A 55,991-nucleotide genomic window follows, 5' to 3' on the forward strand; every position below is an offset into this window, starting at 1 on the left:
CCTCGCAACAATGAAAGAAAGGGTACTTTCCTCAGCGATTCAATCGTTTAAAAACGTCATCATTAACGATAGCCAGAGAATCAACTGAGCAAGCGCCCGGAGACTGGCTCCGGGCAGCCTGTTTATCAGGACAAAATGTCCATCAGTTCGCGCAGCTTAGCTATGGCAATCTGGCCCGGGGCGGAGGCCTGGCCGACGGTGCCAAAGGTCATCGCTGAACCGAACAAGCGACCGGTTACCCGGCTAACGCCGCCGGATTTGCCCATCGACATGGTGATCAGCGGGCGCGTCGCATACTTCTCTTTCATGGTCAGCGTGGCGGAAAGCAGAGTGAGAACGTCCTGAGGCGTCTGCGGCATCACCGCGATCTTCGGCAGATCGGCACCCAGATCCTGCATTCGACGCAGTCGATAGATGATATCTTCCTGCGCCGGCGTTTTATGGAAATCATGATTGCTCATAATCACTTTTACGCCGGCCTGATGGGCGTCGTTCACCAGCGCGCGAATTTGCGCTTCATCGTTAAACAACTCGATGTCGATAACATCGACTAATCCGCTTAGCGCCGCCTGGCGGTTAAGTTCAAAATACGCTTCGTCGCTGATTTCCGTTTCGCCGCCTTCTTTCTTACTGCGGAAGGTGAACAGCAGCGGGAGTGCTTTCAGGGTATGACGGATTTCCGCCAGTGCGGCCAGCACCTGGGGGATTTCCCGGACGTGAGTAAAATGGTCAACGCGCCATTCGATAATATCAGCGCCCGCGTCAACCAGGCCTTGAGCATTAGTCAGCAGTTCATCCAGCGTTTTTCCGATCAGCGGTACGCAAATTAAGGTTTCGCCTTCCTTGAAGGTGATGTTCTTTACGGTTACTGCAGTTGTCATGTAGGTATCCATTATTGTTGTCGTTGAACCTCAGGCGGTGACGGTGGTGCGAGACACTCTTTGCGCCGCGCGAGCCTGAAGTTGACGATAGCCGATGTACAGGGCGATCACAAAGCCGATGACGGCGATCAGGAAATCAAACCACATAATGCTGGCAATGCTAATCTGTGAAAGCTTTGCGGTGATAAGCGGGATCGTGAAGCTCGCGATGCTGCCTGCGGTGTAGAAGATCCCCGTTGCCTTGCCTTTGCCGTTCGGAAAGCTCATTGCCATGATGGTCGCCCCCAGCTGCAGTACCCCGCCGGCGGCGGCAAAGCCGATGACGAAGGCAAAACCGGTAACCATCACCGGTGTCGGGAATAAGCACACTAACAGCAGTGAGACCATCGACAGACAGGTGTAGATGATCATGGCTACCGCGGAACTGAACACCTCTTTGACGAAGGCGGCGGTCACGAAGACGCAGACCAGTGAACCGACGGTATAGATACTCAGCAGCTTGATCGCCGAGGCATAAGGCATACCGACCACGAACTGGCCATATTGCGCCAGCCACTGGCTTACCAGGTAAAAGGTCGCCATGCCGATATAGCCGTACAGGGTAAAGATTACCATGTCCAGTTTGTTGGCTTGCGGTTTAGCGGAAGCCGCTGCCTGCGCCGCGGGGATCTCTTCTTTTTTGGCCGCCTGGCTATCGGGGAACGGCATCTTGAGCAGATAGATTGCGCTCAAGATAAATAGAGCCGCCGCAATCACAAACGACCAGCCAAACCACAGATTTGCCCATATCAGCAGGCTGATAATGAACGGCAGCAGGAACTGCCCTGCGGAAACGAAGGCTTTGATGAGCACGTTAGCGCGGCTGGCGGAGTGCGGGAAAGACTCCATCAGCGCCGGATAGGTTCCGGAGTCGAGGAAGCTGTTCGCCAGACCAGCCATGATGCCGAACACGTAGGCCAGATAGATATTTTTGGTCAGCAGAATGCCGACGAAGAAGATCAGATAACTCAGGATCCCTAGATAGATAAAAGGCTTACGACCAAAGCGATCCGACAAAAAACCGGTCACGATCGTCGCCAGCTTACCGATACCTAATGAGGAGATAACGATCGATACGCCGGCAGCGTCTGTTCCCCACTGTTCCTGAAGATGGGCCATGTTGAGGGTGATTAACAGCACCCCCATGCCATGGATCAGGTAGTTGAGATACAGCCCTGCCGCAGTAGGGATGTATTTATTTTTCATCTCTGGCCTCTTAGAACAGAATGCTCTTGACGTATTCAACCGGCATCTCTTTGCCCGTCCAGATTTCGAACGCGCGCGCGCCTTGCCACAGCATCATTCCCAGGCCGTTGAGGGGCCGGCAGCCTTTTTTCTCCGCCACTTCCAGCAGATAGGTTTTACGCGGGTTATAGACGACGTCGGAGACAATCAGATCCGGGCGCAGGAAGCTGTCGTTTGGCAGCAGCATTTGGCCTTCGAAAGGCTTCATACCGACGCCGGTGGCGTTGGTGAGAATCACGCTGCTGTCGATTTCGGCGCGCAGCTTGGCATGATCGTCGAGATCGAAAAGGTGGATCTCGCAGTCGGTGTTATCGCGGATCTTGGCCACGGTCTGCTCGGCATTGGCGAAGAACTTGTCTTTGCGGTTGAAGATCGAGATGGCCTTCACGCCGTCGAGCGCGGCCTGTACGCTGATGGCGGTAGCCGCGCCGCCTGCGCCGAGGATGGTCATCTTTTTGCCGATGATATCGATACCAGCCTCCGACAGCGCGCGCATATAGCCGGTGCCGTCGGTAATGTGGCCGGTTAACACGCCATTATCGTTGACCACGGTATTGACCGCGCCGACCAGCTGCGCCGCCGGCGAGAGCTTATCGAGATACTGGCAAATTTCGGTTTTATTCGGCATTGAGACGTTGTAACCGCGCAGCTTCAGCGCGCGGAAACCCTGCACGACATCTTTTAGCTCCTGGTTATCGACTTCGAACGCCAGGTAGGCGTAATCCAGGCCAAGATGGGCAAAGGCTTCGTTGTGCATGGTCGGCGACATGCTATGACGAATCGGGGTAGCGATTAAGCCAATCAGTTCGGTATGACCGGTAAGACGTTCTGCCATGATAAATATCCTCAATATGTTAAAAATGGAATCTGTTGCGCTTCGCGATTGCCGAGTACGCCCATGTCTTCGAGTATCTCCAGCACGTTGCGGCCTTCGCGCACGCCGTCGATAATTCGCCGGGCCGACAGGCTGTCGCCGATATTCATGATTTTTACGTTGTTGGCGGCGGCCCACTGGGCGATGTCGTCGAGACCAGCACGGTTGGCGCGCATTCCCAGGCAGACAAAGCCGTAGTCGAAGGGAATATCGAACGTGCCGCTGGCGGTACTCACGGTGAAATGGTCTGGCGCTACGGCGGTTAATCGGGTCCGCATGTGTTGTTCCACCTGGTGTTCTTCCAGCATGGTCAACATCGCGTTTTTGGTAATAATGTCGAGGTCCTGTCCCGGCGCGTCTTGCATTTCAATTAGCACCGTCTCAGCGCCGCGCGCGGAGAAGTATTCAATGACGTCCAGGCCGACGGCGCCGCCGCCAACCACCACGATGCGTTTACCTGCGGCATCGGCAAAGGTGTCCAGATTGTTTATCATTCCGGTTATCGAGAACAGGCGACCACCTTCGGCGTCAATGTTCTCGCGCAGGCCGTCGATAGGTGGCAGCAGAGGAACCGAGCCGGTGGCATTGACGATGAGCTGTGGATGCAGCGCGGCGACTGAAGCGACATCGGCGCGTTTACCGACCTGCAGCATCAGATTGCTTAGCCCGGAAAGGCGGTTTTTCATAAACTGCGGGAAATCAGCGATCCGTTTTTTCTCCGGCAGCAGCGCAATGGTGCTGGCCAGGCCGCCGACGTGGCTTTTCTCTTCCAGCAGCCAGGTGTTGCAGCCGACTTCCGCGGCGGTACAGGCGGCTTCCATTCCGGCCGTGCCGGCGCCGATCACTACGACGTTGGTTTCTCGTGAGACACGCTGCTGCTTGTAAGCGTCGCCGTGGATAATGTCCGGATTGATCGAGCAGCGCAGCGGGCGAGAGCGGGCGATACGGTGATCCGCACAGCCGATATTGCAGGAGATGCATTTGCGCATCAGACGCTCATTGCCGCTTTGTACTTTCTGCACCCATTCTGGCTCGGCAATCAACCCACGACCAATGGCGATCAGATCGGCATCGCCGGTAGCGAGGATATCTTCGGCGATTTTTGGCGAACGAATGTTGCCGGCGATGACCGTCGGCTTATGGAATTTGTCGCGTACCGCGCGAGAGAGGTAGCGCTTCCAGCCGTCTTCCAGCGACATCTGGTCGATTTGCAGGTTCAGGTTATCGTTCTGCGCGGCAGAGACGTTAATGATGTCGACTTTGTCCTGGCACAGTTCGAGGATGCGCAGCGAATCTTCCAGCGTGTTGCCGCCCTTTAAGAAATCGTCGGCGCTGATGCGCAGGCTGATTGGGAAACGCGGCCCGACGCAGGCGCGAACCTTATCGATAATCAGGCTTAATATGCGGGTGCGGTTTTCGATACTGCCGCCAAATTCGTCGGTACGTTTATTAAATAACGGTGACAAAAACTGGCTAATTAAATAGGAATGGCCGCCATGAATTTCTACACAGTCAAATCCGGCGCGGCGCACGCGCTCCGCGGCGTCGCCGAATTTGTCCACCGCGTGATAAATTTCCTCATGGGTCATTGGCCGCGGAATATTACCGTGCTTTTTCGACGGCGTGCTGGAAGCGGATAACGGCGTCTGCCCATTCAGGCGATAAGCATAAGCCGAAGCTCCCGCGTGGTTCAGCTGAATCGCTACGCAAGCGCCGTGTTTATGAAGGGTTTCGGTTAATTTAAACAGGCGTGGGATATATTGATCGTTATCGATGCGTAACTGCGTTGTACCATTGGAGGCGAAGGGAAAATCGATGCAGATATTTTCCACAGTAATGAGCCCGGTGCCGCCTTTCGCCCGCAGCTCGTAGTATTCAAGCTGTTCCTGCGAGACCTCGCCGTTGAGGGTAGCCATATTGGTGCCCATCGGCGGCATAATAATACGGTTTTTTATGGTCATCCCGTTGATGGTCAGCGGGCTGAATAGGTGAGGGTAGTGGCTCATTTAGGCTCTCCACAAGAACGCCCGGCGGCCCACGAGGTGATGTAGGCGGCGTGGCGTATCTAAAGTTAATATTTCTCTGTCTGGAAAGATAACGAGCCGGGGAGGGGAAAAATAATGCTTTTTTTTGCGCTGAGCTATAGGGGTTTTCTATGGAGTTAACCGTTAATTCACATATTACTCGGTTTGTTTTAAATACTTCCGCAGATTATTTACTTGTCATTGTGGATATATACAAAAATAGCCCACTAACGCCAGTATAAATGCACGATGAGGGATGGGAAGGATAAAATTATCTATTAATTATACGTATTAATATGCGCCTGAGAGGGGCAAAAAGAGAAAGCCCGGCTTGTTCACCGGGCTTGAAGATTAGTTCATAAAGGCGGGCTGTTGGCGTTCGTAGGCGGAAATCGCCTCTTCATGCTGCAGCGTCAGGCCGATGCTATCCAGGCCGTTGAGCATACAGTGGCGGCGGAAGTCGTCGATTTTAAAGCTGTAGGTTTTATCCCCGGCTTTAACCACCTGCGCTTCAAGGTCTACTTCAAAGCTGATGCCCGGGTTCGCCTGTACCAGCTTGAACAGCTCGTCCACCTGCTCATCGCTGAGCGTCACCGGCAGCAGTTGGTTATTAAAGCTGTTGCCGTAAAAGATATCGGCAAAGCTTGGCGCAATCACCACTTTGAAACCGTAATCGGTCAACGCCCACGGCGCGTGCTCGCGCGAGGAGCCGCAGCCGAAGTTTTCACGCGCCAGCAGGATAGACGCCCCTTTATATTGCGGGAAGTTCAGCACGAACTCCGGGTTCGGTTGCTGCCCCTGATCGTCGAGGAAACGCCAGTCGTTAAACAGGTGCGCGCCAAAGCCGGTACGCGTCACTTTCTGCAGGAACTGCTTTGGAATGATCGCATCGGTATCGACGTTTGCGGCATCCAGCGGAACCACCAGGCCAGTATGTTGGGTAAATTTCTCTGCCATGATGGTCTCCTTATTTCAAGTTACGGATATCGGCGAAATGGCCGGTAACCGCTGCTGCCGCGGCCATCGCCGGGCTGACTAAATGGGTGCGTCCGCCGCGGCCTTGACGGCCTTCAAAGTTACGGTTGCTGGTAGAGGCGCAACGTTCGCCGGGATTCAGGCGGTCGTTGTTCATCGCCAGGCACATGGAGCAGCCCGGTAAGCGCCACTCAAAACCGGCGTCGATGAAAATCTTATCCAAACCTTCGGCTTCCGCCTGCGCTTTCACCGGGCCGGAGCCGGGGACGACCAGTGCCTGTACGCCCGGCGCCACTTTACGTCCTTTGGCGATTTCCGCCGCCGCGCGTAAATCTTCGATTCGCGAGTTAGTACAGGAACCGATAAAGACTTTGTCGATCGCGACCTCGGTCAACGGTACGCCAGATTTCAGACCCATATAGGCCAGCGCTTTTTCGGCGCTGGCGCGCTCGACCGGATCGCTGAACGACGCCGGATCCGGGATAATATCGGTAACCGAGATGACCTGGCCTGGATTGGTGCCCCAGGTGACCTGCGGCGCAATCTCTTCCGCCTGCAGCGTCACCACGGTATCGAAGGTGGCGTCATCATCGGTTTTCAGCGTTTTCCAGTATTCCACCGCGTCGGCGAAATCCTGGCCCTTCGGCGCGTGCAGGCGGCCCTGCACGTAATTGAATGTCGTCTCGTCAGGCGCGACCAGACCCGCTTTGGCGCCCATTTCGATTGCCATATTGCACAGAGTCATACGGCCTTCCATGCTCAGATCGCGAATGGCTTCGCCGCAGAATTCGACGACATGGCCGGTACCGCCGGCGCTACCGGTTTTACCAATGATTGCCAGCACAATGTCTTTCGCGGTAATGCCCGGCGCCGCTTTGCCACGGACTTCGATTTTCATGGTCTTCGCGCGCCCCTGTTTCAGGGTCTGAGTCGCCAGCACATGTTCAACTTCAGAGGTGCCGATACCGAATGCCAGCGCGCCGAATGCGCCATGGGTCGCGGTATGGGAATCGCCGCACACGATGGTCATCCCCGGCAGGGTGACGCCCTGTTCCGGGCCCATCACGTGTACGATGCCCTGGAACGGGTGATTTAAGTCATACAGCTCAACGCCAAATTCTTTGCAGTTCTTAATCAGTTCCTGCATCTGGATGCGGGCCATTTCGCCGGAGGCGTTGATATCTTTGGTCTGCGTCGAGACGTTGTGATCCATGGTGGCGAATGTTTTACCCGGCTGACGCACCTGGCGGCCATGGGCGCGCAGCCCGTCAAACGCCTGCGGAGAGGTGACTTCGTGCACCAGATGGCGGTCGATATACAGCAGCGGGGTTTCGTTCTGCGCTTCGTACACCACGTGCGCATCAAATAATTTCTCGTATAACGTCTTCGCCATGATTACACCCCTTCCGCGACATAGCGGGCAATGATATCGCCCATTTCATCTGTACTGACCGCCGCCGTACCGCGCGCTAAGTCGCCGGTACGAATGCCTTCTTCTAATGCGCGGTTGATAGCGCGTTCAATGGCGCTCGCCGCGTCGCCCGCATCCAGGCTGTAGCGCAGCAGCAGCGCCAGCGACAGGATTTGTGCAATCGGGTTGGCGATATTTTTGCCCGCGATGTCCGGCGCCGAGCCGCCCGCTGGTTCATACAGGCCAAAACCTTGCTCGTTGAGGCTGGCGGACGGCAACATGCCCATAGAGCCGGTGATCATCGCGCACTCGTCGGACAGGATGTCGCCAAACAGGTTGGAGCACAGCAGTACATCGAACTGCGACGGATCTTTAATAAGCTGCATGGTGGCATTATCGATATACATATGCGCCAGTTCGACGTCCGGATACTCTTTGCCAATCTCGTTGACGATTTCGCGCCACAGGATAGAAGACTGCAGGACGTTGGCTTTATCGATTGACGTCACTTTATGGCGACGCTTGCGCGCCGATTCAAAGGCAATACGCGCGATGCGCTCAATTTCAAAGCGATGGTATACCTCGGTATCGAAGGCTTTTTCGTGCTGGCCGCTGCCTTCACGACCTTTCGGCTGACCGAAGTAGATGCCGCCGGTCAGTTCGCGCACGCACAGAATGTCGAAGCCATTGGCGGCGATATCGGCGCGCAGCGGGCAGAATGCTTCCAGCCCCTGATACAGTTTAGCCGGGCGCAGGTTGCTGAATAATTTGAAGTGTTTACGCAGCGGCAGCAGCGCGCCGCGCTCCGGCTGTTCGGCCGGCGGCAGATGTTCCCACTTCGGCCCGCCGACGGATCCGAACAGAATCGCGTCAGCCTGCTCGCAGCCATCAACGGTGGCTTGCGGCAGCGGCATGCCCTGACGGTCGATGGCGATGCCGCCCACGTCGTACTGGCTGGTGGTGATACGCATTGAAAAACGGTTACGAACGGCTTCCAGTACTTTCATCGCCTGGTTCATCACTTCCGGGCCAATTCCATCACCCGGCAAAACGGCAATATGATAATTCTTCGACATTACACGGTTTCCTTGTTGTTCTCTTTATTCTGAGCCTGGCGTTGCAATTCTTTTTCGACTTCGGCGGCGCGCCAGATGTTGTTAAGCACATGTACCATCGCTTTTGCTGAAGATTCGACGATATCGGTCGCCAGGCCGACGCCGTGGAAGCGGCGACCGTTGTATTCCACGACAATATCCACCTGACCCAGCGCATCTTTGCCGTGGCCTTTGGCGCTTAAGCCATACTTCACTAAGTCGATGTTGTAGTCTGTCACACGGTTAATTGCCTGGTAGATAGCGTCAACCGGGCCGTTGCCGTTGGCGGCTTCGGTTTTGATGTCATCACCGCAGGCCAGCTTGATAGAGGCGGTAGCGATATCGCTGGAGCCAGACTGGACGCTGAAGTAGTCCAGACGGAAATGCTCTGGCTCTTCCTGCTGTTTATTGATAAATGCCAGCGCTTCCAGGTCGTAGTCGAAGACCTGGCCTTTTTTATCCGCCAGCTTCAGGAACGCGTCATACAGATGATCCAGGTTGTAGTCGCTCTCTTTGTAGCCCATCTCTTCCATACGGTGTTTCACCGCCGCGCGACCGGAGCGTGAAGTCAGGTTCAGCTGTACCTGGTTCAGGCCGATGGATTCCGGGGTCATGATTTCGTAGTTTTCGCGGTTCTTCAGCACGCCATCCTGATGAATACCGGAAGAGTGGGCGAAGGCGCCGGTACCGACGATAGCTTTGTTAGCCGGGATCGGCATATTGCAGATTTGGCTGACGGTCTGGCTGGTACGCCAGATTTCATGGTGATTGATGTTGGTGTGCACGTTCATGATGTCTTTGCGCACCTTGATCGCCATGATGACTTCTTCCAGCGCGCAGTTACCGGCGCGTTCGCCGATACCGTTCATCGCGCCTTCTACCTGACGAGCGCCAGCGTGGACGGCGGCGAGGGCGTTGCCGACGGCGATACCTAAATCATCATGGGTGTGGACTGAAATAATTGCTTTATCAATGTTTGGTACGCGTTCATACAGGCCGCTGATGATGTTGGCGTATTCGAATGGCATGGTGTAGCCGACGGTATCCGGGATATTAATGGTCGTGGCGCCGGCGCGGATAGCCGCTTCAACGACGCGAGCCAGATCGTCGATCGGCGTACGGCCTGCGTCTTCACAGGAGAATTCCACGTCGTCGGTATAGTTACGCGCACGTTTCACCATATAAATAGCGCGTTCGATGACTTCATCCAGCGTGCTGCGCAGCTTGGTGGCGATATGCATCGGAGACGTGGCGATGAAGGTGTGGATGCGGAACGCTTCCGCCACTTTTAAGGATTCCGCCGCCACGTCGATATCTTTCTCAACGCAGCGCGCCAGAGCGCAAACGCGGCTATTTTTGATGGTGCGAGCGATGGTCTGTACCGATTCAAAATCGCCCGGGGAAGAAACCGGGAAACCGACTTCCATTACATCGACGCCCATACGTTCGAGGGCCATGGCGATCTGCAGCTTCTCTTTCACGCTCAGGCTGGCCTGTAACGCTTGTTCCCCATCACGTAAGGTCGTATCGAAAATAATGACTTGCTGGCTCATGGTTGAGATCCTTAATCTGTTGCCTGGCGCCTTGCTTCGAGCATAAAAAAACCCGCGCAATGGCGCGGGTTTAGTGTCTTGCTGGAAGATGACTTAACGCTGAACGTCGCCCAACAGCCTACCGCGCACAATGGATGCGTTTAGTAGTAGTAGGCTGGTGAAGCGAGTGGTGCGAATCATGCGTCATACTCCAGTTGAAATCGATATGCTTTTAGAGTTACTGGATAGCGGTTTTGATGTCAACCCCAGGCAAGATAAAAACTGTTTTTAACCCGTCATATGAATTAGCTAATTGTGCTGGATTATCCCTCATTTCGCCGACGATCCTATTTGAGACATTCATCGACTGCTGGAAAAATAAAACAATTAGAAAAAATAATTTTCCTTCAAGGACTCAATGTCAATGGGGGATGCCTGGTTGATAAGGTAATGAAACATAAAGTGTTATATGCCTTTTACCTTTATGCGCTGCCGCATTGAGTCGTTCGAAAGGATAACGAAGTGTTAATTTTAATCAGGTAAAAAATAGATAGTTAATTAATACTTAAATTGCAATTAACTATTGGTGGTGTTGTTTATTCCTGTGATCTATGGGTACACTTTATATCATCAAGTAAATGATATGTTTTAGGCGGGTTCCGGTGATATCCAGTGAGGTTTTTCGTCGCTACTCATAACCTTGATATATTCCTAAAATTCCATTTTGCCCTTTTGCAGATTTAATATGCATGATAAATGATATTGTCTTAATTAATTACTGCACTTTGGTAAAAGGAATTTAGCGTGACGGTGGAGTTAGATATGTTAATTGAAAATACTGAATATAAATCAGCCCCGGGACAGGAAGTCGTCAAACCACAACTGCGGATGGTGGATCTCAACCTGCTGACCGTCTTTGATGCGGTGATGCAGGAACAAAATATTACCCGTGCGGCCCACACTCTCGGCATGTCCCAACCGGCGGTGAGTAACGCGGTATCTCGTCTCAAGGTGATGTTTAATGATGAACTGTTTGTTCGCTATGGGCGTGGCATTCAGCCAACGGCGCGGGCCTATCAGCTGTTCGGCTCAGTACGCCAGGCATTGCAACTGGTGCAAAATGAGTTGCCGGGTTCCGGTTTTGAACCGCTGAGCAGTGAGCGCGTATTTAACCTCTGCGTTTGTAGCCCATTGGATAATTACTTAACCTCGCTAATATTTAATAAAGTTGGTGAAATCGCGCCAAATATTCATCTGGTCTTTAAATCAGCGCTACATCAAAACACCGAACATCAGCTGCGTTATCAGGAAATTGAATTCGTTATCGGTTATGAAGAGTTCCGTCGCCCGGAGTTTGCCTGCATACCTTTATTCAAAGATGAAATGGTTCTGGTGGCCAACCGTAAACATCCGCGTATTTCCGGGCCGCTAACGGAAGCGGATATTTATCAGGAAGAGCACGCGGTCGTCGCATTGGATCGTTATGCTTCATTTAGCCAGCCGTGGTATGACTCCGTGGATAAACAATCCTGTATTGCTTATCAGGGTAATGCCATGGTTAGCGTATTAAACGTGGTGTCGCAAACCCACATGGTGGCAATAGCGCCACGTTGGTTGGCCAATGAATTTGCTGATAAATTAGATTTGCAGATCTTACCGTTGCCGCTGAAGGTCAACAGCCGCACCTGCTTCCTCTCCTGGCACGAAGCGGCCGGTCGCGATAAAGGCCATCAATGGATGGAAGAGTTATTGGCGAATATCTGTCAGCGCTAATCGACGTTATCGACCAACGGCGGCGAAAGCGCCAGCTTATCTGAGTAAACATTAAAAAAGCAGAATATTATTCTGTTTATCACCGCGGGTTCTCGCAACCCGACGGTGAAAAATGGATGATTTTCTGCCATAAGCCGTTTCTCCCGAGTATTGGCTATCTCATTTTGTTATTCCTGAAGCAATCCTCCATATATTTCTCCAGATGCTTTCTTTTCTACTTTTAAGAGGCGCGCTATACGCTCTCAGGCGAATTGCCTGCCTGTTGGCGAGCAGTTATGTTAATGCACAGCAAGTCGTTCACCTCAATGCGCTGTCTTGACGGCGCATCATACGACGCGTGCGGAAAATGACTTCCGCCGTCGTGAAAACAATAAGCCTGGAGGCAAACCATGGAGATGTTGTCAGGAGCCGAGATGGTCGTCCAATCGCTTGTCGATCAGGGCGTCAAGCAAGTATTCGGCTATCCCGGAGGCGCGGTCCTCGATATCTATGATGCATTACATACCCTCGGCGGCATTGACCATGTGCTGGTCCGCCATGAGCAGGCGGCGGTGCATATGGCCGACGGACTGGCGCGCGCAACCGGCGAAGTCGGGGTGGTGCTGGTGACCTCCGGCCCGGGAGCGACTAACGCTATTACCGGTATCGCCACGGCTTACATGGATTCTATTCCACTGGTCATTCTTTCCGGGCAGGTCGCCACCTCGCTGATTGGCTACGATGCCTTCCAGGAGTGCGATATGGTCGGTATCTCGCGCCCGGTGGTTAAACACAGCTTCCTGGTGAAACAGACTGAAGATATCCCCGGGATTTTAAAGAAAGCCTTCTGGCTGGCGGCCAGCGGCCGACCGGGGCCGGTAGTGGTCGATTTGCCGAAGGATATTCTCAATCCGGCGAAAAAGCTGCCTTATGTTTGGCCGGATGCGGTCAGCATGCGTTCCTATAACCCGACAACCAGCGGTCATAAAGGGCAGATCAAACGTGCGTTGCAAACGCTGGTGGCGGCGAAAAAACCGGTCGTATACGTTGGCGGCGGGGCAATCAATTCGCAGTGTGAAGCACAGCTGCGTACCTTGGTCGAAAAGCTGAAGCTACCGGTGGTCTCTTCATTAATGGGCTTAGGCGCTTTTCCGGCGACTCATCAGCAGGCGCTTGGCATGCTGGGGATGCATGGCACCTATGAAGCCAACATGACCATGCATCATTCCGACGTTATTTTTGCAGTCGGCGTCCGCTTTGACGATCGTACCACCAACAATTTGGCTAAGTATTGCCCGAACGCCACGGTGCTGCATATTGATATCGATCCCACGTCGATCTCCAAGACCGTCCCGGCAGATGTGCCGATCGTCGGCGACGCGCGCCAGGTACTTGACCAGATGTTTGATCTGCTTGAGCAGGAAGAGAGCCAGCAACCGCTGGATGAGATCCGCGACTGGTGGCAGCAGATCGAACAGTGGCGTTCCCGTCACTGCCTGCAATACGACACGCAAAGCGGCAAGATCAAACCGCAGGCGGTGATTGAGGCTATCTGGCGCCTGACCAATGGTGATGCTTACGTGACTTCCGACGTTGGACAGCATCAGATGTTCGCCGCGCTCTATTATCCATTCGATAAACCACGGCGTTGGATTAACTCCGGCGGCCTCGGCACGATGGGCTTTGGCCTGCCAGCGGCGCTGGGCGTGAAGATGGCGCTACCGCAAGAAACCGTTATCTGCGTGACCGGCGATGGCAGCATCCAGATGAACATTCAGGAGCTTTCCACCGCCCTGCAGTATGAACTGCCGGTGCTGGTGCTGAACCTGAATAACCGCTACCTCGGAATGGTAAAGCAGTGGCAGGATATGCTCTATTCTGGCCGCCATTCGCAGTCCTATATGGAATCGCTGCCGGACTTCGTTCGCGTCGCCGAGGCTTATGGCCACGTTGGTATTCGTATCAGCGAGCCGCAAGAGCTGGAAGCGAAGCTGGCGGAAGCCCTGGAGCAGGTGCGTAATAATCGTCTGGTGTTCGTTGATGTTACGGTTGATGGTAGCGAGCATGTTTATCCCATGCAGATCCGCGGCGGCGGCATGGACGAAATGTGGTTGAGCAAAACGGAGAGAACCTGATTATGCGCCGGATATTATCTGTATTACTGGAGAACGAATCGGGAGCGTTATCCCGGGTGATCGGCCTCTTTTCGCAGCGCGGCTACAATATTGAAAGCCTGACGGTAGCGCCAACCGACGATCCGACGTTGTCCCGCATGACCATCCAGACGGTGGGCGACGAAAAAGCCATTGAGCAGATTGAAAAGCAATTACATAAGCTGGTGGACGTGCTGCGGGTCAGCGAACTGGGTCAGGGCTCCCACGTCGAACGTGAAATCATGCTGGTGAAAGTGCAAGCCAGCGGTTATGGCCGCGAAGAGGTGAAACGCAACACCGAGATCTTCCGCGGGCAGATCATTGACGTCACGCCATCTATTTATACCGTGCAGTTGGCCGGAACCAGCGATAAGCTGGATGCGTTCCTGGCTTCTTTACGCGATGTCGCGCGCATTGTTGAAGTGGCGCGATCCGGAGTAGTCGGCCTGTCGCGCGGCGATAAAATCATGCGCTAACCCCTGACAAACTGACGTAAAAACAGCCCGACACGAACTGTCGGGTTATTTTTTTGCGAATTCCGTAGGAACTGTGGACGAAAGCGGTTGCCGCGCTATCTATTCTGCGTTTAGATGTTATAAAAATGGAACTCTATACTCTAATGAGTATGTCTATTTAATGGTTGTTTTTTGTACTTCTTACCCAAGGGGCAATTGTGAAACTGGATGAAATCGCCCGGCTGGCCGGTGTTTCAAGAACCACCGCGAGCTATGTGATTAATGGCAAAGCGAAGCAGTATCGCGTCAGCGATAAAACGGTCGAGAAGGTGATGGCGGTGGTGCGCGAGCACAACTACCACCCGAATGCGGTCGCTGCTGGCCTGCGCGCAGGACGCACGCGTTCAATCGGTCTGGTGATCCCGGATCTCGAAAATACCAGTTATACCCGTATTGCGAACTATCTGGAGCGCCAGGCGCGTCAGCGCGGCTACCAGTTGCTGATCGCCTGCTCGGAAGATCAGCCGGATAACGAAATGCGCTGTATTGAGCATCTGCTGCAGCGTCAGGTGGATGCAATTATCGTTTCGACCTCGCTGCCGCCGGAGCACCCGTTCTATCAGCGCTGGGCGAACGATCCTTTCCCGATTGTCGCGCTCGACCGCGCGCTCGATCGTGAACACTTTACCAGCGTCGTCGGCGCCGATCAGGACGACGCCGAGATGCTTGCCGCCGAGCTGCGCAAATTCCCCGGTGACCGAGTGCTCTATCTGGGAGCGCTGCCGGAGCTGTCGGTGAGCTTCCTGCGTGAGCAGGGTTTCCGTTCAGCCTGGAAAGACGACCCGCGCGAGGTGAACTTCCTCTATGCCAACAGCTATGAACGCGAAGCCGCGGCCCAGCTGTTTGAACGGTGGCTGGAAACGCATCCGATGCCGCAACTGCTGTTCACCACCTCTTTCCCGCTGCTGCAGGGCGTCATGGATGTCACGCTGCGCCGTGAGGGCAAACTGCCATCTGAGCTGGCCATCGCCACCTTCGGTGATAACGAACTGCTCGACTTCCTGCAGTGCCCGGTGCTGGCGGTCGCGCAGCGTCATCGCGACGTTGCCGAGCGCGTTTTAGAGATTGTACTGGCAAGCCTGGATGAACCACGTAAGCCGAAACCGGGCTTAAGTCGTATTCGTCGTAACCTCTATCATCGCGGAAGTCTGAATCGTCGCTGATTCATTTGCGAAAAAAGGTTAAGATTCTTCGTAGGTTATTCGCCAGATGGATCAGCATCTGGCGATATTCCATACAATTTACGTAGAGATTCGTAAATCTATTCGCTTTCAGACAAATCCCTAAACTTCTTTACGCCTTATTTTGTTTTATTCTGGAGCAGGCTTTTTTTGTATCCAAATGGTGCAAGAAAAAGCGCAGCGGCATTAATTTGAATTGTTTTGTTACATTCTTCGTAATAATTGCTGAATTAACAATCGCTTTATCCCACCTTCACCGCCTCTGAGAGCGTCAGGCCGCGGCACAAGTGCTTCTCCGTCCACAACAGGCACTGTTAACGGACATCAGAATGACCTAAAATGCCGCTCGCGTCGCAAACTGACACTTTATATTTTCCCGCTGAAGATATTTTGTCGTTTTTAACTGTTACGGGTTTGTTGGTTATTTTCTTACACGTATTCATAACGTTAATTTGCCTCGTTTGTTGGTGATTTATTCATCAGGGCTAATATCGGCTGTAAATAATGGGTTTTTGCGCTCCGTTGGCATTAGTGCTGGCTTGACAAGCTTTTCCTCCGCTCCGTAAACTCCTTTAGGTGGGAATTTGTGGGGTAAAGTGGCGAAAAGGGGTGAGGCTGGCATGTTCCGTGGAGCAACGTTAGTCAATCTCGACAGTAAAGGCCGTTTGGCCGTACCGACGCGCTACCGCGACGGGCTGATCGAGGATGCTTCTGGTCAAATGGTATGCACCATTGACATTCATCACCCGTGCCTGCTGCTTTATCCTTTGCCTGAATGGGAAATCATCGAGCAAAAATTGTCGCGTTTGTCGAGCATGAATCCCGTTGAGCGGCGCGTACAGCGCCTGCTTTTGGGGCATGCCAGCGAATGTCAGATGGATAGCGCCGGACGATTGCTAATCGCGCCGGTGCTGCGGCAACATGCCGGGCTGACAAAAGAAGTGATGCTGGTCGGACAGTTTAATAAATTTGAACTGTGGGATGAAACGACCTGGTATCAACGGGTCAAGGAAGATATCGACGCTGAGCAGTCCGCTACCGGTGAACTGTCGGAGCGCCTGCAGGATTTGTCTTTATAAAATGATGGAAAATTTTAAACATACTACGGTACTTCTGGATGAAGCCGTTAACGGCCTGAAAATTCGTCCAAATGGTATCTACATTGATGGAACCTTTGGCCGCGGTGGTCACTCGCGTCTGATCCTCTCCCAACTGGGGGCGGAAGGGCGCCTGCTGGCAATCGATCGCGACCCGACGGCTATTGCCGTTGCGCAAACCATCGATGACCCACGCTTTTCCATCGTACATGGTCCTTTCTCGCAGCTGGCTGACTACGTCGCCGAGCGCAATCTTACCGGCAAGATCGACGGTATTCTTCTCGACCTTGGCGTTTCTTCACCGCAGTTGGACGACGCGGAACGCGGGTTCTCCTTTATGCGCGATGGTCCGCTGGACATGCGCATGGATCCGACTCGCGGTCAGTCCGCCGCCGAATGGTTACAGACCGCCGAAGAAGCCGACATCGCCTGGGTAATCAAAACCTTTGGCGAGGAGCGTTTCGGTAAACGTATCGCGCGCGCGATCGTTGAGCGTAACCGCATTGAGCCGATGACCCGTACCAAAGAGCTGGCGGAAGTTATCACGGCGGCAACGCCGGTGAAAGATAAGCACAAACATCCCGCGACCCGTACCTTCCAGGCGGTGCGCATTTGGGTGAACAGTGAACTGGAGGAGATAGAGCAGGCGCTAAAAAGCTCGCTCGGCGTGCTGGCCCCCGGCGGTCGGCTGTCGATTATCAGTTTCCATTCGCTGGAAGACCGCATTGTGAAGCGCTTTATGCGTGAGCAAAGCCGCGGTCCGCAGGTTCCAGCAGGGATCCCGATGACTGAAGAGCAGCTCAGGAAACTGGGCGGCCGTCAGTTGCGAGCACTAGGCAAGTTGATGCCGGGCGAAGAAGAGGTGGCAGAGAATCCACGCGCCCGTAGTTCAGTGCTGCGTATCGCAGAGAGGACGAACGCATGATCGGCAGAGTGACAGTAGCCTTAAGCAAAGTTAAAGGATCGTTAGGAAGCAACGAGCGCCATGCCTTGCCTGGCGTTATCGGGGACGATCTTCTGCGGTTTGGGAAGCTGCCACTCTGCCTGTTCATTTGCATCATCATAACGGCAGTGACCGTGGTGACGACGGCGCACCATACCCGTCTGTTAACCGCGCAGCGTGAACAATTGGTTCTGGAGCGTGACGCTCTGGATATTGAATGGCGCAACCTGATCCTCGAAGAGAATGCCCTTGGCGATCACAGTCGGGTTGAGCGGATCGCGACAGAGAAGTTGCAGATGCAACACGTTGATCCATCACAAGAAAATATAGTGGTACAGAAATAAGGATTATTGCGACGCATGAAAGCAGCGCCGAAAACGCCAAAAGCAAAACGTCAGGAAGAACAGGCCAACTTTATTAGTTGGCGTTTTGCGTTGCTGTGCGGATGTATTTTAATCGCTCTCGCCTTCCTGCTTGGCCGCGTCGCGTGGCTGCAGGTGGTGAGCCCGGACATGCTGGTGCGTCAGGGAGATATGCGTTCCCTGCGTGTGCAGGAAGTGTCAACCGCGCGCGGCATGATTACCGACCGCTCCGGCCGCCCGCTGGCGGTCAGTGTGCCGGTAAAAGCCATCTGGGCCGACCCGAAAGAGTTGCATGATGCCGGAGGCGTGACGCTCGATAACCGCTGGAAAGCGTTATCCGATGCGCTGAACATGCCGCTGGACCAGCTGGCATCGCGCATCAACAGCAACCCGCGGATGCGTTTTATCTATCTGGCGCGTCAGGTGAACCCTGACATGGCTGACTACATCAAAAAACTGAAGCTGCCGGGGATTCATCTGCGTGAGGAGTCTCGCCGTTACTATCCGTCAGGCGAAGTAACCGCTCACCTCATTGGCTTCACCAACGTCGATAGCCAGGGGATTGAAGGGGTTGAGAAAAGCTTTGATAAGTGGCTGACCGGCCAGCCGGGCGAGCGTATCGTGCGTAAAGACCGCTATGGTCGCGTGATCGAAGACATTTCTTCCACCGACAGCCAGGCGGCGCATAACCTCGCGCTGAGCATCGACGAGCGCCTGCAGGCGCTGGTTTATCGCGAACTGAATAATGCGGTGGCGTTCAACAAAGCGGAATCAGGCACCGCCGTTTTGGTCGACGTCAACACCGGTGAAGTGCTGGCGATGGCGAATAGCCCGTCGTACAACCCGAATAATTTCGCGGGTACGTCCAAAGATACCATGCGTAACCGCGCCATCACCGACGTATTCGAACCGGGTTCAACGGTCAAACCGATGGTGGTGATGACGGCGCTGCAGCGCGGCATCGTCAATGAAAATACCGTGCTGAACACCATTCCATATCGAATTAACGGCCACGAAATCAAAGACGTGGCGCGCTATAGCGAATTAACCCTGACCGGGGTGCTACAGAAGTCGAGTAACGTCGGCGTTTCTAAGCTGGCGTTAGCGATGCCGTCCTCAGCGTTAGTAGATACTTACTCACGTTTTGGGCTTGGAAAGGCGACCAATTTGGGGTTGGTCGGAGAACGCAGTGGCTTATATCCTCAAAAACAACGGTGGTCTGACATAGAGAGGGCCACCTTTTCTTTCGGCTACGGGCTAATGGTAACTCCGTTACAGTTAGCGCGAGTCTACGCAACGATTGGCAGCTACGGCATCTATCGCCCGCTGTCGATTACCAAAGTTGATCCACCGGTTCCGGGTGAGCGCGTGTTCCCGGAATCACTGGTTCGTACCGTCGTTCATATGATGGAAAGCGTGGCGCTGCCCGGCGGCGGCGGCGTGAAAGCGGCGATCAAAGGCTATCGCATCGCGATTAAAACCGGTACGGCGAAAAAAGTGGGACCGGATGGCCGCTACATCAACAAATATATTGCTTACACCGCAGGCGTTGCGCCCGCCAGCCACCCGCGTTTCGCGCTGGTGGTGGTGATCAACGACCCGCAGGCAGGTAAATACTACGGTGGCGCCGTTTCCGCGCCGGTATTCGGTGCCATCATGGGCGGCGTATTGCGCACCATGAACGTCGAACCGGATGCGCTGGCAACGGGCGAAAAAAGTGAATTTGTGATTAATCAAGGCGAGGGAACAGGTGGCAGATCGTAATTTGCGCGACCTTCTCGCTCCGTGGGTGCCAAATGCGCCGGAGCGAATTCTGCGAGAGATGACGCTGGACAGCCGCGTGGCGGCGTCCGGCGACCTCTTTGTCGCGGTACAGGGTCATCAGGCGGACGGGCGTCGTTATATCCCGCAGGCGATAGCGCAAGGTGTTGCTGCCATTATTGCTGAGGCGCAGGGCGAGGCCGCAGACGGCGAAGTTCGCGAGATGCACGGCGTGCCGGTCATCTACCTGAGCCAACTGAACGAGCGGTTATCCGCGCTGGCCGGGCGTTTTTACCAACAACCTTCGCAGCAGATGCGTCTGGTGGGCGTCACCGGTACTAACGGTAAAACCACGACTACGCAGCTGTTGGCGCAGTGGGCAAAGCTGCTCGGCGAAACCAGCGCGGTGATGGGCACCGTCGGTAATGGCTTGCTGGATAAAGTGGTGCCGACCGAAAACACCACCGGCTCTGCGGTCGATGTTCAGCACGTGCTTTCCGGCCTGGTAGGGCAGGGGGCGACTTTCGGCGCGATGGAAGTCTCTTCTCACGGGCTGGTTCAGCATCGCGTGGCGGCGCTGCAGTTTGCCGCCTCGGTGTTTACCAACCTGAGCCGTGACCACCTCGACTACCATGGCGACATGGAACATTACGAAGCGGCGAAATGGCTGCTCTATTCCACCCACCATTGCGGCCAGGCCATTGTTAACGCTGACGATGAAGTCGGGCGTCGCTGGCTGGCGAAACTGCCGGATGCGGTGGCGGTGTCGATGGAAGATCATATCAATCCGAACTGCCACGGCCGCTGGCTGAAGGCGACCGCGGTCAACTATCACGACAGCGGCGCGACCATTCAGTTTGACTCGAGCTGGGGCAAGGGCGAAATCGAAAGCCGCCTGATGGGCGCCTTTAACGTCAGCAACCTGCTGCTGGCGCTGGCGACGCTGCTGGCGCTGGGCTATCCGCTGGCGGATCTGCTGAAAACCTCTTCGCGTTTACAGCCGGTGTGCGGCCGTATGGAAGTGTTCAGCGCGCCGGGCAAACCGACCGTGGTGGTTGATTACGCCCATACGCCTGACGCGCTGGAAAAAGCGCTGCAGGCCGCGCGTCTGCACTGCAGCGGCAAGCTGTGGTGCGTCTTCGGCTGCGGCGGCGACCGCGACAAAGGTAAACGCCCGCTGATGGGCGCTATCGCGGAAGAGTTTGCCGATATCGTGGTCGTGACTGACGATAACCCACGTACCGAAGAACCGCGGGCGATTATCAATGACATTCTGGCTGGCATGCTTGATGCCGGGCAGGTGAAGGTGATGGAAGGCCGCGCGGAAGCGGTGACCGGCGCGGTGATGCAGGCGAAAGCGAACGACGTTGTGCTGGTAGCGGGCAAAGGCCACGAAGACTATCAGATCGTCGGTAACCGCCGTCTGGATTATTCCGACCGCGTTACCGTTGCGCGTCTGCTGGGAGCGGTAGCATGATTCGCTTTACATTAAGCCAGCTCGCCGAGATCGCCCGCGGCGAACTGCAGGGTAGCGATATCGCTATCGATGACGTGACGTCCGATACCCGCAAAGTCACGGCAGGTTGCCTGTTTGTGGCGCTGAAGGGCGAGCGATTCGACGCGCATGATTTTGCCGAACAAGCGAAAGCGGCGGGCGCAGGCGCGCTGCTGGTTAGCCGCCCGCTGGCCTGCGATTTACCGCAGGTGGTGGTGAAAGATACCCGTCTGGCTTTCGGCGAGTTAGCGGCCTGGGTGCGTCAGCAGGTGCCGACCCGCGTCGTTGCGCTCACCGGTTCGTCCGGTAAGACCTCGGTGAAAGAGATGACCGCGGCGATCCTCAGTCAGTGCGGCAACACGCTGTATACCGCCGGTAATCTGAACAACGATATCGGGGTTCCGATGACGTTGCTGCGTCTGAATAAAGATCACCAGTATGCGGTGATTGAACTCGGCGCCAACCATCAGGGCGAAATCGCCTGGACCGTCAGCCTGACGCGTCCGGAAGCAGCGCTGGTCAACAACCTCGCCGCCGCGCACCTCGAAGGGTTCGGCTCGCTGGCGGGCGTGGCTAAGGCGAAGGGCGAAATCTTTACCGGTCTGCCGCAAAACGGCATCGCGATTTTGAATGCCGACAATAACGACTGGCTGAACTGGCAGAGCGTGATTGGCGATCGCAAAGTGTGGCGCTTCTCGCCGAACGCGGCGAACAGCGACTTCACGGCGACCAACGTGCATATCACCAGTCATGGTACCGAATTTACGCTGCAGACCCCGTTCGGCAACATCGACGTACTGCTGCCGCTGCCGGGGCGCCATAACATCGCTAACGCGCTGGCGGCAACATCGCTGGCGATGGCGGTCGGCGCCGATCTGGCCGCGGTGAAAACCGGGCTGGCGCAGCTGCAAGCGGTGCCGGGACGTCTGTTCCCGATTCAACTGGCGGAAAACCAGCTGTTGCTGGATGACTCCTACAACGCCAACGTCGGTTCGATGACCGCCGCGGTACAGGTGCTGGCGGAAATGCCGGGCTTCCGGGCGATGGTGGTCGGCGATATGGCGGAGCTCGGCGCGGAAAGCGCGGCCTGTCATCGCGAAGTTGGCGAAGCGGCGAAAGCGGCGGGGCTGGATTGCGTCCTCAGCGTCGGTTCCCTGAGCACGGATATCAGCAGCGCCAGCGGCGTGGGCGAACATTTTAACGATAAAGCCGCCGTGGTAGCTCGCCTGCGCGAGCTGCTGGCAGAGCATAAAATCATGACCATTTTAGTGAAGGGTTCACGTAGTGCCGCTATGGAAGAGGTAGTACGCGCATTACAGGAGATTGCGATATGTTAGTATGGCTGGCCGAACATCTGGTCAAATATTATTCCGGCTTTAACGTCTTTTCCTATCTGACGTTTCGCGCCATCGTCAGCCTGCTGACCGCGCTGTTCATCTCTCTGTGGATGGGCCCGCGCATGATCGCCCGTCTGCAAAAACTGTCCTTCGGCCAGGTCGTTCGTAACGACGGCCCGGAGTCCCACTTCAGCAAACGCGGTACCCCAACCATGGGCGGGATCATGATCCTCACCGCGATTACCGTTTCCGTCCTGCTGTGGGCCTATCCGTCCAACCCGTACGTCTGGTGCGTGCTGACGGTATTGATCGGCTACGGCATCATCGGGTTCGTTGATGATTACCGTAAAGTCGTGCGCAAAGACACCAAGGGCCTGATTGCCCGCTGGAAGTATTTCTGGATGTCGGTGATTGCGCTGGGCGTAGCGTTCGCGCTGTATCTGGCGGGGAAAGACACCCCGGCGACCGAGCTGGTAGTGCCATTCTTTAAGGACGTGATGCCGCAGTTGGGACTGTTTTACATTCTGCTGGCTTACTTCGTCATCGTCGGTACCGGCAATGCGGTCAACCTGACCGACGGCCTCGACGGTCTGGCGATTATGCCGACCGTCTTCGTCGCCGCCGGCTTTGCGCTGGTGGCGTGGGCTACCGGTAACATGAACTTCGCCAACTATTTGCACATTCCTTATCTGCGTCACACCGGCGAGCTGGTTATCGTCTGTACGGCGATTGTCGGCGCAGGTCTGGGCTTCCTGTGGTTCAACACCTACCCGGCGCAGGTCTTTATGGGTGACGTCGGTTCACTGGCGCTCGGCGGCGCGCTGGGCATTATCGCCGTACTGCTGCGCCAGGAATTCCTGCTGGTGATTATGGGCGGCGTTTTCGTCGTGGAAACCCTGTCGGTTATCCTGCAGGTCGGCTCGTTCAAGCTGCGCGGCCAGCGCATCTTCCGTATGGCGCCGATTCACCACCACTATGAACTGAAAGGCTGGCCGGAACCGCGCGTTATCGTGCGCTTCTGGATTATTTCGCTGATGCTGGTGCTGATTGGCCTGGCGACGCTGAAGGTACGTTAATCATGGCAGATTATCAGGGTAAAAAAGTCGTCATTATTGGGCTGGGCATGACCGGCCTGTCATGCGTGGACTTTTTCATGGCGCGCGGCGTAACCCCGCGCGTGATGGATACCCGCGTCGCCCCAGCCGGGCTTGATAAGCTGCCGGAAGCCGTTGAGCGCCACGTGGGCGGTCTTAACGACGATTGGCTGCTGGCGGCGGATCTGATTGTCGCAAGCCCGGGGATTGCCCTTGCGCACCCTTCACTGAGCGCCGCGGCCGACGCTGGCGTGGAAATCGTCGGTGATATCGAGCTGTTTTGCCGCGAGGCTCAGGCGCCGATTATCGCCATTACCGGCTCTAACGGAAAAAGCACCGTCACTACCCTGGTGGGTGAGATGGCGAAGGCGGCGGGCGTGAACGTCGGCGTTGGCGGCAATATCGGCCTGCCGGCGCTGATGTTGCTGGATCCAGCGCGCGAACTGTACGTGCTTGAACTTTCCAGCTTCCAGCTGGAGACGACCTCCAGCCTGAAAGCCGTCGCGGCAACCATCCTCAACGTGACTGAGGACCATATGGACCGCTATCCGCTGGGGCTGCAGCAGTATCGCGCGGCGAAACTGCGGGTCTATGAAAATGCTAAAACCTGCGTGGTGAATGCCGATGACGCGCTGACCATGCCGGTACGCGGCGCTGACGAACGCTGCGTCAGCTTCGGCGTCGATGTTGGCGACTATCACCTTAACCGCCAGCAGGGCGAAACCTGGCTGCGGGTGAAGGGTGAGAAAGTGCTGAACGTGAAGGAAATGACCATCAGCGGCCAGCACAACTACAGCAATGCCCTGGCGGCGCTGGCGCTGGCGGATGCCGCGGGCTTGCCGCGCGCCAGTAGCCTGAAGGCGCTGACCACCTTCACCGGCCTGGCGCACCGTTTCCAGCTGGCGCTGGAGCATAACGGCGTGCGTTGGATCAATGACTCCAAGGCGACCAACGTCGGCAGTACCGAGGCGGCGCTGAACGGCCTGCATCTCGACGGCACGCTGTATCTGCTGTTGGGCGGCGACGGTAAATCCGCCGACTTCACGCCGCTGAAACGCTATCTTGGCGGCGATAACGTTCGTCTGTACTGCTTCGGCCGCGACGGCGCTCAACTGGCGGCGCTGCGTCCGGAAATCGCGGTGCAAACCGAAACCATGGAACAGGCGATGCGGCAGATCGCTTCGCAGGTCAAATCAGGCGATATGGTCTTACTGTCGCCAGCCTGCGCGAGCCTGGACCAGTTTAAAAACTTTGAACAACGGGGTGATGTCTTTACCCGTCTGGCGAAGGAGTTAGGTTGATGCGTTTCTCTCTCCCACGCCTGAAAATGCCACAGCTGGGCCTGCCCCGGTTGAAGCTGCCGCGACTGCCGGGGATGTTTATTTTTGCCTGGCTGTTCGCCGCGCTGAAAGGTTGGGTGATGGGCTCGCGCCCGAAAGATAACGATAGCCTGGTCATGTATGACCGGATGCTGCTGTGGCTGACCTTCGGCCTGGCGGCGATCGGTTTTATCATGGTGACCTCGGCATCAATGCCGGTCGGACAGCGTCTGGCGAACGATCCGTTCCTGTTTGCTAAGCGTGATGGTCTGTACATTGTGCTGGCCTTCGCGCTGGCGATGATTACGCTCCGTCTGCCGATGGAGTTCTGGCAGCGCCACAGTACCGCGATGCTGATCGCCTCGATTGTGATGCTGCTGATCGTACTGGTGGTGGGGAGCTCGGTTAACGGCGCCTCGCGTTGGATCGCGCTCGGGCCGCTGCGTATTCAGCCGGCGGAGTTCACCAAACTGTCGCTGTTCTGCTACATCGCCAACTATCTGGTGCGTAAAGCGGATGAGGTGCGTAACAACCTGCGCGGCTTCTTAAAGCCGATGGGCGTGATTTTCGTACTGGCGATTCTGCTGCTGGCGCAGCCTGACCTCGGTACGGTGGTTGTGTTGTTCGTGACCACGCTGGCGATGTTGTTCCTGGCCGGCGCCAAGCTCTGGCAGTTTATTGCCATTATCGGCATGGGGATCTCGGCGGTGGTGCTGCTGATCCTCGCCGAACCGTATCGTATTCGCCGCGTCACTTCCTTCTGGAACCCGTGGGAAGACCCGTTTGGCAGCGGCTATCAGCTGACCCAATCGCTGATGGCCTTTGGTCGCGGCGAGATGTGGGGACAGGGCCTCGGCAACTCGGTGCAGAAACTGGAGTATTTACCGGAAGCGCACACCGACTTCATCTTCGCCATTATCGGCGAAGAACTCGGTTATATCGGTGTGGTACTCGCGCTTTTAATGGTATTCTTCGTCGCCTTTCGCGCCATGTCGATTGGTCGCAAAGCGCTGGAGATTGACCACCGCTTCTCCGGCTTCCTGGCATGCGCAATCGGCGTGTGGTTTAGCTTCCAGGCGTTGGTTAACGTCGGGGCGGCGGCGGGGATGCTGCCGACCAAAGGTCTGACCCTGCCATTGATTAGTTATGGTGGTTCCAGTCTGCTGATTATGTCGACGGCCATTATGTTTTTATTGCGAATTGATTATGAAACGCGCCTCGAGAAAGCGCAGGCGTTTACACGGGGTGTTCGATGAGCGGTCAGGAAAAGCGGTTAATGGTGATGGCGGGCGGCACTGGCGGACACGTGTTCCCGGGGCTGGCGGTCGCGCACCATTTAATGGACCAGGGCTGGCAGGTTCGCTGGCTGGGCACCGCCGATCGTATGGAAGCGGATTTAGTGCCGAAACACGGCATTGATATCGATTTTATCCGCATCTCCGGCCTGCGTGGCAAAGGGCTAAAAGCGCAACTGTTAGCGCCGGTGCGGATCTTCAACGCCTGGCGGCAGGCGCGGGCGATCATGAAGCGTTTCCAGCCGGATGTGGTGCTGGGCATGGGCGGTTATGTTTCCGGGCCTGGCGGCCTGGCGGCATGGTCGCTCGGGATCCCTGTGGTGCTGCATGAACAAAACGGGATTGCCGGCCTGACTAATAAATGGCTGGCAAAGATTGCGAAGAAAGTGATGCAGGCGTTTCCCGGCGCCTTCCCGCATGCAGATGTCGTGGGTAATCCGGTACGTACCGATGTTCTCGCGCTACCGCTGCCAGGGCAGCGTCTGGTGGGCCGGCAGGGGCCGATTCGCGTGCTGGTGGTTGGCGGCTCTCAGGGCGCGCGCGTGCTGAACCAGACTATGCCGCAGGTGGCCGCGAAGCTTGGCGATGCGGTGACTATCTGGCATCAGAGCGGGAAAGGCGGCATGGATACCGTGCGCCAGGCGTACGCCGCCGCCGGTCAGCCGCAGCATAAAGTGACTGAGTTTATTGATGATATGGCGGCAGCCTATGCCTGGGCCGATGTGGTTGTTTGTCGTTCCGGCGCGCTGACGGTCAGCGAAATCGCCGCCGCAGGTTTACCGGCATTGTTCGTCCCGTTCCAGCACAAAGATCGTCAGCAGTACTGGAATGCGCTGCCGCTGGAAAAAGCCGGCGCGGCGAAAATTCTCGAACAACCCGAGTTCACGGCGGATGCTGTGGCGGCCACCCTGGCCGGTTGGGATCGGGAAACCCTGATGGATATGGCGGAACGAGCGCGTGGCGCTTCGATTCCGGATGCTACCGAGCGGGTAGCGGAAGAGGTCAGCGCCGTAGCTTTGGCGCGCTAATCGCGGTGATTTTCACCGCCCGAATAAAGAAGTTGATGGCGTAAAGAATGAATACACAAGATTTGGCAAAACTGCGTTCCATAGTGCCCGAGATGCGTCGCGTCCGGCACATTCACTTTGTCGGCATCGGCGGTGCCGGTATGGGCGGTATTGCCGAAGTGTTGGCGAATGAAGGCTACCAGATTAGCGGCTCTGATCTCGCGCCGAATCCGGTGACTCAGCAATTGTCGCAGCTTGGCGCCACCATTTATTTCAACCATCGCCCGGAAAACGTGCGCGATGCCAGCGTTGTCGTGGTGTCCAGCGCGATCTCCGCGGATAACCCGGAAATCGTCGCCGCGCACGAAGCGCGCATTCCGGTAATCCGCCGCGCGGAAATGCTGGCGGAACTCATGCGTTTCCGTCACGGGATTGCGATTGCCGGTACGCACGGCAAAACCACGACCACCGCGATGGTATCCAGCATTTACGCCGAAGCCGGCCTCGATCCGACCTTCGTCAACGGTGGGCTGGTGAAGGCGGCGGGCGTACATGCCCGTCTTGGCCATAGCCGCTATCTGATTGCGGAAGCGGATGAGAGCGATGCGTCGTTCCTGCATCTGCAGCCGATGGTCGCCATTGTGACCAACATCGAAGCTGACCATATGGATACCTATCATGGCGACTTCGAGAACCTGAAGCAGACCTTTATTAACTTCCTGCACAACCTGCCGTTCTACGGGCGCGCGGTGATGTGCGTGGATGACCCGGTGATTCGTGAACTGCTGCCGCGTGTCGGCCGCCAAATCACCACCTATGGTTTTAGCGATGACGCCGACGTACGCATTGAAGAGTATCGTCAGCTGGGCGCGCAGGGCCATTTCCGCCTGGTACGCCAGGATAAAGAGGTCATGCAGGTGACGCTGAACGCGCCGGGCCGCCACAACGCGCTCAACGCTGCCGCGGCCGTTGCCGTCGCGACGGAAGAGGGCATTGAAGACGAGGCGATTCTGCGCGCGCTGGAGAGTTTCCAGGGCACCGGCCGCCGTTTCGACTTCCTTGGCGAATATCCGCTGGCGGAAGTCAACGGCAAGAGCGGTAGCGCGATGCTAATTGACGATTACGGCCATCATCCGACGGAAGTTGACGCCACTATCAAAGCGGCGCGTGCCGGCTGGCCGGATAAAAATCTGGTGATGGTATTCCAGCCGCACCGTTATACCCGTACTCGCGATCTGTACGATGATTTCGCCAACGTGCTGACCCAGGTTGATGCGCTGCTGATGCTGGATGTGTATCCGGCGGGCGAAGCGCCGATTCCAGGCGCCGATAGCCGCTCACTGTGCCGCACGATCCGCGGTCGCGGCAAAGTTGACCCGATTCTGGTTTCCGATCCGGCGCAGGCCGCGGAGATGCTGGCATCGGTATTGACCGGTGACGATCTGGTGCTGGTGCAGGGCGCCGGCAACATAGGAAAAATCGCACGTCACCTGGCTGAAATCAAACTGGTACCGCAAAAAACGGAGGAGGACCGACATGGCTGATAAAATCGCGGTTCTCTTCGGCGGAACCTCCGCTGAACGTGAAGTCTCGCTGAATTCAGGCGCTGCGGTGTTGGCCGGGCTGCGTGAAGGCGGGGTGGATGCTCACCCGGTCGATCCGCGCGACGTTGATATCACCCAGTTGAAGAACATGGGCTTTAAGAAAGCGTTTATTGCCCTGCACGGGCGCGGCGGCGAAGATGGCACGCTGCAAGGCCTTCTGGAGCTCATTCAACTGCCGTACACCGGCAGCGGCGTAATGGCTTCCGCTATTTCTATGGATAAGCTGCGCAGTAAATTACTGTGGCAGGGAGCGGGATTACCGGTCGCGCCGTGGGTTGCATTGACCCGCGCGCAGTTCAACGCAGGACTTTCTGCTGGCGTTTCTGAGCAGATTGCGGCGCTGGGGCTGCCGGTTATTATCAAGCCGAGCCGCGAAGGGTCCAGCGTCGGCATGTCGAAAGTTAGCGAAAGTTGTGCAATGCAGGATGCATTGGCGCTGGCTTTTCAGCATGATGATGAAGTTCTGATTGAGAAATGGCTCAGTGGCCCGGAATTTACCGTCGCTATCGTCGGTGAAGAAATTTTACCGTCAATTCGTATCCAGGCGGCTGGAACCTTCTATGATTATGAGGCGAAGTATCTCTCTGATGAGACGCAATATTTCTGCCCTGGTTTTGAGGAACCCGCCCGCGAGTCAGAAATCCAGAGCCTGGTGCTTAAAGCCTGGAATGTTCTGGGTTGCAAAGGATGGGGACGTATTGATGTGATGCTGGACAGCGATGGCCAGTTTTATCTGCTGGAAGCGAACACCTCACCGGGGATGACCAGCCATAGTCTGGTGCCGATGGCGGCCCGTCAGGCGGGGATGAGCTTCTCGCAGCTTGTTGTACGAATTCTGGACCTGGCGGGGTGATATGTCGCAGGCGGCGCTGAATACGCGGAACCAGGAAGAAGAATCGATTGCTTCTTCGCGTCGGAATAATGGAACCCGGCTGGCAGGGATCGTTTTCCTGCTGGCGGTGTTGTGTACCGTGTTGGTCAGCGGATGGATGGTTCTTGGTTGGATGGAAGATGCGCAGCGTCTGCCGTTGTCGAAAATGGTCGTCACCGGCGAACGTCACTACACGCGTAACGATGATATCCGTCAGGCTATTCTGGCGTTGGGCTCGCCGGGCACCTTTATGACTCAGGATGTCAACATCATCCAGAGCCAAATTGAGCGCCTGCCGTGGATTAAACAGGCGAGCGTAAGAAAACAATGGCCCGATGAATTGAAGATTCATCTGGTTGAATATGTGCCGATTGCGCGCTGGAATGATCAACATATGGTAGACGTAGAAGGAAATTCTTTCAGCGTGCCGGCGGATCGTACCAGCAAACAGAACTTACCGATGTTATACGGCCCGGAAGGCAGCGAAAATGAAGTGCTGCAGGGATACCGCGACATGGGACAGGTGCTGGCAAAGAATAAGTTCACGTTGAAAGTGGCGGCAATGACCGCGCGTCGCTCCTGGCAGTTGACGCTTAATAACGATATTAAGCTCAACCTTGGCCGCGGCGACACCATGAAACGGCTTCAGCGCTTTATGGAACTCTACCCGGTTCTTCAGCAGCAGGCACAGACCGACGGCAAACGGATAAGCTACGTTGATTTGCGCTATGACTCGGGTGCGGCGGTAGGTTGGGTACCTGCTCCCGTAGAGGAAAATAATCAACAACAGAATCAGGCACAGGCAGAACAACGATGATCAAGGCGACGGACAGAAAACTGGTAGTTGGACTGGAGATTGGCACCGCGAAGGTTGCCGCTTTAGTAGGGGAAGTTCTGCCCGACGGTATGATTAATATCATTGGCGTGGGCAGTTGCCCATCGCGCGGCATGGATAAAGGCGGGGTGAATGACCTCGAGTCGGTAGTGAAATGCGTACAGCGCGCTATCGACCAGGCTGAACTGATGGCCGATTGCCAGATCTCATCAGTGTATCTGGCGCTTTCAGGTAAGCATATTAGCTGTCAAAATGAGATTGGCATGGTGCCTATCTCCGAAGAAGAGGTGACGCAGGATGACGTGGAAAACGTCGTTCATACCGCGAAATCGGTACGCGTACGCGACGAACATCGCGTACTGCACGTCATCCCGCAGGAATACGCCATCGACTACCAGGAAGGTATTAAAAACCCAGTAGGGTTATCCGGCGTGCGTATGCAGGCGAAGGTACATCTGATTACCTGCCATAACGATATGGCGAAAAACATTGTTAAAGCGGTTGAACGTTGTGGTTTGAAAGTTGACCAACTTATTTTCGCCGGTTTAGCGGCCAGTTATTCCGTATTAACGGAAGACGAACGTGAGCTGGGTGTCTGCGTCGTGGACATCGGCGGTGGTACAATGGATATCGCCGTGTATACCGGCGGCGCGCTGCGTCACACCAAAGTGATCCCTTACGCGGGCAACGTGGTGACCAGCGATATCGCCTATGCCTTCGGTACGCCGCCGAGCGACGCCGAAGCCATCAAGGTTCGTCACGGTTGCGCATTAGGTTCAATCGTCGGTAAAGACGAAAACGTGGAAGTACCGAGCGTGGGCGGACGTCCGCCGCGCAGCCTGCAGCGTCAGACGCTGGCAGAGGTGATTGAACCGCGTTATACCGAACTGCTCAATCTGGTTAACGAAGAAATCCTGCAGCTGCAGGAACAGCTCCGTCAGCAAGGGGTCAAACACCATCTGGCGGCGGGGATTGTATTAACCGGCGGCGCCGCGCAAATTGAAGGCCTGGCGGCCTGCGCGCAGCGCGTGTTCCATACGCAGGTGCGCATTGGCGCGCCTCTGAACATCACCGGTTTAACGGATTACGCTCAGGAGCCGTACTATTCGACGGCGGTTGGGCTGCTGCACTACGGAAAAGAGTCACATCTCAGTGGTGAAGCAGAAGTAGAAAAACGCGTGACGGCGTCAGTGGGCTCGTGGATTAAGCGACTCAACAGCTGGCTGCGAAAAGAGTTTTAATTTTTTAAGAGAACGCAGACAATTAGCGTTCTCAGGCGACAGGCACAAGACGGAGAGAAACTATGTTTGAACCTATGGAACTGACCAACGACGCGGTGATTAAAGTCATCGGCGTCGGTGGCGGCGGCGGTAATGCCGTTGAACACATGGTGCGCGAGCGCATTGAGGGTGTTGAATTCTTCGCGGTGAACACCGATGCGCAGGCGCTGCGTAAAACGGCTGTTGGCCAGACTATCCAGATCGGTAGCGGTATTACCAAAGGTCTGGGTGCAGGCGCGAACCCGGAAGTGGGCCGTAATGCGGCAGACGAAGACCGTGAAGCGCTGCGCGCTGCGCTTGATGGCGCGGACATGGTCTTTATCGCGGCGGGTATGGGCGGCGGTACCGGTACCGGTGCGGCGCCAGTGGTCGCGGAAGTGGCGAAGGATCTGGGTATCCTGACCGTTGCGGTCGTCACTAAGCCATTTAATTTCGAAGGCAAGAAGCGCATGGCGTTTGCTGAGCAGGGGATCACCGAGCTGTCCAAGCACGTTGACTCACTGATCACCATCCCGAACGACAAGCTGCTGAAAGTTCTGGGCCGCGGTATCTCTCTGCTCGACGCTTTCGGCGCGGCAAACGACGTACTGAAAGGTGCGGTGCAGGGTATTGCCGAACTGATTACCCGTCCGGGTCTGATGAACGTCGACTTTGCGGACGTCCGTACCGTGATGTCGGAAATGGGCTACGCGATGATGGGTTCCGGCGTGGCGAGCGGTGAAGACCGTGCGGAAGAAGCGGCTGAAATGGCTATCTCTTCTCCGCTGCTGGAAGATATCGATCTGTCCGGCGCGCGTGGCGTACTGGTCAACATCACCGCTGGCTTCGACCTGCGTCTGGATGAGTTCGAAACCGTTGGTAACACTATCCGCGCCTTTGCTTCGGATAACGCGACCGTGGTTATCGGTACCTCTCTGGACCCGGATATGAACGATGAACTGCGTGTGACCGTTGTTGCCACCGGTATCGGTATGGACAAGCGTCCGGAAATTACCCTGGTGACCAACAAACAGGTACAGCAGCCGGTAATGGATCGCTACCAGCAGCACGGTATGGCTCCATTAACGCAAGAGCAGAAACCGGTGGCGAAAGTGGTGAACGACAATACGCCGCAAACCGCGAAAGAGCCGGATTATCTGGATATTCCAGCTTTCCTGCGTAAGCAAGCCGATTAAGAATTGGCTGGAAGTTGGGCATCTGCGCTCTTTGTGCTAAACTGCCCTGCCGAATGTATAGTACACTTCGGTTGGATAGGTAACTTGGCGAGATTATACGATGATCAAACAAAGGACTCTTAAACGTATTGTTCAGGCGACTGGTGTCGGTTTGCATACCGGCAAGAAAGTCACGCTGACTTTACGCCCTGCGCCGGCAAATACCGGGGTCATCTATCGTCGCACCGACTTGAATCCACCGGTTGATTTTCCGGCTGATGCCAAATCTGTGCGTGATACCATGCTCTGTACTTGCCTGGTGAACGAGCATGACGTGCGGATTTCTACAGTCGAGCACTTAAATGCCGCACTGGCTGGCTTGGGCATCGACAACATTATTGTTGAAGTCGATGCGCCGGAAATCCCGATTATGGACGGTAGCGCCGCTCCGTTCGTTTATCTGTTGCTGGATGCCGGCATCGATGAACTGAACAGCGCCAAGAAATTTGTGCGTATCAAAGAGACGGTTCGCGTTGAAGATGGCGACAAATGGGCTGAGTTTAAGCCGTATAATGGTTTTTCGTTGGACTTTACCATCGACTTTAACCATCCGGCGATTGACTCAAGCACCCAACGCTATGCGCTGAACTTCTCGGCCGATGCGTTCATGCGTCAGATTAGCCGTGCTCGTACTTTCGGTTTCATGCGTGATATCGAATATCTGCAGTCCCGTGGCCTGTGCCTGGGCGGCAGCTTCGATTGTGCCATCGTTGTTGACGATTATCGCGTACTGAACGAAGACGGTCTGCGCTTTGAAGATGAATTTGTTCGCCACAAAATGCTGGATGCGATCGGTGACCTGTTTATGTGTGGTCACAACATTATCGGCGCATTCACGGCGTTCAAATCCGGTCACGCGTTAAATAACAAACTGCTACAGGCTGTTCTGGCAAAACAGGAAGCCTGGGAGTATGTGACCTTCGAAGACGACGCAAAACTGCCGCTGGCATTCCGCGCACCGTCAATGGTTCTGGCGTAAGCCTGACCATTCAGTAAATTCGACTGGTAACCTGGTACTCTCTCCGTCCAGGGAACCAGTCGTTTTTCTTTTTAGCCTCCCCAAACCGCTTTTCACTGTGTTTCGCTGACAATAATATGTGCGCGTTCGCTGCTTTATTAAGCGTTTTCCCGCTGCATTAGCGTTCATTCCTGCTGTCTCGGCGCGGTATTAATGTTAGTATTTGGGCGCAAAATTTTTCTCTGGGTTGCTTTATCCTGTCGATTTCAGGCTGTACTGCGAAGACCGCCAATAAAATGGACCGCCTGAAAGGACGCAGGAATACCAACTAAAGGTAAAGAAAGTGAGTGGATTGCTGACGCGTTGGCGACAGTTTGGCAGACGGTATTTTTGGCCGCATCTCCTGTTGGGGATGGTCGCGGCTAGCCTCGGCCTGCCTGCGCTTAACAACAGCCACGAAACCACTACGCCGGCGAAAGCCACGGCCAGCAACCATAATCCGAATAAAGTTAACTTCTCCCAGCTGGCGCTGCTGGAGGCCAATCGTCGGCCGAACTTTACCGTCGACTACTGGCATCAGCATGCGATTCGCACCGTCATTCGCCATCTGTCGTTTGCGATGGCGCCGCAGGCTTTGCCTGTGGCGGAAGAATCATCGCCGCTGCAGGCCCAGCATCTGGCCCTGCTCGATACGCTCAGCGCGCTGCTGACCCAGGACAGCAAACCGCCGGTGGTTATCCGCCAGGCGGCTTATATCCCTTCTTCTTATTCTGCCTTCCGCGTCAGCGCCTGGATAAGCCAGGTAGCGGGGATCCGCGCAGGGCCTCAACGTCTCAGCTGAAAATAAACACGGACCATCCTATTTTTTTTGACTCCGCACCGCGGGGCGTTTGAGATTTTATTATGCTAATTAAAATGTTAACTAAAGTGTTCGGTAGCCGTAACGACCGTACGCTGCGTCGTATGCGCAAAGTCGTCAACATCATCAATGGTATGGAACCGGCGATGGAAAAGCTCTCTGATGACGAGCTGAAAGCCAAAACCGGGGAATTCCGCGCGCGTCTGGAGAAAGGTGAAAGCCTGGAAAGCCTGATCCCGGAAGCGTTTGCCGTGGTGCGTGAAGCGAGTAAACGCGTCTTCGGCATGCGCCACTTCGACGTGCAGCTGCTGGGCGGTATGGTACTGAACGACCGCTGCATCGCGGAAATGCGTACCGGTGAAGGTAAAACCCTGACCGCGACGTTACCGGCGTATCTTAACGCGCTGACCGGTAAAGGCGTTCACGTCGTTACCGTCAACGACTATCTGGCGCAGCGTGACGCCGAAAACAACCGTCCGCTGTTCGAATTCCTCGGTATGAGCGTGGGCATCAATATGTCCGGCCTGCCTGCGCCGGCGAAGCGTGAAGCCTACGCGGCCGACATCACCTACGGTACCAACAACGAATACGGCTTCGATTATCTGCGCGATAACATGGCGTTCAGCCCGGAAGAGCGCGTACAGCGTAAACTGCACTATGCGCTGGTGGATGAGGTGGACTCCATCCTGATCGACGAAGCGCGTACCCCGCTTATCATTTCCGGCCCGGCTGAAGACAGCTCCGAAATGTATCGCAAGGTGAACAAAATTATTCCGCACCTGATCCGCCAGGAAAAGGAAGACTCCGACACCTTTACCGGTGAAGGCCACTTCTCCGTGGATGAGAAAGCTCGCCAGGTTAACCTGACCGAACGCGGTCTGGTACTGATCGAAGAGCTGCTGGTGCAGGAAGGCATCATGGAGGAAGGCGAATCACTGTATTCTCCGACCAATATCATGCTGATGCACCATGTTACCGCCGCGCTGCGCGCCCACGCGCTGTTTACCCGCGACGTTGACTACATCGTGAAAGATGGCGAAGTCATCATCGTCGATGAACACACCGGCCGTACGATGCAGGGGCGTCGCTGGTCCGATGGCCTCCACCAGGCGGTAGAAGCCAAAGAAGGCGTGGAGATCCAGAATGAGAACCAGACTCTGGCATCCATCACCTTCCAGAACTACTTCCGCCTGTACGAGAAGCTGGCGGGGATGACCGGTACCGCGGATACCGAAGCCTTTGAATTCAGCTCCATCTATAAACTGGATACCGTTGTCGTCCCGACTAACCGTCCGATGATCCGTAAGGATATGGCGGATCTGGTCTACATGACCGAAGCGGAAAAAATTCAGGCGATTATCGAGGATATTAAAGATCGTACCGCTGCCGGTCAGCCGGTGCTGGTCGGTACTATCTCAATCGAAAAATCTGAAGTGGTTTCCCGTGAACTGACGAAAGCCGGCATCAAGCACAACGTCCTGAACGCCAAGTTCCACGCCAGCGAAGCGGATATCGTCGCCCAGGCGGGTTATCCGGCTGCGGTCACCATCGCCACCAACATGGCGGGCCGTGGTACCGATATTATGCTCGGCGGTAGCTGGCAGGCGGAAGTTGCCGCGCTGGAAAATCCAACGCCGGAGCAGATTGAAAAAATCAAAGCTGACTGGCAGGTGCGCCACGATGCGGTCCTGGCCGCAGGCGGTCTGCACATCATCGGTACCGAGCGTCATGAATCCCGTCGTATCGATAACCAGCTGCGTGGCCGTGCTGGCCGTCAGGGTGATGCCGGTTCTTCCCGCTTCTATCTGTCGATGGAAGATGCTCTGATGCGTATCTTCGCCTCCGATCGCGTATCCGGCATGATGCGGAAACTGGGGATGAAGCCGGGCGAAGCTATCGAGCACCCGTGGGTGACCAAAGCGATTGCCAACGCCCAGCGTAAAGTGGAAAGCCGCAACTTCGACATTCGTAAACAGCTGCTGGAATATGATGACGTCGCCAACGATCAGCGTCGTGCTATCTATACCCAGCGTAACGAGCTGTTGGATATCTCCGACGTGAGCGAAACCATCAACAGCATCCGCGAAGACGTCTTCAAAGCCACTATTGATGCGCATATTCCGCCGCAGTCGCTGGAAGAGATGTGGGATATTGAAGGCCTGCAGGAACGTCTGAAAAACGACTTCGACCTTGATCTGCCAATTAAAGAGTGGCTGGATAAAGAGCCGGAGCTGCACGAAGAGACCCTGCGTGAACGTATTCTGCAGAGCGCGGTAGAAACCTACCAGCGTAAAGAAGAAGTGGTCGGCGCCGAAATGATGCGTCACTTCGAGAAAGGCGTCATGCTGCAAACGCTGGATTCCCTGTGGAAAGAGCACCTGGCGGCGATGGACTACCTGCGCCAGGGTATCCATCTGCGCGGCTACGCGCAGAAAGATCCGAAGCAGGAGTACAAGCGCGAATCCTTCTCGATGTTTGCCGCTATGCTCGAATCGCTGAAGTATGAAGTTATCAGCACGCTGAGCAAGGTACAGGTGCGGATGCCGGAAGAAGTCGAAGAGATGGAACAGCAACGTCGCGAAGAGGCAGAGCGTCTCGCGCAGATGCAGCAGCTGAGCCATCAGGATGACGATACACTGGCTGCCGCCTCGCTGGCTGAACAGACCGGCGACCGTAAAGTCGGGCGTAACGATCCGTGCCCGTGCGGTTCCGGTAAAAAATACAAACAGTGCCACGGCCGTCTGAGCTAAGGGCTGATAAAAAGCAAACCAGGGCGCAGATTTCTGCGCCTTTTTTATGGAGCTGTTTCAATGAAAAAACTGCAAATCGCCGTCGGGATAATTCGCAATCCGCAAGGCGAAATTTTTATTACCCAGCGTGCTGCAGACGCGCATATGGCCAATAAACTGGAATTCCCCGGTGGAAAAATAGAATCAGGTGAGACGCCGGAACAGGCGCTGGTACGTGAACTGCAGGAAGAGGTCGGGATTACGGTGACGACGTCCACGTTGTTCGACAAACTGGAGTATCAGTTCCCGGATCGCCATATCACGCTATGGTTCTTCCTGGTGGAAAACTGGCAAGGTGAGCCGTGGGGCAAAGAAGGACAACCGGGGCAGTGGATGGCGCAGCAGGCGTTGGATCCGCAGGCATTTCCGCCGGCGAACGAGCCGATAATTAATAAACTTATTACGCTTGCCTGAGCGCCGGGCAACCCGGCGCAGGCCTGAAACGCTAATCCGGAACGTCCCGGATTAGCGATAGGAAAGGTTACTGCTGCGGCTCGCTCCAGTCATCGCTGTCGGATAAGTCGCCGGAACTGGGGATACGTTTCTCTTCCGCCGCCCACTCGCCAAGATCGATCAGCTGGCAGCGCTTCGAGCAAAACGGGCGAAACGGGCTTTGCTCGCTCCAGACGACGTTTTTACCGCAGGTTGGGCAGTTAACGATAGTCTCTTCTGACATAGTGTCTCCTTAGCAACAAGCCAGTTCAAAATCAAAGCGTTCCGGCACGATACCATGCTCGCTGTCCAGCGGCAGGAAGCGGATGGCGAAGCGGCTTTTATGGCCGGAAATTTGCGGGTATAGCTGGCTTGCGAGATCCAGGCGCAGGCGCAGCAGATCGGCATCGTCGCCATTATCCTGATAAAAGCCATTGAGGCTGGTCTGCTTACGGAAAGGCGCGGAGTTACGAATCAAATCAAGGATCAGCTCCAGCGACTGCATCAGCGGCGTCAGGCTCGCTAACCATTTTGCCACCTGCTCATCGCGATACTCTTGCGGCATATGCAGCCAGATATGCAGAGTTGGCAAATCAAAGCCGCAACAGCCGCCAGGGATGCTCAGACGCTGGCGCACCAGGCCAATCAGCCGATCTTCACGAAGAAACTGGCCAATACGCGGAGCGGAGATCAAGGTGCTGCCGGACAGTTTGAGCTGCTGACGTAGGGCTTCAATACGCTGCTGATCGACGCCGGGCACTTCGGCCCAGGTTTGTAATTTCCGCTGTTGTCGCTCCAGCTCTTTCAGCAAATCGGTACGCACTTCGCCACGTTCCAGCACGTCCAGTAGATCGCCGGTATTGCGGAAAAAATGGAGAGCGTCCGCGTAGCTGGCAATGGCCGGGCGGGAAGAGAGCTGCTGAAATAAAAATTCAATGCGCAGCCAGGTGCGCATTTTCTCATTGAGCGGATGTTCGAAGAGAACAGGGGTATGCATTACGGTTTTTCCTGTGAGGCGGCCTGCGATGCCAGCATTAAATACTTATCGTGCAGGCGGGCGACGTGGGATGCGACGGCATCCGCGGAGCCCATGTTTTCAATAACATCATCCGCTGCGGCAAGACGCTGTTCGCGCGTCGCCTGGGCGGCAAGAATATGTTCAGCGTGTTCACGACTGACCCCATCGCGGCGTATGGTGCGCTCGATTTGCGTCTCTTTTGGCACATCGACAACCAGTATGCGATCGGCTTTATCGGTCAGGCGGTTTTCGACCAGCAAGGGTACGACCCAGAGGAGATAAGGTGAGGTTGAGGCCTGCATCTGACGGCGCGTTTCTTGCTGAATCAGCGGATGCAGCAGCGCGTTAAGCCAGGCCTTGTCCTCGCTATGAGCAAAAATGCGTTCGCGTAAGCGGCGGCGATTCAGACTGCCATCGTCGTTGATCATCTGTGGACCAAACCTTTCAGCGATAGCAAGCAGGGCGGGAGTACCGGGCTCTACAACCTGACGCGCAATAATATCGGCGTCGATGACGGTTACGCCCAGGTGAGCAAATTCGTCGGCGACGGTACTTTTACCGCTACCGATGCCGCCTGTTAACGCTACCGTATACCCCATACACTTCAATCCCGATGTCACATTATTGTTCAAAACCCTGGCGATTCACCGCGCCATTCAGACCCAGAGGATAGCTTAATCAAGATTTTGTTAAATCGAAAAAGTATCCATAATGTGAATTGTGATTCACTTTATATATAAAAAACAATTGGTTAAAAATGACGCAATGGTAAGGAAAGCACACGAACGTGTTTTTCGCTATTCACCAGGTAAATTTTAACGATTGTAGCGTAAAAAAAGTGAAAATCGCAGTCTTGCGCGGCTATGATTCGTGCGTATGATAGCGTCACTGGAGTTGTGCTCTCACATTAATGCAATTAACCCCAGGAATTCGCACATGCGTATTGAAGAAGATCTGAAGCTAGGTTTTAAAGACGTTCTTATCCGCCCGAAACGCTCTACCCTCAAAAGCCGTTCTGATGTTCAACTGGAACGTGAATTCACCTTTAAGCATTCAGGCCAGACCTGGTCCGGCGTACCGATTATCGCTGCTAACATGGATACCGTCGGTACCTTCAGCATGGCGAAAGCCTTGTCCGCTTTTGGAATTCTGACCGCCGTGCACAAACACTACAGCGTTGAAGAATGGCAGGCGTTTGTGCAGAGCGAGTCCGCAGAAGTGCTGCAGCATGTGATGGTTTCCACCGGTACCTCTGACGCGGACTTTGAAAAAACTCAGCAGATCCTGACCCAGAATCCACAGCTGAACTTCGTCTGCATAGACGTGGCTAACGGCTACTCTGAACACTTCGTTCAGTTTGTGGCGAAAGCGCGCGCCGCCTGGCCACAAAAAACCATTATCGCCGGCAACGTGGTGACCGGTGAAATGTGTGAAGAACTGATTCTCTCCGGCGCTGATATCGTTAAAGTGGGCATTGGCCCTGGCTCCGTCTGTACTACCCGCGTGAAAACCGGCGTTGGCTACCCGCAGCTGTCTGCGGTGATTGAATGTGCCGATGCCGCGCACGGTCTCGGCGGCCAGATCATCAGCGACGGCGGCTGCACCATGCCGGGCGATGTTGCGAAAGCTTTTGGCGGCGGTGCCGATTTTGTCATGCTCGGCGGGATGCTGGCGGGTCACGAAGAGAGCGGCGGTACCGTGGTGGAAGAGAACGGTGAAAAATTCATGCTGTTTTACGGTATGAGCTCTGAATCGGCGATGACTCGCCACGTCGGCGGCGTCGCGAAATATCGTGCCGCGGAAGGTAAAACCGTTAAGTTGCCGCTGCGCGGCCCGGTTGATAATACCGCGCGTGATATCCTCGGTGGCCTGCGTTCAGCATGCACCTATGTTGGCGCTTCCCGCCTGAAAGAGCTGACCAAACGTACAACCTTTATCCGCGTACAGGAACAAGAGAACCGCGTGTTCAACAGCCTGTAATGACGATGGCTGGCGCTCTGGCGCCAGCCATTAACTCCCCATTGTGCCCAGCGCGTCCCCCAGATGAAAAACAGGTAGGTACATCGCTACCACCAGCACACCGACGATCGTTCCGGTCACCACCAGCAGTATTGGCTCCAGCAGCGTCGCCAGATTATCCGCCTGCTGATGAGTTTGCTCGCTATGATGGCGCGCCAGGTTATCGAGCATCGTATCCAGCGCTCCAGATGCCTCGCCGGTACGAATGAGCTGCAGGCACAGCGAGGTAAATCCGCCACAATTCGTCAGCGCCTGCCAGATTGGTTGGCCATGGGTAATCTCTGCGCGCGCCTGTGCAATCCTCTGCCGCCACAGCGGGCAGCCCACGGTTTCCTCAACGCTCTCCAGCCCCTGGACAAAGCTTATGCCCGCGCTTTGTGTCAGTGAAAGAATGGTAAATATCTGGCTCAGTTGCTGACCGTTGATCAGCCGACCCGCTATTGGAATCGCGTGAAATAATCTTTGCCTTAACAGCAGCCAGCGTGGCCGACGCCGGGCTAGCCGGATGAGAAAAAGTAGAATAGCAAAAAGAGGCGGCAGCAAGGGCCAGTAGCGGGCTAACGCGTCGCCAAGGTGAATGACCATTTGCGTCAGCAAGGGGAGCGGCGTGTTGAAGGTCCGATAGATGGCGGTAAATTCAGGCAGAACGAAAAACAGCATCGCCACGACCAGCGCCAGCGCTAATGTCAGGATAACGATCGGATAGCGCAGCGCCTTCTTTACCTTTTCTGTCAGACGCTGTTGTTCTTGCTGCTGTTGCGCGAGTTGAAAGCAGCAGCGTTCCAGCTTACCGGTGAGCTCGCCGGTGCGGATCATCGCCAGATAGAGCGGAGGGAAGACCTGCGGCCATTGCGCCAGGCCGCTGGAGAGAGAAACGCCATTTGCCAGTTCCTGCGCCAGCACTCGTAGCAACGCCTGCCACTGTTTGTGCGGCTGTTGTTGGGCCAGTAGCTCCAGCCCTTCAGCCAGCGGTAAACCAGCCTGCAGCAGCGTGGCAAGCTGGCGGATAACCTCACCGCTGTAGCGCGGGCGCCACAGCGAATTCTGTACCGTTTTACGCCGTAGCGCCAGCGGCAGGATCCGCTGCTGTTCCAGTGATGCCAGCGCCTGCCCACGCGTTTCTTGCCACAGGGCGCCCTCGCACATCATTCCTTGCTTATTCATCCCCCGCCACTGCCAAAGCTGCTTAGTCGCCATGTGGGATCCCCAGAACGCGCACGACTTCTTCCAGGCTGGTCAACCCGCGCTCCACCGCTTCACAGCCGCTTTCAAACAGTGTCATCATGCCGGCTTCGCGGGCCAGCGTTTCGATTTCCGCCGCGCTGAGATCGCGATTAATGGCCTGACGCAGCGCGCTATCCACCGGCAGCAGTTCGAATAAGGCCAGGCGGCCGTAGTAACCGTGGTAGCACTGTGGGCAGCCAACCGCCAGCCAGCCGGGTAATGGGCGTGGCCAAAGACTGTGCGGCACCTCGGTAGGGCGGCCGCCATCGCGCCGGCAGTGGGGACACAGTTTTCGCACCAGCCGCTGGGCGACCACCAGCGATAGCGCCGAGGAGATCATCCAGCGCGCTACGCCCATTTGTTGCAGGCGAATTAACGTTTCGCTGGTGGAGTTAGTATGCAATGTAGAGAGCACCAGATGCCCGGTTTGTGCGGCTTTAATGGCGATTTCCGCGGTTTCGGCATCGCGAATTTCTCCGACCATGACGATATCCGGATCCTGACGCAGCAGCGCCCGCAGGACGCTCTGGAAGGTAAGCCCGGATCGCGGGTTGATCTGCGTTTGGTTGAGCCCGGTAAGCGGGATCTCCAGCGGATCTTCCACGCTGCAGATATTGACCTCTTCGCGGTTTCGCGCCTGCAGCGCGCTGTACAGGGTGACGGTTTTGCCACTCCCCGTAGGCCCGGTAACCAGTAGCAACCCCTGCGGCTGGTTCAATGTGGCGCGGAAAAAAGCAAGCTGACGAGAGGAGAGCCCCAGAGCTTCCAGATCCAGCGCCTGCTCCACCTGGTGTAATAAACGCAGGACGATTTTTTCCCCGCCGCGGCAGGGGAGGGTTGCAATGCGAAAGGAGACCGTGCGCCCGGTAAGCGTCAGAGTGAACTGTCCATCCTGCGGTAGACGATGCTCGGCAATATCGAGGTTGCCCAGCACCTTAAGCCGTGCGGCTATTGGCGCAGCCAGCGCGGCCTCAAGTAACGGTAGAGCATGCAAAACGCCATCGACACGCAGGCGTATCCGCAGCTGATTTTCCGCCGGCTCAATATGGATATCAGAGGCTCGCTGGCGCAGCGCCTGCTCCAGAATTTGATTCAGTAGATCGGTTACGCCCTGGGAGGTACCCGTGGCGGAGTCTGCTGCTGACCGCTGTGCCTCATGCTGATGCTTATCCATCCGCTCCTGGCTCCAGCATTCAATATCGATGCGCTTTTGGGTAGCGAAGCGCAGCGCTTCCATCAGTTCTGGAGACGGCGTATCCACAACGGCGATAACAATGGTCTGCTCGTCGCTCTTCAACAACAGTGCGTGATGGCGCTGACAGAGTGAGAGTAGCTGTTCGGTTTTCATGTCTGTCACCTCAGTTAAAGCGGAAGACATCTTCGCAGGCCTGCTTTAACGCGCTGTCATCGCCGATGGCGCAGACGCGCTGCCAACCGGTGATACCGTTGGCGTTATCCCAGGAAGGGGTCAGGGTGACGGCCAGGCCGTTAAGGCTCTCCTGCCCGGTCAGCGTGACCACCCCCTGGGCGACGCTCATCGCTGATACATAGCGGGTAGTCGACGGTGAAGGGATTCCGTTATTGCCGCCATCGCAGCTGGTTAATCCGCCGTGGTCCAACGCGCACAGCTCTATTGCCGTGCGGTAGGGCACAAAGGTTTGCAGCATATCGGTGAGGGCGGCTTTGCGTAGGTAGTTTTGGTAGGCAGGGATGCCGATGGCGCTGAGGATGGCGATAATGCCGATAACCACCATTAATTCGATCAGGGTAAAACCACGTTGCTTATCCATAAGTCACTCCTTGTTGGTTGTGGGGTGACTTTGGCGCGATTACGTCGCGGCGGCGAGGAGGAAAAATACGCTTAGGATGCAGGCATCCAGCTTTTCGGTAGCATTTTCAAAGATGCACGGGAAGCGTGCGAGGCGTCTCGCAAAAATAACCCCGATACCCGGTGGATATCGGGGGAGAGAATTAACGAAAACGCATGGACAGGTCGAGGGCCCGTACGTGCTTAGTGAGTGCGCCGACGGAAATATAGTCAACGCCGGTTTCCGCGAATTCGCGAATGGTATCGAAAGTAACGTTGCCGGAGACTTCCAGCGCCGCCTGGCCGTTGGTACGTTTTACCGCCTCACGCATCAGGTCGGTGGTGAAATTGTCGAGCATGATGATATCAGCGCCGGCTTTTAACGCTTCATCCAGCTCATCCAGTGTTTCGACTTCGACTTCCACCGGTACGTCCGGGTGCAGCCAGAAGGCTTTTTCCACCGCCTGACGTACCGAACCAGAGGCGATGATATGGTTTTCTTTGATCAGGAAAGCGTCGAAGAGGCCCAGACGGTGGTTCGCGCCGCCGCCACACAGCACCGCATACTTCAACGCGGTGCGCAGGCCTGGTAACGTTTTACGCGTATCAAGCAGTTGCGTTTTGGTGCCTTTGAGCAGGTCGACGTAGCGGCGTACTTCGCTTGCTACCCCGGAGAGGGTCTGCACGAAATTCAGCGCGGTGCGTTCGCCGGTCAGCAGCACCCGCGACGGCCCGTCCAGTTCGAACAGCGGCTGATCGGCTTTTACCGTATCGCCGTCAGCCACGTGCCAGGTGATGCGGACATCGTCGCCGGCAAGCTGAATGAAAACTTCTTCTACCCAACGCTTACCGCAGAATACCCCATCTTCGCGGGTGATAACGACGGCGTGAGCGCGCGCGTCCGATGGCAATAATTGCGCGCTAATATCGTTGTTAGCGTCAACTTCGCCGCCCAGATCTTCGCGTAGTGATTGCGCGACGGCGTCGGTAATATCGAGATTAATACGTTCCAGCAGCGCGTCACGGCGGCGGTCGGGGCTGTAGCGACGAGGCGTCATGATAAAGCTCCAGATAGATAAGATTCAGAAGTGGGAAACATGCTAACCTGAACCACGTTTCTGTACCACACATACCCAATGGATTTCGCGTCGCCTGTGGGGCCGCCGGGATCCACGTTTGCGAAAGGAGATTCCCCATGCAGTTGAATGGCGGATGGCTGGTGGGCGCGCGTCGGGTGCCTTCGCCGCATCACGATTGCCGCCCGGACGATGAAAACCCTTCTTTACTGGTGGTACATAATATCAGCCTGCCGCCGGGGGAGTTTGGCGGCCCATGGATTGACGCGCTATTTACCGGTACATTGGATGCCGACGCGCATCCTTACTTCGCCGGGATTGCTCATCTGCGCGTTTCGGCGCATTGTCTGATTCGCCGCGATGGCGAGATAGTCCAGTATGTACCCTTTGATAAGCGCGCATGGCATGCGGGCGTCTCCAGCTATCACGGCCGCGAGCGCTGCAATGATTTTTCGATCGGCATTGAGCTGGAAGGGACGGATACTCAGGCCTACACCGAGGCGCAGTACCAGCAGTTAGTGGTGATTACCCAGGCGCTCATCCAGCGTTATCCTGGTATTGCTGATAATATTACCGGCCATTGCGATATCGCGCCGATACGTAAAACGGATCCCGGCCCGGCCTTTGATTGGGCAAAATACCGCGGTATGTTGGCCGCATCGTCACATAAGGAGATACCATGACGTTGTTTACTACGCTGCTGGTTCTCATCGCCGAGCGTCTGTTCAAGCTTGGCGAGCACTGGCAGCTCGATCATCGCCTGGAGGTACTGTTCCGCCGCGTGAGGCATTTCTCGCTGTTCGGCACCGTGCTGATGACCGTCGTCGCGGTGGCGGTGGTGTACGTTATTCAACGCCTGCTACAGGGGCAGCTATTTAACGTACCGCTGCTGGTGTTCTGGATTTTGCTTGGCCTGCTGTGCATTGGCGCGGGCAAGGTGCGCCTGCATTATCATGCCTATCTGAAGGCGGCGGCGAACAACGATAGCCACGCCTGCGATTCTATGGCCAGCGAACTAACGCTTATTCACGGCGTGCCGCCGGGCTGCGATCGTCAGGAGTATCTCCGCGAGCTGCAAAACGCACTGCTATGGATCAACTATCGCTACTATCTCGCGCCGCTGTTCTGGCTGGTGGTCGGCGGCCCGTGGGGGCTGTTGACGCTAACCGCTTATAGCGTCCTGCGCGCCTGGCAGACCTGGCTTGCGCGCTATCAGACGCCGCGCCATCGTTTACAGTCCGGCATTGACGGTATTCTGCATATTGTCGATTGGGTGCCGGTGCGCCTGGTTGGCGTGGTATACGCGCTGCTGGGGCACGGCGAAAAAGCGCTGCCTGCGTGGTTTGCCTCGCTAGGCGATCGTCACTCTTCACAGTATCAGGTATTAACTCGTCTGGCCCAGTTCTCATTGGCCCGCGAGCCGCACGTCGATGCGGTTGAGACGCCAAAAGCGGCGGTTTCCATGGCGAAGAAAACCTCGCTGGTGGTGGTGGTGATTATGGCGCTGCTGACCATCTACGGAACGTTGATTTAACGGCCCGAAGCCTGGCGCTGCTAGGCTTGGCGCACTCATGTCGCCGGATGGCGCTGCGCTTATCCGGCCTACGGTCCGCGGCCCGGTAAGCGCAGAAGTGGTAGCCCTGCTAAGCGCAGCGCAAGCAGGGAAAATCCCAGTGGTGGCGTTGGATCCCGGACGGCTCGCTGTTCATTCGCTACAACGTATCAGCAGGGGGGATGCCGAAGTCGGGCATCCCGTTTTCTTGCCAGCGCACTAACTTCAGCCGGGTGTGACGGTTAGGATCGTACAGCGGGTCGCCTTCGATTTCGGTGTAGTTGCGCGCGTGGTACACCAGCACATCTTCCCCCTCCGGCGTTTGCGTAAAGCTATTGTGGCCGGGACCATACTGGCGGTTTTCGTAGCTGGTGCGAAATACCGGCTGCGGGGATTTGTGCCAGTTAGCCGGCTGTAGCGGATCGGCCTGAATATCTATCCATAATAATCCCATGCAGTAGTTTTCATCGGTCGCGCTGGCGGAATAGCTGATAAACAGCTTATCGCCGTGTACCAGCACCGCAGGCCCCTCATTGACCATAAATCCCCGGCATTCCCAGGCAAACTCCGGCTTACTCAGCATGATCGGCGCGCCTTTTAGCGTCCACGGGTTTTCCAGCTCCGCCAGATAGAGATTGGTATTGCCGGCGATCTGCGGGTCTTTCTGCGCCCATAAATACCAGCGTTTCCCTTGATGGCAGAAAGTGGTGGCATCGAGGGCGAAGGTATCGAACGGGGTGATAATTTGCCCTTTTTCCTGCCAGCGGCCGCTGAGCGGATCGCTGTCGGTACACTCAAGGGCGAACATCCGGTGCTGGAACATCCCCTGGGCGTCGAGGTCATGGGTCGGGGCGGCGGCGAAATAGATATACCACTTGCCGTCGATGTGGTGGAGCTCCGGCGCCCAAATCAGCTGGCTCATCGGACCGCTTTGCGGCTTGCGCCAGACGGTCACCGGCTCGGCTTCACGCAGGCCTTCCAGCGTGGCGGCACGGCGAATCTCCAGCCGATCGTATTCCGGCACGGAGGCAATAAAATAGTAGCTGTCGTGATGGCGCAGGATAAAAGGGTCCGCGCGTTGTTCAATAAAGGGATTCGGCCAGTTGTTCATCAGGCTTTCCTTACGTGTTCACTGGTTTTCAATTCCTGGAGTTCATTCAGTTCGCTGTAGTTACTGCGGCGTTTTTCCAGATCGCTCTGGATTTGGCGCATCAGATCACGGTCAACTTTCAACAGGCGTACGACGCCTGCGGTAATCAGGTAGCCAACGCCGGGGATCACTGAGAACAGCAGTACGATACCGTTTAGCGCCGAGGCGCTTTGCTGCTTCGCGCCGGCATCGTAGCCGTACCACGACAGCAGGAAACCCACCATGGCCCGGCGACCGCCAGCCCCACTTTCAGGAAGAACAGGTTACCGGAGAAGCTGATGCCGGTGATCCGTTTACCGGTTTTCCACTCGCCGTAGTCATCAACGTCGGACATCAGCGACCAGTGCAGCGGCGACGGGATTTGATGCAGGATATTGAGCAGGAAGTAGAGCACCAGAATCAGCGTTGTGGCATGCGGATTAAAGAAGTAGAACGCGCAGGAGAAGACAGCCAGTACAATGTTGGTCCAGAAAAAGACCTGCAGTTTACACCAGCGGTCGGTCAGCACTTTCGCCAGCATGCTGCCGATCATCATGCCGACCACGCCAAGGCTGATAAACAGGGTGGCGAAGTGGGTGCTTTGCCCCATCACCCAGGTGACGTAGTACATGGTGGCGGCCATGCGGATAAAGCCGGGGCAAACGTTGCACAGGGTTAAGAGCAAAATGCGAACCCACTGGTCGTTTTTCCACACGTCTTTGAGGTCTTTTTTCAGCTCGTCGTTGGTTTGTACCGCCGGGCGGATGCGCTCGCGTACGGTGGCGAAGCAGAACAAAAACATACACATGCCGATGAACGCCAATACGGTCATCGCCATTTGATAACCTTTCGCTTTATCGGCGCCGCCGAACCACTCCGCCATAGGCAGCAGAGTCAGCGAGAGCAGAAGCGTCGCGATACCGACCAGCACAAAGCGGTATGACTGGCAGGCGACCCGCTCTTGCGGGTCGGATGTCATCACCGTCCCCAAAGAGCAGTAGGGGATGTTTATCGCGGTATAGGTTATCGACAGCAGGAAGTAGGTGACGAAGGCATAGATAACCTTGCTGTTGTAGGTCCATTCCGGGGTGGTGAACATCAGCACGCTGAACAGGGCGTAGGGGAAGGCCATCCACAGCAGCCATGGGCGAAAGCGGCCATATTTACTACGAGTGCGGTCGGCCATCGCCCCCATGATCGGGTCGGTGACGGCATCGATGACGCGCACCGAAAGCAGCAGCACCCCAACCAGCGCCGGCGCAAGACCAAAAATATCCGTATAAAAATAGTTAACGAACAACATGATGGCGCCAAAGATAATGTTACATCCGGCATCGCCCATCCCGTAGCCAATCTTTTCTTTCAGCGAAAGTGTATTGCCTGTCATCCTGGAACTCTCCATTGCAGTCTGGAGAGAATTATTGGTCTTAGCGTCGGGAATTACGTTGCAGTAATCCGTCATCGATATGGATAAAACTGTTACAGGAAGGAAAGTGTGAAGCAGATAACAATGCGCCGTGCCCGTCGCTCGAGGACGGACACGGCGTGACGAGATGTATTATTGTGCTTTTACGACGCCGCCGCTTTTCTGTTTAAACAGATAGCCAACGCCGAGAACGGCAATCCATACCGGTATCAGCCACACCGAAATCGCCATTCCCGGGGTCATCAGCATGATGGCCAGTACCGCGACCATAAATAGCAGGCATACCCAGTTACCCAGCGGGTAGAACAGCGCCGGGAAACGTGTTTTCACGCCTTCCTGCTGCTTAGCGCGACGGAATTTGATGTGCGCGAGGCTAATCATCGCCCAGTTAATTACCAGCGCGGAGACCACCAGCGCCATCAGCAGTCCGAACGCCGATTCCGGCGCCAGGTAGTTGATCAGCACGCACAGCGCGGTGACTACAGCGGACACCAGAATGGTGTTGACCGGTACGCCGCGTTTATCGAGAGTCAGCAGCGCTTTCGGCGCATTGCCCTGCTGCGCCAGGCCGAACAGCATACGGCTGTTACAGTACACGCAACTGTTGTAAACCGAGAGCGCGGCGGTCAGCACCACGATGTTGAGGGCGTTTGCCACCAGTGTGTCGCCGAGTTCGTGGAAGATCAGCACGAACGGGCTGGTATCGGCGGTGACGCGCGTCCACGGCAGCAGGGAGAGCAGCACGGCCAGGGAGCCTACATAGAAAATAAGGATACGGTAGATAACCTGGTTGGTGGCTTTCGGGATGCTCTTTTCCGGGTTGTCCGCTTCTGCCGCGGTGATGCCCACCAGTTCCAGACCGCCGAAGGAGAACATAATGATCGCCATCATCATCACCAGCCCGGTGAAGCCGTGCGGCAGGAAACCGCCCTGATCCCACAGGTTACTGACCGTCGCCTGCGGGCCGCCGTTGCCGCTGAACAACAACCAGGCGCCGAACAGAATCATGGCCACTACCGCGACGACTTTAATAATCGCGAACCAGAACTCCATTTCGCCGAACACTTTTACGTTGGTCAGGTTAATGGCGTTAATGGCGATGAAGAAGACCGCCGCGGAGGCCCAGGTAGGGATTTCCGGCCACCAGAACTGGATATATTTGCCCACGGCGGTCAGTTCCGCCATGGCGACAAGCACATACAGCACCCAATAGTTCCAGCCGGAGGCAAAGCCGGCAAAGCCGCCCCAGTATTTATAAGCAAAATGGCTGAATGAACCGGCCACCGGTTCTTCGACGACCATCTCGCCGAGTTGACGCATGATCAGGAAGGCGATAAACCCGGCGATAGCGTAGCCGAGAATAATACCAGGACCTGCAGATTGAATCACTGACGCACTACCCAGGAATAAGCCCGTACCAATAGCGCCTCCTAGCGCAATGAGCTGTATATGGCGGTTCTTCAAGCCGCGCTTGAGTCGATCGCCATGCTGTTGACCTTCCATCATGAAACCTCGTGTGTGGTTATTATGTTTATACGCTTCATCCTTCAGGTTGCTGCTTTGCTGTCCGTCTCTGCCAAATAGCATAGTTAGCTAATTTCAAGGCGTTTGAGGCCAGTTTTTACCCGAGTGACGCAACGCACACATTGTTGTGTTTGTGTAATTATGAAATTCCATTTTTGTATTGATTTCTTTACGGAAAGCAAAGCGGAAATTCCCTCAAAGACCTTTCGCCTGATGCAGAATAATGGTAAGGGCGTGCGAATGCACCTGCTTTATGAAGGGATGATGACGGAACGAACAAAAAGACACCGTTTGTCATTTTTTCTTACCACCGCCACCGCTACCCTTTATTGGTTATCTATTCACTTTATTGGTTTATAAATGCACTTTTTCGCTTCTTGAATCGGTTCAGAAAGCGTAATTTTTCGTTTATATAAAGTTAATGCTACCCCTTGCTGGGTAAATGTAAGTTTTGTGCAAGGTTACATTTCTGAAACGTTATTTCTGTAAGGTTGTTAAAAAAGGCCAGGTTTACTGATTTCAATCAAAACCTGTATGGACAGGAGGTGAATACTTTGTTACTTTAGCGCTACGAACTTTAAATTGGTAAGACCAATTGACTCCGGGCGAATGGCAGAGACAGGGAATATGGCCTACAGCAAGATCCGCCAACCAAAACTTTCTGATGTGATAGAGCAGCAGCTGGAGTTTCTGATTCTTGAGGGGACGTTGCGCCCCGGTGAAAAACTCCCGCCTGAACGCGAACTGGCAAAACAGTTCGACGTTTCCCGTCCCTCGCTCCGTGAGGCGATTCAACGCCTCGAAGCCAAGGGCCTGTTGCTTCGTCGCCAGGGCGGTGGAACCTTTGTACAAAGCAGCCTGTGGCAGAGCTTTAGCGACCCGTTGGTCGAGCTCCTGTCCGACCACCCTGAATCCCAATTCGATTTGCTGGAAACCCGTCACGCGCTGGAAGGCATCGCGGCTTATTACGCGGCGCTGCGCAGCAATGATGAAGATCGCGACCGTATTCGCGAGCTGCATCAAGCCATTGAGCGGGCCCAACAGTCCGGCGATCTCGACGCCGAATCCGGCGCTGTCGTCCAGTACCAAATCGCCGTCACCGAAGCGGCGCACAATGTGGTGTTGCTCCATCTGCTAAGGTGTATGGAGCCGATGCTGGCACAAAACGTTCGTCAGAACTTTGAATTGCTGTATGCCCGCCGGGAAATGCTCCCGTTGGTCAGCAACCATCGTACTCGCATTTTCGAGGCGATAATGGCCGGGGAGCCGGAGCAGGCGCGTGAGGCGTCGCACCGTCACCTGGCGTTCATTGAGGAAATTTTGCTGGATCGTAGCCGTGAACAGAGTCGTAGAGAACGTTCACTGCGTCGTTTACAGCAACGAAAGGACGAGAACTCCGGTTCTTAAGCGCCATTTTTTAGAGCGCGGCAACTAAACGCAGAACCTGTCTTATTGAATTCTTGGTTGTTCATCAGAGTGAAACGCTAAAGAGTTCAATGGGACAGGTTCCAGTTAAATCAACGATTAGATAGATAAGGAATACCCCCATGTCAGAACGTTTCCAGAATGACGTGGATCCGATCGAAACTCGCGACTGGCAACAGGCGATCGAATCGGTCATCCGTGAAGAAGGTGTTGAGCGTGCTCAGTATCTGATCGACCAGCTTCTTTCTGAGGCCCGCAAAGGCGGCGTGAAAGTAGCGGCCGGTGCGGCAGCGCATAATTACGTCAACACTATTGCCGTTGAAGATGAACCGGAATACCCGGGCAATCTGGAGCTGGAACGCCGTATTCGTTCAGCGATCCGTTGGAACGCCATCATGACCGTTCTGCGCGCATCGAAGAAAGATCTGGAGCTGGGTGGCCACATGGCATCCTACCAGTCTTCCGCTACCTTCTACGAAGTTTGCTTCAACCACTTCTTCCGTGCGCGCACTGAGAAAGACGGCGGCGATCTGGTTTACTTCCAGGGCCACATCTCTCCGGGCGTATATGCACGTGCCTTCCTGGAAGGTCGTCTGACTGAAGAGCAGATGAACAACTTCCGTCAGGAAGTTCACGGTAATGGTCTGTCCTCTTATCCGCACCCGAAACTGATGCCGGAATTCTGGCAGTTCCCGACCGTATCAATGGGGCTGGGGCCGTTGGGCGCAATCTATCAGGCTAAATTCCTGAAATATCTGGAACACCGTGGTCTGAAAGACACCTCTGCGCAAACCGTTTACGCCTTCCTGGGCGATGGCGAGATGGATGAGCCGGAATCTAAAGGCGCTATCACCATCGCGACCCGTGAAAAACTGGATAACCTGGTCTTCGTCATCAACTGCAACCTGCAGCGTCTGGACGGCCCGGTCACCGGTAACGGTAAAATCATTAACGAACTGGAAGGCATCTTCGGTGGTGCTGGCTGGAACGTTATCAAGGTTATCTGGGGCGGTCGTTGGGATGAGCTGCTGCGTAAAGACACCAGCGGTAAGCTGATTCAGCTGATGAACGAAACCGTTGACGGCGACTACCAGACCTTCAAATCCAAAGACGGCGCCTACGTTCGTGAGCACTTCTTCGGTAAATATCCGGAAACCGCCGCGCTGGTTGCCGACTGGACTGACGAGCAGATCTGGGCCCTGAACCGTGGCGGTCACGATCCGAAGAAAGTCTACGCTGCACTGAAAAAAGCGCAGGAAACCAAAGGCCAGCCGACCGTGATTCTGGCGCATACCATTAAAGGTTATGGTATGGGCGACACCGCGGAAGGTAAAAACATCGCGCACCAGGTTAAGAAAATGAACATGGACGGCGTTCGCTACGTCCGCGATCGTTTCAACGTGCCGGTGGCTGATGCCAATATCGAAAAACTGCCGTACGTGACCTTCCCGGAAGGTTCTGAAGAGCACACTTACCTGCACGCTCAACGTGAAAAGCTGAACGGCTACCTGCCGACTCGTCAGCCGAAATTCACTGAGAAACTGGAGCTGCCGACCCTGGCCGACTTCAGCGCGCTGCTGGAAGAGCAAAACAAAGAAATCTCTACCACTATCGCTTTCGTTCGTGCCCTGAACGTGATGCTGAAGAACAAGTCGATCAAAGATCGTCTGGTGCCGATCATCGCCGATGAAGCGCGTACTTTCGGTATGGAAGGTCTGTTCCGTCAGATCGGTATCTACAGCCCGAACGGCCAGCAGTACACCCCGCAGGACCGTGAGCAGGTTGCATACTACAAAGAAGACGAGAAAGGCCAGATTCTGCAGGAAGGTATTAACGAGCTGGGCGCAGGCGCATCCTGGCTGGCTGCTGCGACCTCCTACAGCACCAACGACCTGCCGATGATTCCGTTCTACATCTACTACTCGATGTTCGGCTTCCAGCGTATCGGCGATCTGTGCTGGGCGGCTGGCGATCAGCAGGCTCGCGGCTTCCTGATTGGCGGTACTTCCGGTCGTACTACGCTGAACGGCGAAGGTCTGCAGCACGAAGATGGTCACAGCCACATTCAGTCGCTGACTATCCCGAACTGTATCTCCTACGACCCGTCTTACGCGTACGAAGTCGCTGTCATCATGCATGACGGTCTGGTACGTATGTACGGCGAAGCGCAAGAGAACGTTTACTACTACATCACTACACTGAACGAAAACTACCACATGCCGGCCATGCCGGAAGGCGCCGAGGAAGGTATCCGTAAAGGTATCTACAAACTCGAAACCCTCGAAGGTAGCAAAGGTAAAGTTCAGCTGCTGGGCTCCGGTTCTATCCTGCGTCACGTTCGTGAAGCAGCGCAGATCCTGGCGAAAGATTACGGCGTAGGTTCTGACGTGTATAGCGTCACCTCCTTCACCGAACTGGCGCGTGATGGCCAGGATTGCGAACGCTGGAACATGCTGCACCCGCTGGAAACTCCGCGCGTACCGTACATCGCTCAGGTGATGAACGACGCTCCGGCTGTAGCATCCACTGACTATATGAAACTGTTCGCCGAGCAGGTTCGTACTTACGTACCGGCTGATGATTACCGCGTACTGGGTACCGATGGCTTCGGTCGTTCCGACAGCCGTGAAAACCTGCGTCACCACTTCGAAGTTGATGCTTCCTACGTGGTCGTTGCGGCGCTGGGCGAACTGGCTAAACGTGGTGAAATCGATAAGAAAGTTGTGGCTGACGCCATTGCTAAATTCGACATCGATGCAGAAAAAGTTAACCCGCGTCTGGCGTAAGAGGTAAGAGAATAATGGCTATCGAAATCAAAGTACCGGACATCGGGGCTGATGAAGTTGAAATCACCGAGATCCTGGTCAAAGTTGGCGACAAAGTTGAAGCTGAACAGTCGCTGATCACCGTAGAAGGCGACAAGGCCTCTATGGAAGTTCCGTCTCCGCAGGCTGGCGTCGTGAAAGAGATTAAAGTCTCCGTCGGCGACAAAACCGAGACTGGCAAACTGATCATGATTTTCGATTCCGCCGAAGGTGCAGCAGCCGCTGCACCTGCGCAGGAAGAGAAAGCGGCTGCTCCGGCACCGGCAGCAGCGCCGGCGGCAAGCGCAGCGAAAGAAGTTCACGTACCGGATATCGGCGGCGATGAAGTTGAAGTCACCGAGATCATGGTTAAAGTGGGCGACACTATTGCCGCTGAGCAATCCCTGATCACCGTCGAAGGCGACAAAGCTTCTATGGAAGTTCCGGCGCCGTTCGCGGGTACCGTTAAAGAGATCAAAATCAACACCGGCGACAAAGTGTCCACCGGCTCCCTGATCATGATCTTCGAAGTGGCGGGCGCTGCGCCTGCAGCCGCTCCGGCACAGGCTGCCGCTCCGGCTGCCGCGGCACCAGCTGCAGCGGCTGGCGTGAAAGACGTTAACGTACCGGATATCGGCGGCGACGAAGTTGAAGTTACCGAAGTGATGGTAAAAGTTGGCGATAAAGTGGCTGCTGAGCAGTCACTGATCACCGTCGAAGGCGACAAAGCTTCTATGGAAGTTCCGGCGCCGTTCGCGG

The 55,991-nt window shown here is 55.6% G+C and carries 48 protein-coding genes and 1 pseudogene (1 of these 49 only partly in view); 30 read left to right on the plus strand and 19 right to left on the minus strand.

From position 1 onward, the window contains the following. On the plus strand, positions 1–88 hold the end of the coding sequence (locus ABLV08_RS09425; RefSeq protein ID WP_047052913.1) for a LysR family transcriptional regulator. 809 nt of this gene lie to the left of the window's left edge; 88 of the gene's 897 nt are visible here — the last part of the coding sequence; the start codon falls outside the window, past its left edge; it ends in the stop codon at positions 86–88. Between the two features lie 37 nt (positions 89–125). On the opposite strand, the gene aroD is transcribed toward ABLV08_RS09425, so the two are convergent. From aroD to leuL, 9 genes are all read right to left on the minus strand, one after another. After that, the gene (gene aroD, locus ABLV08_RS09430; protein WP_015704389.1) at positions 126–881 is read right to left on the minus strand and encodes a type I 3-dehydroquinate dehydratase; all 756 of its coding nucleotides are present in this window, start codon (positions 879–881) and stop codon (positions 126–128) included. Between the two features lie 30 nt (positions 882–911). After that, positions 912–2,126: an MFS transporter gene (locus ABLV08_RS09435; RefSeq protein ID WP_015368267.1), complete on the minus strand. Its 1,215-nt coding sequence runs from the start codon at positions 2,124–2,126 to the stop codon at positions 912–914. Between the two features lie 10 nt (positions 2,127–2,136). Then, entirely contained in the window at positions 2,137–3,000 is an 864-nt protein-coding gene (locus tag ABLV08_RS09440; RefSeq protein WP_348855778.1) for a shikimate dehydrogenase, read from the minus strand. A gap of 11 nt (positions 3,001–3,011) precedes the next feature. Further along, complete coding sequence (locus ABLV08_RS09445) at positions 3,012–5,045, minus strand: FAD-dependent oxidoreductase (RefSeq protein ID WP_116289592.1); 2,034 nt, start codon at positions 5,043–5,045, stop codon at positions 3,012–3,014. 369 nt (positions 5,046–5,414) lie between these two features. Continuing rightward, positions 5,415–6,020, minus strand: coding sequence for a 3-isopropylmalate dehydratase small subunit (leuD, locus tag ABLV08_RS09450; protein ID WP_015704393.1), 606 nt, complete (start codon positions 6,018–6,020; stop codon positions 5,415–5,417). 10 nt (positions 6,021–6,030) lie between these two features. Continuing rightward, positions 6,031–7,431 (minus strand): 3-isopropylmalate dehydratase large subunit, encoded by a 1,401-nt coding sequence (gene leuC, locus ABLV08_RS09455; RefSeq protein ID WP_015368263.1) that lies wholly within the window; start codon positions 7,429–7,431, stop codon positions 6,031–6,033. Between the two features lie 2 nt (positions 7,432–7,433). Further along, positions 7,434–8,525, minus strand: coding sequence for a 3-isopropylmalate dehydrogenase (leuB, locus tag ABLV08_RS09460; RefSeq protein WP_015368262.1), 1,092 nt, complete (start codon positions 8,523–8,525; stop codon positions 7,434–7,436). Continuing rightward, positions 8,525–10,096 (minus strand): 2-isopropylmalate synthase, encoded by a 1,572-nt coding sequence (leuA, locus tag ABLV08_RS09465; protein ID WP_015368261.1) that lies wholly within the window; start codon positions 10,094–10,096, stop codon positions 8,525–8,527. The genes leuB and leuA overlap by 1 nt, the downstream gene beginning before the upstream one ends. Positions 10,097–10,189: 93 nt before the next feature. Continuing rightward, positions 10,190–10,276: a leu operon leader peptide gene (gene leuL, locus ABLV08_RS09470; protein ID WP_020079614.1), complete on the minus strand. Its 87-nt coding sequence runs from the start codon at positions 10,274–10,276 to the stop codon at positions 10,190–10,192. Positions 10,277–10,879: 603 nt separating this feature from the next. Here leuL and leuO point away from each other — a divergent pair. The 23 genes from leuO (at position 10,880) to mutT (ending at position 38,210) form a co-directional block, all read left to right on the plus strand. After that, entirely contained in the window at positions 10,880–11,848 is a 969-nt protein-coding gene (leuO, locus tag ABLV08_RS09475) for a transcriptional regulator LeuO (protein ID WP_015704394.1), read from the plus strand. A gap of 389 nt (positions 11,849–12,237) precedes the next feature. Then, entirely contained in the window at positions 12,238–13,962 is a 1,725-nt protein-coding gene (gene ilvI / locus ABLV08_RS09480) for an acetolactate synthase 3 large subunit (protein WP_032706640.1), read from the plus strand. Positions 13,963–13,964: 2 nt separating this feature from the next. After that, the gene (gene ilvN, locus ABLV08_RS09485; protein ID WP_015368257.1) at positions 13,965–14,456 is read left to right on the plus strand and encodes an acetolactate synthase small subunit; all 492 of its coding nucleotides are present in this window, start codon (positions 13,965–13,967) and stop codon (positions 14,454–14,456) included. 197 nt (positions 14,457–14,653) lie between these two features. Then, positions 14,654–15,658 (plus strand): catabolite repressor/activator, encoded by a 1,005-nt coding sequence (gene cra, locus ABLV08_RS09490; RefSeq protein WP_015704397.1) that lies wholly within the window; start codon positions 14,654–14,656, stop codon positions 15,656–15,658. 638 nt (positions 15,659–16,296) lie between these two features. Then, entirely contained in the window at positions 16,297–16,755 is a 459-nt protein-coding gene (mraZ, locus tag ABLV08_RS09495) for a division/cell wall cluster transcriptional repressor MraZ (protein ID WP_015368255.1), read from the plus strand. A 1-nt stretch (position 16,756) separates the two neighbouring features. Next, complete coding sequence (gene rsmH, locus ABLV08_RS09500) at positions 16,757–17,698, plus strand: 16S rRNA (cytosine(1402)-N(4))-methyltransferase RsmH (protein WP_348855779.1); 942 nt, start codon at positions 16,757–16,759, stop codon at positions 17,696–17,698. After that, positions 17,695–18,060: a cell division protein FtsL gene (gene ftsL / locus ABLV08_RS09505; RefSeq protein WP_015704398.1), complete on the plus strand. Its 366-nt coding sequence runs from the start codon at positions 17,695–17,697 to the stop codon at positions 18,058–18,060. The genes rsmH and ftsL overlap by 4 nt, the downstream gene beginning before the upstream one ends. Positions 18,061–18,075: 15 nt before the next feature. After that, a complete protein-coding gene (locus tag ABLV08_RS09510) occupies positions 18,076–19,842 on the plus strand; it encodes a peptidoglycan glycosyltransferase FtsI (protein ID WP_348855780.1) in 1,767 nt (588 codons plus the stop codon). Then, entirely contained in the window at positions 19,829–21,316 is a 1,488-nt protein-coding gene (gene murE, locus ABLV08_RS09515; protein WP_015368250.1) for a UDP-N-acetylmuramoyl-L-alanyl-D-glutamate--2,6-diaminopimelate ligase, read from the plus strand. The genes ABLV08_RS09510 and murE overlap by 14 nt, the downstream gene beginning before the upstream one ends. After that, positions 21,313–22,671 (plus strand): UDP-N-acetylmuramoyl-tripeptide--D-alanyl-D-alanine ligase, encoded by a 1,359-nt coding sequence (gene murF / locus ABLV08_RS09520; RefSeq protein ID WP_348855781.1) that lies wholly within the window; start codon positions 21,313–21,315, stop codon positions 22,669–22,671. Before murE ends, murF begins: the two co-directional genes overlap by 4 nt. Next, on the plus strand, positions 22,665–23,747 hold the full coding sequence (gene mraY / locus ABLV08_RS09525) for a phospho-N-acetylmuramoyl-pentapeptide-transferase (RefSeq protein WP_348855782.1): 1,083 nt from the start codon (positions 22,665–22,667) through the stop codon (positions 23,745–23,747). The genes murF and mraY overlap by 7 nt, the downstream gene beginning before the upstream one ends. 2 nt (positions 23,748–23,749) lie before the next feature. Then, positions 23,750–25,066 (plus strand): UDP-N-acetylmuramoyl-L-alanine--D-glutamate ligase, encoded by a 1,317-nt coding sequence (gene murD / locus ABLV08_RS09530; protein WP_015704401.1) that lies wholly within the window; start codon positions 23,750–23,752, stop codon positions 25,064–25,066. Beyond that, on the plus strand, positions 25,066–26,340 hold the full coding sequence (gene ftsW / locus ABLV08_RS09535) for a cell division protein FtsW (protein ID WP_015368247.1): 1,275 nt from the start codon (positions 25,066–25,068) through the stop codon (positions 26,338–26,340). The genes murD and ftsW overlap by 1 nt, the downstream gene beginning before the upstream one ends. Then, positions 26,337–27,407 carry an undecaprenyldiphospho-muramoylpentapeptide beta-N-acetylglucosaminyltransferase gene (gene murG, locus ABLV08_RS09540; protein ID WP_015368246.1) on the plus strand — a complete coding sequence of 357 codons (1,071 nt, stop codon included), beginning with the start codon at positions 26,337–26,339 and terminating at the stop codon, positions 27,405–27,407. Before ftsW ends, murG begins: the two co-directional genes overlap by 4 nt. 47 nt (positions 27,408–27,454) lie before the next feature. Next, positions 27,455–28,930, plus strand: coding sequence for a UDP-N-acetylmuramate--L-alanine ligase (gene murC, locus ABLV08_RS09545; protein ID WP_048230126.1), 1,476 nt, complete (start codon positions 27,455–27,457; stop codon positions 28,928–28,930). Next, on the plus strand, positions 28,923–29,843 hold the full coding sequence (locus ABLV08_RS09550) for a D-alanine--D-alanine ligase (RefSeq protein ID WP_015704403.1): 921 nt from the start codon (positions 28,923–28,925) through the stop codon (positions 29,841–29,843). Before murC ends, ABLV08_RS09550 begins: the two co-directional genes overlap by 8 nt. A gap of 1 nt (position 29,844) precedes the next feature. Beyond that, positions 29,845–30,678 (plus strand): cell division protein FtsQ, encoded by an 834-nt coding sequence (ftsQ, locus tag ABLV08_RS09555; protein ID WP_015368242.1) that lies wholly within the window; start codon positions 29,845–29,847, stop codon positions 30,676–30,678. Further along, on the plus strand, positions 30,675–31,937 hold the full coding sequence (gene ftsA / locus ABLV08_RS09560; RefSeq protein ID WP_002888625.1) for a cell division protein FtsA: 1,263 nt from the start codon (positions 30,675–30,677) through the stop codon (positions 31,935–31,937). The genes ftsQ and ftsA overlap by 4 nt, the downstream gene beginning before the upstream one ends. A 62-nt stretch (positions 31,938–31,999) precedes the next feature. Next, the gene (gene ftsZ / locus ABLV08_RS09565; RefSeq protein WP_004857884.1) at positions 32,000–33,151 is read left to right on the plus strand and encodes a cell division protein FtsZ; all 1,152 of its coding nucleotides are present in this window, start codon (positions 32,000–32,002) and stop codon (positions 33,149–33,151) included. A 100-nt stretch (positions 33,152–33,251) separates the two neighbouring features. Next, positions 33,252–34,169 (plus strand): UDP-3-O-acyl-N-acetylglucosamine deacetylase, encoded by a 918-nt coding sequence (lpxC, locus tag ABLV08_RS09570; RefSeq protein ID WP_015368241.1) that lies wholly within the window; start codon positions 33,252–33,254, stop codon positions 34,167–34,169. Between the two features lie 322 nt (positions 34,170–34,491). After that, positions 34,492–34,989: a secA translation cis-regulator SecM gene (secM, locus tag ABLV08_RS09575; protein WP_015368240.1), complete on the plus strand. Its 498-nt coding sequence runs from the start codon at positions 34,492–34,494 to the stop codon at positions 34,987–34,989. Between the two features lie 62 nt (positions 34,990–35,051). After that, the gene (gene secA / locus ABLV08_RS09580; protein WP_032709883.1) at positions 35,052–37,757 is read left to right on the plus strand and encodes a preprotein translocase subunit SecA; all 2,706 of its coding nucleotides are present in this window, start codon (positions 35,052–35,054) and stop codon (positions 37,755–37,757) included. A 60-nt stretch (positions 37,758–37,817) separates the two neighbouring features. Continuing rightward, on the plus strand, positions 37,818–38,210 hold the full coding sequence (mutT, locus tag ABLV08_RS09585; RefSeq protein WP_015368238.1) for an 8-oxo-dGTP diphosphatase MutT: 393 nt from the start codon (positions 37,818–37,820) through the stop codon (positions 38,208–38,210). Between the two features lie 67 nt (positions 38,211–38,277). On the opposite strand, the gene yacG is transcribed toward mutT, so the two are convergent. Genes yacG through coaE form a run of 3 tightly spaced genes read right to left on the minus strand, consistent with a single transcriptional unit; the run spans position 38,278 to position 39,845 of the window. After that, positions 38,278–38,472: a DNA gyrase inhibitor YacG gene (gene yacG, locus ABLV08_RS09590; RefSeq protein ID WP_015368237.1), complete on the minus strand. Its 195-nt coding sequence runs from the start codon at positions 38,470–38,472 to the stop codon at positions 38,278–38,280. 9 nt (positions 38,473–38,481) lie between these two features. Continuing rightward, positions 38,482–39,225: a cell division protein ZapD gene (zapD, locus tag ABLV08_RS09595; RefSeq protein WP_015368236.1), complete on the minus strand. Its 744-nt coding sequence runs from the start codon at positions 39,223–39,225 to the stop codon at positions 38,482–38,484. Continuing rightward, a complete protein-coding gene (gene coaE / locus ABLV08_RS09600) occupies positions 39,225–39,845 on the minus strand; it encodes a dephospho-CoA kinase (protein ID WP_042894009.1) in 621 nt (206 codons plus the stop codon). Before coaE ends, zapD begins: the two co-directional genes overlap by 1 nt. A 337-nt stretch (positions 39,846–40,182) precedes the next feature. Here coaE and ABLV08_RS09605 point away from each other — a divergent pair, with 337 nt between their 5' ends. Further along, entirely contained in the window at positions 40,183–41,226 is a 1,044-nt protein-coding gene (locus ABLV08_RS09605) for a GMP reductase (RefSeq protein WP_015368234.1), read from the plus strand. A 30-nt stretch (positions 41,227–41,256) separates the two neighbouring features. Here the strand turns inward: ABLV08_RS09605 and hofC are convergent, their stop codons facing one another. The 4 genes from hofC to nadC all read right to left on the minus strand — a co-directional run bounded on the left by hofC (position 41,257) and on the right by nadC (position 45,354). Further along, a complete protein-coding gene (gene hofC / locus ABLV08_RS09610) occupies positions 41,257–42,462 on the minus strand; it encodes a protein transport protein HofC (RefSeq protein WP_348855783.1) in 1,206 nt (401 codons plus the stop codon). Next, the gene (gene gspE, locus ABLV08_RS09615; RefSeq protein ID WP_048230627.1) at positions 42,452–43,837 is read right to left on the minus strand and encodes a type II secretion system protein GspE; all 1,386 of its coding nucleotides are present in this window, start codon (positions 43,835–43,837) and stop codon (positions 42,452–42,454) included. The genes hofC and gspE overlap by 11 nt, the downstream gene beginning before the upstream one ends. A gap of 10 nt (positions 43,838–43,847) precedes the next feature. Further along, positions 43,848–44,279, minus strand: a complete 432-nt coding sequence (gene ppdD / locus ABLV08_RS09620) for a prepilin peptidase-dependent pilin (RefSeq protein WP_047041546.1) — start codon at positions 44,277–44,279, stop codon at positions 43,848–43,850. Positions 44,280–44,460: 181 nt separating this feature from the next. Beyond that, a complete protein-coding gene (gene nadC, locus ABLV08_RS09625) occupies positions 44,461–45,354 on the minus strand; it encodes a carboxylating nicotinate-nucleotide diphosphorylase (RefSeq protein WP_032713362.1) in 894 nt (297 codons plus the stop codon). Positions 45,355–45,491: 137 nt separating this feature from the next. On the opposite strand from nadC, the gene ampD reads away from it, so the two are divergent. Beyond that, complete coding sequence (gene ampD / locus ABLV08_RS09630) at positions 45,492–46,055, plus strand: 1,6-anhydro-N-acetylmuramyl-L-alanine amidase AmpD (RefSeq protein WP_015704411.1); 564 nt, start codon at positions 45,492–45,494, stop codon at positions 46,053–46,055. Further along, positions 46,052–46,906 (plus strand): beta-lactamase regulator AmpE, encoded by an 855-nt coding sequence (gene ampE, locus ABLV08_RS09635; RefSeq protein WP_032709890.1) that lies wholly within the window; start codon positions 46,052–46,054, stop codon positions 46,904–46,906. Before ampD ends, ampE begins: the two co-directional genes overlap by 4 nt. Before the next feature lie 178 nt (positions 46,907–47,084). Here the strand turns inward: ampE and ABLV08_RS09640 are convergent, their stop codons facing one another. The 3 genes and pseudogenes from ABLV08_RS09640 to aroP all read right to left on the minus strand — a co-directional run bounded on the left by ABLV08_RS09640 (position 47,085) and on the right by aroP (position 50,985). Beyond that, positions 47,085–48,035, minus strand: a complete 951-nt coding sequence (locus tag ABLV08_RS09640; protein WP_020079602.1) for a family 43 glycosylhydrolase — start codon at positions 48,033–48,035, stop codon at positions 47,085–47,087. Next, positions 48,035–49,440 (minus strand): annotated as a pseudogene (locus tag ABLV08_RS09645) (MFS transporter). The gene ABLV08_RS09640 and the pseudogene ABLV08_RS09645 overlap by 1 nt, the downstream one beginning before the upstream one ends. Before the next feature lie 171 nt (positions 49,441–49,611). Continuing rightward, on the minus strand, positions 49,612–50,985 hold the full coding sequence (gene aroP / locus ABLV08_RS09650; RefSeq protein ID WP_348855784.1) for an aromatic amino acid transporter AroP: 1,374 nt from the start codon (positions 50,983–50,985) through the stop codon (positions 49,612–49,614). A 645-nt stretch (positions 50,986–51,630) separates the two neighbouring features. Between aroP and pdhR the strand changes: the two genes are divergently transcribed. From pdhR to ABLV08_RS09665, 3 genes are all read left to right on the plus strand, one after another. After that, positions 51,631–52,410 (plus strand): pyruvate dehydrogenase complex transcriptional repressor PdhR, encoded by a 780-nt coding sequence (gene pdhR / locus ABLV08_RS09655; protein ID WP_015368223.1) that lies wholly within the window; start codon positions 51,631–51,633, stop codon positions 52,408–52,410. 140 nt (positions 52,411–52,550) lie between these two features. Continuing rightward, a complete protein-coding gene (aceE, locus tag ABLV08_RS09660) occupies positions 52,551–55,214 on the plus strand; it encodes a pyruvate dehydrogenase (acetyl-transferring), homodimeric type (protein ID WP_348855785.1) in 2,664 nt (887 codons plus the stop codon). A 14-nt stretch (positions 55,215–55,228) separates the two neighbouring features. Continuing rightward, on the plus strand, positions 55,229–55,991 hold a 763-nt coding region (locus tag ABLV08_RS09665; RefSeq protein ID WP_348796301.1), incomplete at its 3' end, for a biotin/lipoyl-containing protein.

This window comes from Klebsiella sp. CN_Kp088 (genome assembly GCF_040064335.1).
GTDB lineage: Bacteria > Pseudomonadota > Gammaproteobacteria > Enterobacterales > Enterobacteriaceae > Klebsiella > Klebsiella aerogenes.

Bases quoted from the DNA above. Each gene is read 5' to 3' on its own strand.
- murG (WP_015368246.1), top strand. From the start codon at position 26,337: ATGAGCGGTCAGGAAAAGCGGTTAATGGTGATGGCGGGCGGCACTGGC.
- secA (WP_032709883.1), top strand. From the start codon at position 35,052: ATGCTAATTAAAATGTTAACTAAAGTGTTCGGTAGCCGTAACGACCGT.
- ilvN (WP_015368257.1), top strand. From the start codon at position 13,965: ATGCGCCGGATATTATCTGTATTACTGGAGAACGAATCGGGAGCGTTA.
- ABLV08_RS09510 (WP_348855780.1), top strand. From the start codon at position 18,076: ATGAAAGCAGCGCCGAAAACGCCAAAAGCAAAACGTCAGGAAGAACAG.
- ampE (WP_032709890.1), top strand. From the start codon at position 46,052: ATGACGTTGTTTACTACGCTGCTGGTTCTCATCGCCGAGCGTCTGTTC.
- lpxC (WP_015368241.1), top strand. From the start codon at position 33,252: ATGATCAAACAAAGGACTCTTAAACGTATTGTTCAGGCGACTGGTGTC.
- ABLV08_RS09605 (WP_015368234.1), top strand. From the start codon at position 40,183: ATGCGTATTGAAGAAGATCTGAAGCTAGGTTTTAAAGACGTTCTTATC.
- murC (WP_048230126.1), top strand. From the start codon at position 27,455: ATGAATACACAAGATTTGGCAAAACTGCGTTCCATAGTGCCCGAGATG.
- ftsL (WP_015704398.1), top strand. From the start codon at position 17,695: ATGATCGGCAGAGTGACAGTAGCCTTAAGCAAAGTTAAAGGATCGTTA.
- ftsA (WP_002888625.1), top strand. From the start codon at position 30,675: ATGATCAAGGCGACGGACAGAAAACTGGTAGTTGGACTGGAGATTGGC.
- mraZ (WP_015368255.1), top strand. From the start codon at position 16,297: ATGTTCCGTGGAGCAACGTTAGTCAATCTCGACAGTAAAGGCCGTTTG.
- pdhR (WP_015368223.1), top strand. From the start codon at position 51,631: ATGGCCTACAGCAAGATCCGCCAACCAAAACTTTCTGATGTGATAGAG.
- ampD (WP_015704411.1), top strand. From the start codon at position 45,492: ATGCAGTTGAATGGCGGATGGCTGGTGGGCGCGCGTCGGGTGCCTTCG.
- leuL (WP_020079614.1), bottom strand. From the start codon at position 10,276: ATGATTCGCACCACTCGCTTCACCAGCCTACTACTACTAAACGCATCC.
- ABLV08_RS09445 (WP_116289592.1), bottom strand. From the start codon at position 5,045: ATGAGCCACTACCCTCACCTATTCAGCCCGCTGACCATCAACGGGATG.
- nadC (WP_032713362.1), bottom strand. From the start codon at position 45,354: ATGACGCCTCGTCGCTACAGCCCCGACCGCCGCCGTGACGCGCTGCTG.
- aroP (WP_348855784.1), bottom strand. From the start codon at position 50,985: ATGATGGAAGGTCAACAGCATGGCGATCGACTCAAGCGCGGCTTGAAG.
- ABLV08_RS09640 (WP_020079602.1), bottom strand. From the start codon at position 48,035: ATGAACAACTGGCCGAATCCCTTTATTGAACAACGCGCGGACCCTTTT.
- coaE (WP_042894009.1), bottom strand. From the start codon at position 39,845: ATGGGGTATACGGTAGCGTTAACAGGCGGCATCGGTAGCGGTAAAAGT.
- ftsQ (WP_015368242.1), top strand. From the start codon at position 29,845: ATGTCGCAGGCGGCGCTGAATACGCGGAACCAGGAAGAAGAATCGATT.
- hofC (WP_348855783.1), bottom strand. From the start codon at position 42,462: ATGGCGACTAAGCAGCTTTGGCAGTGGCGGGGGATGAATAAGCAAGGA.
- ilvI (WP_032706640.1), top strand. From the start codon at position 12,238: ATGGAGATGTTGTCAGGAGCCGAGATGGTCGTCCAATCGCTTGTCGAT.
- ftsZ (WP_004857884.1), top strand. From the start codon at position 32,000: ATGTTTGAACCTATGGAACTGACCAACGACGCGGTGATTAAAGTCATC.
- yacG (WP_015368237.1), bottom strand. From the start codon at position 38,472: ATGTCAGAAGAGACTATCGTTAACTGCCCAACCTGCGGTAAAAACGTC.
- leuC (WP_015368263.1), bottom strand. From the start codon at position 7,431: ATGGCGAAGACGTTATACGAGAAATTATTTGATGCGCACGTGGTGTAC.
- gspE (WP_048230627.1), bottom strand. From the start codon at position 43,837: ATGAAAACCGAACAGCTACTCTCACTCTGTCAGCGCCATCACGCACTG.
- aroD (WP_015704389.1), bottom strand. From the start codon at position 881: ATGACAACTGCAGTAACCGTAAAGAACATCACCTTCAAGGAAGGCGAA.
- ppdD (WP_047041546.1), bottom strand. From the start codon at position 44,279: ATGGATAAGCAACGTGGTTTTACCCTGATCGAATTAATGGTGGTTATC.
- murF (WP_348855781.1), top strand. From the start codon at position 21,313: ATGATTCGCTTTACATTAAGCCAGCTCGCCGAGATCGCCCGCGGCGAA.
- rsmH (WP_348855779.1), top strand. From the start codon at position 16,757: ATGATGGAAAATTTTAAACATACTACGGTACTTCTGGATGAAGCCGTT.
- ABLV08_RS09440 (WP_348855778.1), bottom strand. From the start codon at position 3,000: ATGGCAGAACGTCTTACCGGTCATACCGAACTGATTGGCTTAATCGCT.
- zapD (WP_015368236.1), bottom strand. From the start codon at position 39,225: ATGCATACCCCTGTTCTCTTCGAACATCCGCTCAATGAGAAAATGCGC.
- leuD (WP_015704393.1), bottom strand. From the start codon at position 6,020: ATGGCAGAGAAATTTACCCAACATACTGGCCTGGTGGTTCCGCTGGAT.
- aceE (WP_348855785.1), top strand. From the start codon at position 52,551: ATGTCAGAACGTTTCCAGAATGACGTGGATCCGATCGAAACTCGCGAC.
- ABLV08_RS09550 (WP_015704403.1), top strand. From the start codon at position 28,923: ATGGCTGATAAAATCGCGGTTCTCTTCGGCGGAACCTCCGCTGAACGT.
- leuA (WP_015368261.1), bottom strand. From the start codon at position 10,096: ATGAGCCAGCAAGTCATTATTTTCGATACGACCTTACGTGATGGGGAA.
- ABLV08_RS09435 (WP_015368267.1), bottom strand. From the start codon at position 2,126: ATGAAAAATAAATACATCCCTACTGCGGCAGGGCTGTATCTCAACTAC.
- mraY (WP_348855782.1), top strand. From the start codon at position 22,665: ATGTTAGTATGGCTGGCCGAACATCTGGTCAAATATTATTCCGGCTTT.
- ftsW (WP_015368247.1), top strand. From the start codon at position 25,066: ATGCGTTTCTCTCTCCCACGCCTGAAAATGCCACAGCTGGGCCTGCCC.
- leuB (WP_015368262.1), bottom strand. From the start codon at position 8,525: ATGTCGAAGAATTATCATATTGCCGTTTTGCCGGGTGATGGAATTGGC.
- mutT (WP_015368238.1), top strand. From the start codon at position 37,818: ATGAAAAAACTGCAAATCGCCGTCGGGATAATTCGCAATCCGCAAGGC.
- murD (WP_015704401.1), top strand. From the start codon at position 23,750: ATGGCAGATTATCAGGGTAAAAAAGTCGTCATTATTGGGCTGGGCATG.